Origin of the sequence: Exiguobacterium oxidotolerans JCM 12280 (assembly GCF_000702625.1) — a bacterium.
Classification (GTDB): Bacteria; Bacillota; Bacilli; order Exiguobacteriales; family Exiguobacteriaceae; genus Exiguobacterium_A; species Exiguobacterium_A oxidotolerans.
Map to the genome: position 1 here is coordinate 1,662,672 of NZ_JNIS01000001.1, position 49,829 is coordinate 1,712,500.

The window sequence follows — 49,829 nt, forward strand, 5'->3', positions numbered from 1 at the left end:
ACTCACTTGAGAAAAAACACATCGAAGAGATCGTCAAACTCATGGCGAAGACTCTCGAAAAACGCCTTGCGGAACAACAGGTTCACTTTGAATTGACACCTGCCGCGCTTTCGAAGATTGCCGACATCGGATACGACCCAGAATACGGAGCTCGCCCAATCCGTCGTGCACTTCAACGAGAAGCTGAGGATCGTTTGTCGGAAGCATTGCTTGCGGGAGACATTCAAAAAGGAGAACGTGTTGCACTTGATGTAGAAAACGATGAATTCATCGTCCGCCGCCACCAAGTGGAACCGGCAACGACAGAATAAGTGATCAACAGGGTCCAGCTTTCGCAAGTACGAAGCGAAAGCTGGGCTTTTTCTTGGATAGAGAAAGGATGAACAGAGTGGCTAAAATGAAGACGAAATTTGTTTGCCAAAGCTGTGGGACGGAGTCACCGAAATGGATGGGACGCTGCTCCGGCTGTGGGGAATGGAATACGATGGTCGAAGAAGTCGTCGAGGAGAAGAAAGCACGACGCGGTTCCGCTTTTGTCCATACGACGACGAAACAATTGAAACCGGAACGCCTCGCAAATATCGTCTCACAAGAAGAAAGTCGTGTCTTCACGGGGAGTAGTGAATTCGATCGTGTGCTCGGCGGCGGGATTGTGCCCGGATCGATGGTCCTCGTCGGAGGTGACCCGGGGATTGGGAAATCGACGATTCTGTTACAGACAAGTGCCCGGCTTGCACAACGCGGCGAAAAAGTCCTCTATATCTCAGGTGAGGAATCGCTCAAACAGACGAAACTCCGCGCTGAACGGCTCGGTTTACCGACGCAAGACTTATTCGTGCTCAGTGAAACGGACATGAATATGATTGAGCGGGTCGTCGACGAAGAAAAACCAGGCTTTTTAATCATCGACTCGATTCAAACGGTCTATATCGATGAGATTCAGTCGGCCCCGGGTAGCGTCACGCAAGTACGTGAATGTACGGCGATGCTGATGAAAATCGCGAAGAGTCGCGGCATTGCCATCTTCATCGTCGGTCACGTCACGAAACAAGGTTCGATTGCCGGACCCCGTTTGCTCGAACACATGGTCGATGCCGTCCTGTACTTCGAAGGGGAACGGCACCATACGTTCCGGATTCTCCGTGCCGTCAAAAACCGGTTTGGTTCGACGAACGAGATTGGAATCTTTGAAATGCGAGAGTCTGGTTTAGAAGAAGTCTTGAATCCATCGGAAATCTTCCTTGAGGAGCGGACGTCCGGTGTATCGGGTTCGACAATCGTTGCTTCGATGGAGGGGACACGGACTGTCTTAGTTGAGTTACAAGCCTTGATTTCACCTACATCATTCGGTAATCCGCGCCGGATGGCGACAGGAATCGACCAAAATAAAGTCGCCTTGCTGATGGCCGTGCTTGAGAAACGATCTGGTTTACTGCTCCAGACACAAGATGCCTATTTGAAAGCAGCTGGTGGCGTCAAGCTCGATGAACCAGCGATCGACCTCGCAGTCTGTGTCGCAATCGCCTCGAGTTTTCGCGACAAGCCGACACGTCCGACAGACGTCGTCATTGGTGAAGTCGGATTGACGGGAGAAGTTCGCCGCGTCTCACGGATTGAGCAACGTGTCGCAGAAGCTGCGAAGCTCGGCTTCACACGAGCCATCATTCCAAAAAATAATCTCGGAGGATGGACCTATCCGGATGGTATCACGGTCATCGGTGTCGAAAGTGTTGACGAAGCGTTACGCGAAACCATCCCGTTTTAAACGCCTGAAATGCAGGAAAAGATGGGGAGGCTGTAATGGATATGTAAACAGTTTCCCCACCTTAAGGCGTAGGTGATTCAAATAAATACATGTTACAATGAACTTAAAATAATAGAAGGAGGTGGGAAGATTGAAAATCATCATTCGAATCTTTTTCGCGTTACTCGGTCTTGCGCTTGGTGTCTTGTTATTGCCCCAATTATTTCAATTAATTGAAGCGGCGACAGGGATGACTTTCCCGGAATGGTTGATGACGACATACGTAACCGGAACGATTGGTGCACTCATATTTTTATTAATTGGATTATTCATTACGGATGCGGTTATTCGACTTCTCCGATTTTTAGAAGAAAAACTAGTGAAGGCGCCCGCTGCGGACTTATTCTTTGGAACATTTGGCCTCTTGCTAGGTCTCGTGATGGCATTTCTCGTCAGCATGTTGATCGAACTTGTCGGGATTCCGCTTCTTAGTAATGTCTTAACCATTTTCGCGACTGCCTTATTCGGATACCTCGGCTTTACGGTCGGATATCGCAAACGGCATGAGTTGACGAAAATCTTTTTACGATCAAACAGTAGTAACTCGGATAAAAAATCGACACCGGAACCCGTTGTTGCGGCAAAATCAAACAGTAAAGTACTTGATACGAGTGTTATCATCGATGGACGGATCACTGATATCGCGAAGACTGGATTTGTCGAAGGGAAATTGATCGTTCCGCAATTCGTGATTGGGGAACTTCAATACATCGCCGATTCATCGGATACATTAAAACGAAATCGTGGACGCCGGGGGCTTGACGTCTTAAAAGAACTCCAATCAATCCCTGGGATGGAAGTTGAAATTTATGATGGTGACTTCGAGGATGTACCAGAAGTCGACATCAAACTGATTAAGCTGGCAGAGTTGATGAAAGGGATTGTCGTTACGAACGATTACAACTTGAACAAAGTGTGTGAAGTCCGGAATGTACCCGTCTTGAACATCAATGATTTAGCAAATGCCGTCAAGCAAGTTGTGATTCCGGGTGAAGAGATGACGGTTCTTGTCATCAAAGAAGGGAAAGAGCAAAAGCAAGGGATTGCTTACCTCGAAGATGGCACGATGGTCGTCGTCGAAGGTGGTAAACACTTGATTTCGAAAACGATCGGTGTTGTCGTGACGAGTGTCCTTCAAACATCTGCTGGACGGATGATTTTTGCGAAGCCACAAGAAAAATAAGGGACTGCCACATTTGTGGCAGTCTTTACTTATGAGAAAAGAGGGAATGCCATGATAGAACAGACATACCGCGTCGTCATTCCGGCAGCTGGTGCCGGAAAACGGATGGGCGCAGATCGCAATAAACTGATGCTGCTGTTACGGGACCGTTCAATCATTGAGTGGACACTCGATGTGTTTGAAGCCGATCCCTTATGTGAAGAAATCATTCTTGCCATCAATCCGGCGGAACAAGTCTGGTTTGAGCAAGTGACGGACCGGTACGCAACGCCAGTCCGGCTTGTTGCCGGAGGACGGGAACGACAAGAAAGTGTCTTACGCGGACTCGAAGTCATCGAAGCACCCGGCATCGTGTTGATTCATGACGGCGCCCGACCGTTCATCGAACAGACAGCGATTCATGCCGTCGTCGCGGCGGCAGTCGAGCACAAAGCAGCGATTCTCGCCGTCCCGGTCAAAGATACCGTCAAGCGGATAACGGGTGCGACGATCGTCGAAACGGTTCCGCGGGACGAACTGATGGCAGCTCAAACACCACAAGCCTTCGACCTCGACACGATCCGAACCGTCCATCAAAAAGCAGCAGAACACTATTTAGGTACAGATGATGCAAGTTTGATAGAATGGGACGGAGGAAAGGTGACACTCGTCACCGGTCAGTATGAAAATATTAAAGTGACGACACCGGATGATTTATGGTTTGGTGAAGCGATCCTAATGAAACGAGGGAAATAACGATGATTCGAATTGGACAAGGTTTTGATGTACATGCATTCGCAGAAGATCGAAAACTCATTTTAGGCGGGATTGAAATCCCCCACACGAAAGGATTACTCGGTCACTCGGATGCGGACGTCTTGTTGCATACGATTGCGGATGCAGCACTCGGAGCGATTGCAGAAGGGGATATCGGAAAACATTTTCCGGACACCGATCCTGAGTTCAAAGATGCGGACTCCGCTAAACTGCTCGAACATGTCTATGCGCTCGTCAAACGTAAAGGGTATGAACTGAGTAATTTAGACGCGACCGTCATCGCACAAGCGCCTAAATTACGCCCGTACATCGATACGATGCGTGCGCGGATTGCGGAACTGCTTGAAGCGGACATCGAACAGATCAATGTCAAAGCGACGACGACGGAATGGCTTGGGTTTACAGGGCGTGAAGAAGGAATTGCGTGCCAAGCTGTGATTCTGCTGAAACGAATCGAAGAATAAGGTATACTAATTAAGCGAATTTGAGACTAAAGGAGTGATCGGCAATGGCAGAAGTACGTGTACGTTATGCACCAAGTCCGACCGGGCACCTTCATATTGGGAATGCACGGACGGCTTTATTCAACTATTTGTTCGCACGTCATGCAGGCGGGAAAATGATTTTACGGATTGAGGATACGGACCAAAAACGAAACATTGATGGTGGCGTTGAAAGTCAGATGAAGTACCTCGAGTGGCTCGGAATCGATTGGGATGAAGGTCCAGGCCGTGGTGGCGATTACGGTCCTTATTTCCAAATGGAACGGCTTGATCTCTATCAAAAATACACAGACGAGTTACTTGAAAAAGGACTCGCCTACCGTTGCTACATGACATCGGAAGAACTTGAGGCCGAGCGTGAAGCGCAAATCGCACGTGGTGAAGCACCACGTTATTCAGGTGCACACCGCAACCTGACGCAAGAACAAGAAGACGCATTCGTCGCGGAAGGACGGACACCATCGATTCGGATTCGTGTACCGAAAGACGTGACGTATACGTGGAACGATATCGTCAAAGAAGACGTATCATTTGAATCAAAAGACTTCGGTGATTGGGTCATCGTCAAAAAAGACGGAATCCCGACGTATAACTTCGCTGTTGTCGTCGATGATCATTTGATGGCGATTAGCCATGTTCTACGTGGAGACGACCATATCTCGAATACGCCGAAACAGATGATGATCTATGATGCGTTCGGTTGGGAGTATCCAACATTTGGTCACATGACGCTCATCGTCAACGAAGAGCATAAAAAACTGTCGAAACGTGATCAATCAATCATTCAATACATCGAGCAGTATAAAGACCTCGGGTATCTTCCGGAAGCGTTACTCAACTTCGTGACGTTGCTTGGTTGGTCGCCGGTCGGAGAACAGGAAATCTTTACGAAAGAAGAATTCATCGAGATCTTTGATGCGTCTCGTTTGTCGAAGAGTCCAGCTGTGTTCGATCAACAAAAACTCGCTTGGATCAATGGGCAGTACATGAAACATCAATCGTTCGAAGAAGTATTCGAAGCGAGTCTTCCATTCCTCCAAGCAGCAGGACGCGTCTCAAACGAGCCGTCAGCAGAAGAACTCGACTGGGCGAAAAACCTCGTCGGACTTTACCGTGAGCAGATGACACACGGAGCGGAAGTCGTTGAGCTTTCAGAGATGTTTTTTGAAGATGAAGTGGTGTATGATGAAGAGGCAAACACTGTCTTGAGTGGCGAAACGGTTCCGACCGTCTTAGCTGAATTCGCGAACCAATTGCGGACACTTGAAGAGTGGACGCCGGAAGCAATCAAAGCATCGATTAAGGCAACACAAAAAGCAACCGGTCAAAAAGGAAAAAATCTGTTCATGCCAATCCGCGTCGCAACGACGGGACAAACACATGGTCCAGAACTTCCGAATACGATTCAACTATTAGGAAAAGACCGCGTACTTGCGCGACTAGACGTATAAATAAAGCGTAGATGAGGAAAGTAGTGTCAATGTTTCTTCTCCAGAGACAAGCTTGTGTGGTGCGAGAGCTTGAAGAAAATTGCCATGAAATGCCCCTTTGAGTGCTACCCGAAATCAGTGAGAGTAGGCGTAGACGTATCTCCGGCGTTAACGGACACGGAGAGGGACGATTAATTCGTCCAAACAGAGTGGGACCGCGCTAATTAGCGTCTCTGTGCAGCGATGCACGGGGGCGCTTTTTCTTATGGAGAGGAGATTAAACATGACACGTATACGAAAAGACATTCGCAATGTATTCAACCAAGACCCGTCTGCACGCAGTCGCATTGAAGTCATCTTGACCTACCCAGGCTTACATGCGATTTGGATGCACCGCGTAGCCCATCGGTTATGGAAGTTGAACTTAAAGCTACTGGGGCGAAGCATTTCACAGTTCAGTCGCTTCTTGACAGGGATTGAAATTCATCCAGGTGCGACGATTGGCCGTCGCTTCTTTATCGACCATGGTATGGGTGTCGTCATCGGCGAAACGGCCATCATCGGCGACGATGTGACGATTTTCCAAGGCGTGACGCTCGGCGGGACGGGCAAAGAGACAGGCAAACGCCATCCGACGCTCGGTAACGGTGTGCTCGTTTCAGCGGGGGCACGTGTACTGGGGAATATCACGGTCGGCGATGCATCAAAAATCGGGGCGAGCTCAGTCGTCCTAAAAGACGTCCCTGCCAACGCAACCGTCGTCGGGATTCCGGGACGAGTCGTCATCCAGGACGGGATGAAAGTCGAGGCCCCCCTCGATCACCGTCTACCGGATCCGGTCAGTGAGTGCCAGGAGCGGATTGAAATTGAAATCGATGAACTAAAACGTGAAATTGAACGAATCAAAGGAGGACTTCGGAATGATACAACTCTACAACAGCATGACCGGAAAAAAGGAACCATTTAAACCGTTAGAAGAAGGTAAGGTCAAGATGTACGTTTGTGGACCGACCGTCTATAACTATATCCACATTGGTAATGCCCGACCGGCAATCGTCTTCGATACGGTCCGCCGCTACTTTACGTACCGCGGTTATGAGGTTCAGTACGTTTCGAACTTTACGGATGTCGATGATAAAATCATTCGGACGGCAAATGAGCTCGGTGAAGATTATCATGACTTAACGAAACGTTTCATTGCCGCGTATCATGCAGACACAGGTGCCTTGAACGTGCAACAAGCGGACGTCCATCCGCTCGTTACGGAGACGATGGAGGATATCATCGATTTCATCAAAGTTCTCGTTGAAAAAGGGAATGCCTATGCTTCAGGCGGAGATGTCTACTTCCGGACACGGAGTTTTGAGACGTATGGTCAGTTGAGCCAGCAATCGATTGATGAATTACGATCGGGCGCACGGATTGAAGTCGGCGAGAAAAAAGAAGATCCACTTGATTTCGTTCTTTGGAAAGCCGTTAAGCCGGACGAACCATCTTGGACAAGTCCATGGGGTGAAGGACGTCCGGGCTGGCACATCGAGTGCTCGGCGATGGCAAAGAAATACCTTGGCGATACGATTGATATCCATGCCGGTGGACAAGACTTGAAATTCCCGCACCATGAAAATGAAATTGCCCAGTCGGAAGCATGCAATTCTCAAAAATTCGCGAACTACTGGATGCACAATGGATTCGTCAACATCGAAAACGAGAAGATGTCGAAATCGCTCGGAAACTTTTTGACAGTCCATGAAGCGATTCAAGTCGTCGATCCAATGGTCTTACGCTTCTTCATGCTGTCTGTTCAGTATCGTCATCCGATCAACTACAGCCGTGAGCTGATTGATCAAGCGGTCAACGGTCTCGCGCGAATTCGGGAGTCGGTCGCAAACGTCGAGCATCGTCTCGCGATGACGGCAGATCTCGGAACGGCAAACGAGAAATGGTTGAAGCGAATTGAAGACATCAAGCAACACTTCATCACGTCGATGGATGATGACTTCAATACAGCGAATGCTGTAACGGATTTGTTCGATTTATCGAAAGAAGCAAATCTTTACCTTGCAGAAGCCCAAGTGTCAAAAGAAGTGCTCGAGCGCTTCCTGACCGTCTTCAACGAATTGTCAGGCGTGTTAGGTGTAACGTTGACGGTCGACCGCGGACTGCTCGACGAAGAAGTCGAACAGTTGATCACAGAACGAAACGAAGCACGGAAAAATCGTGATTTCGGACGGGCAGATGAAATCCGCGATCAGTTACGTGACCAAGGCATCTTGCTTGAAGATACAGCACAAGGGATGCGGTGGAAGCGCGGATGAAGAACTATAAACAATTGAATGCGCTCGCGCTCGCTTATATGGGAGACGTCGTCTATGAGATGCGTGTAAGAGAGCGACTACTTGACCGTGGCTTCGTCAAACCAGGCGACTTGCATCAAGCAGCGGTCCAGTATGTCCGGGCGCAAGCACAGGCGACCGTCGTTACACATTGGCTCAATCAGGGAACACTGACAGAAGAGGAACAAGCTGTCGTCCGACGTGGGAAAAATGCGAAATCCGGTTCTGTACCAAAAAGTACGGATGTCCATACGTACCGCTACGCGACGGCGTTTGAAGCATTGTTAGGCTACATTTATCTTTCAGAAGGAGGGGATCGTCTTGAAGAACTCATCGGGCAAGCGTTCGAATTACTCGAAAACGAAACGACAGACGGAAAATAACCCAGTCGATCAAGCACAACGCCCTAAGACTGGCGAAAAACGAAAACGTGTTGAAAAGAAACAAGAGGACCCGATCGTCATCGAACCACTCGCGGAAGGGCAGGATTTCCTTTACGGACGAAATCCTGTTCTTGAAGCGTTACGAAGTGGACGCGAAATGAATAAACTCTTTATCCAAGAAGGCCAACAAAAAGGTCCACTCGCCGTCATCCACGCGATGGCGCAAGAAGCGAACGTCCAAATCCAAATCGTCCCCCGTTCAAAACTGCATGGTCTGACAGGGAGCGACAACCACCAAGGTGTCGTCGCGGCGGTTGCTGCCTATGAATATGCAGAACTCGACGATATCTTTGCCCTAGCAGAGAAGAAGGATGAGACACCCCTCATCGTATTACTCGACGAGCTGGAAGACCCGCATAACCTCGGTTCGATTCTTCGGACGGCAGACGCTGTCGGTGCACACGGGGTCATCATTCCGAAACGCCGCTCGGTCGGATTGACACAAGTCGTCGCAAAAGCATCGACGGGTGCAATCGAGCACATTCCGGTCGTTCGCGTGACGAACTTAACGCGGACGATGGAAGACCTCAAGAAAAAAGGGCTTTGGTTCGTCGGGACGGATGCGCGTGAAAGTGATGATTACCGGACGCTTGACGGAACGATGCCGCTTGGAATCGTCATTGGTAGTGAAGGAAAAGGGATGAGTCGACTCGTCCGAGAGAAATGTGATTTCCTTGTCCACCTTCCGATGGCGGGCCATGTCACATCACTCAATGCTTCCGTTGCCGCGTCACTCTTATTGTATGAAGTGTACCGGACGAGAAAGCCGTACGCGCGATGAAATATGAACGTCTGATCGTTGATGGCTACAATATCATTGGCGCATGGCCGGAATTCCGGACATTGCGGGAGCAAGATTTTGAATTAGCACGGGAACGATTGGTCGATGCAATGGCGGAATATCAGGCAGTGACAGGAATTAGTGTCACCATCGTCTTTGATGCCTATCTTCAGCCAGGGCGTGAGTCACGCTTAAAAAAGAGTGGACTCGAGGTCATTTATACACGCGAGAATGAAACTGCTGACGAATGGATTGAAAAAACGGCAGCCGAGTGGTTACAAGACATCCGTGTCAAGCTGACGGTCGCGACGAACGACTTCACGGAACAATGGGTGATCTTTACGCTCGGCGCACTCCGCATCTCGGCACAAGAGTTGAGACGGGACTGGAAAGCAGCGGTCGCCGTCATTCAGGGACAGACGACGATGTCGAAGACGAGCAAGAAACCACGGTCGACCATTGATTTGCCGGCAGATGTCATCGAACGGCTTGAACAAATCCGAAGAAGAAAAAATTCAGATCAGTAAGGGGGTCTCCCCCTAAAAATAAACCGTTTTCTTGACGTACCTGTCGAGAAGGCGGTTTTTTTGACGACGAAACACAGATAAAAAGAGGTCATGCCAATTTTCACTGTCGCAGGATAGGAAATTATTGTATAATTGTAGGCAATTGATTAGTTCGTCATAGAAGCTTGGAGGGATGAAGGATGAGTTTGGTTTCGTTCGACCAGTTTGAGTGCATGTCTGATGAGGCGCTTGTGGAACAAGCGAAGGTATTCGATAATAGCGATGCCCTTGAATTTTTGATCGAGCGCTATCGTAACTTCGTACGTGCGAAGGCCCGGTCATATTTTTTGATTGGCGCGGACCGCGAAGATATCATTCAAGAAGGCATGATTGGCCTATACAAAGCAGTCCGTGACTACCGGACTGATAAGTTGGCTTCTTTTAAAGGATTTGCTGAACTCTGTATTACACGGCAAATGATCACGGCAATCAAGACGGCGACCCGTCAAAAACATATTCCTCTCAATTCGTACATCTCGCTCGATAAACCAATTTATGATGATGAATCTTCTGAACGGACGTTGCTTGATATCATCACATCGACAGTACCATCGGATCCGCAAATCTTGATTGTCAACCGAGAAGAGTACGCAGACATCGAAACGAAGATGGATGAAATCCTTAGTGACTTAGAACGAAAAGTGTTGGCACTTTATCTCGACGGAAGAACGTATCAAGAAATTTCGGATGATCTCGATCGCCACGTCAAGTCAATTGATAACGCGTTACAGCGTGTCAAACGGAAACTGGAGCGATACCTCGAGGCACGTGAGTTGATTGTCTAATCGCGAGGTGGATTGACCAACCCAACTACCGTATGCTACTGTATAAATAGCGCCTTACTAGCGAGACGCCGCTCATAGGCGTTTTTTTTTTACGCTCTTTTTTGGAGGAATCTTCTCTGTTCGAAAGAGAGAGCGGCAAAGAAGGAGGTCTTTTGAGATGGCGAAGAAAGTAGGCCTTGCTTGTGATATTTGCGGTGCCCGCGATTATACGACGATGAAAAAAGAGGATGTCACAGTCCGCTTGGAATTGAAGAAATTCTGTCGGCGTTGTAACGCGCATACGATTCATAAAGAAGCGAAATAAGGCTTCATCTATCCCGATTTACTACATCCTGGAGGGAAAGTACGATGAAATTTTTGCGTGACGTATGGAATGAACTGAAAAAGACGAGCTGGCCAAAACGAAAAGAATTGACGAAGTACACATTGACGGTAATCGGTATGGTTATCTTCATGGGCGTCTTCATCTTTGGTATCGATTCTGGTCTCAGCGCACTCATGAGTTGGTTGATTAAGTAAAAGAAGAGGTGGCGTACCATGGATAAACAGTGGTTTGTCGTCCAAACGTACTCTGGATTCGAAAACAACGTCAAGGCTAACCTTGAACGTCGGATCGAGTCTATGAACATGGACGAGAAAATCTTCCGTGTACTCGTTCCGATTGAAACGGTACAGGAAGAAGTAACGAATAAAAAAGGTGAAACAAAAATCAAGGAACGTGAAATCAAGATTTTCCCGGGGTATGTTCTCGTTGAAATGGTCATGACGGATGATTCTTGGTATGTTGTTCGTAACACACCGAACGTAACCGGATTCCTCGGTTCAGTTGGTGGTGGATCGAAACCGACGCCGCTTCTTCCTGAAGAAGCTGAAAACATCCTTGGTTCGATGGGACTTGTCGACATGAAGAGTCGTTATGACTACTCACTCGGTCAAATCGTCCGAATCAAAGAGGGTGCCTTCGAGAACTTTGAAGGAACGGTTGAAGAGCTTGATACAGAAACAGAAAAAATGAAAGTTTCTGTAGATATGTTCGGTCGCGAAACGAAAGTAGAACTCGATTTTTCACAAGTTGAAAAAATCGATTAAGTTTCCTATTGCGAATGTTTTGTTTTAATGGTACAATTTTTCCTGTTTGATGTTGTGCTTATTTCGATAAATAACTCGTCGAATAGAATGAGTGGGAGGACGCGCAACGTCCAATTAAACCACATTAAAGAATTAAGGAGGTGTGTCTCGTGGCGAAGAAGGTTATGAAACTAGTTAAACTTCAAATTCCTGCGGGCAAAGCAAACCCAGCTCCACCAGTTGGACCGGCACTCGGTCAAGCAGGTGTGAACATCATGGGCTTCTGTAAAGAGTTCAACGCTCGTACACAAGACCAAGCCGGCTTGATTATCCCTGTAGTCATCACGGTTTTTGAAGATCGTTCATTTACGTTTATTACTAAAACTCCACCAGCAGCAGTTCTCTTGAAGAAAGCAGCTGGAATCGAGAGCGGTTCAGGCGAGCCTAACCGTAAGAAAGTAGCGACTGTCAAACGTGACAAAGTTCGCGAAATCGCTGAAACGAAAATGCCAGACCTCAACGCAGCATCTGTTGAAACAGCGATGTTGATGGTTGAAGGTACTGCACGTTCTATGGGTATCGTAATCGAAGACTAAGTCTTTCGAATTACAATGAACAACGATGAGGGTCGCAGGCGGATAGTTAATTGAAGCCTTGCTACCCTTTCATTATGTGGGAGGATTTTCCGCACAACCACAAAGGAGGAACCTAAAATGGGTAAGAAGTACAAAGAAGCTGCTAAACTTATCGATCGTACGGTTTCATACGAACTCGCTGAAGCTGTAGACTTAACTAAAAAGTCTGCAACAGCGAAATTCGATGAAACGATCGAACTTGCTGTTCGTCTCGGAGTCGATCCGAAGAAAGCAGATCAACAAATCCGTGGAGCAGTCGTATTGCCACACGGTACTGGTAAAACACAACGCGTTCTCGTCTTCGCGAAAGGTGAGAAATTGAAAGAAGCGGAAGCTGCTGGAGCAGATTACGCTGGTGATTCTGAGTATATCGCTAAAATCCAAAAAGGATGGTTCGACTTCGATGTTATCGTTGCGACACCTGACATGATGGGTGAAGTTGGTAAACTCGGTCGTGTTCTCGGACCTAAAGGCCTCATGCCTAACCCGAAAACAGGAACTGTTACATTTGACGTCACAAAAGCAATCAACGATATCAAAGCTGGTAAAGTTGAGTACCGTGTCGACAAATCAGGTAACATCCACGTTCCTGTCGGTAAAAAATCATTCGATAACGAGAAGTTGGTTGAAAACATCACTACCGTTATGGAAACTCTCGTAAAAGTTAAGCCTGCTACTGCTAAAGGTGTTTACCTTAAAAACATCGCGATCGCTTCTACAATGGGTCCTGGTGTTAAAGTATCTTCAGCTGACTTCGCGAAATAATTTCGTCTAAAACGAACTTGACAACGTTCTAAGAACGCTGTTACAGTATAAAACGTTGATATATTCGACATACCGTAGACAGAAGGTGCTCATCGATTGAGCTTAAACCCTTCCGAGGTGTTCTTGCTCAGAGAGCCTGTTTGTTCAGGTATCCTTTTTGACGATTACGCCTCCTCTGCCCTGCAGAAGGAGGCTTTTTATTTGAAATCGAGCAGCCCCTCGCGCCGGTACAATTTATTTACCAGGAGGTGCAACAGAAATGGCAAACGAAAAAGTTATCGCTGTCAAAGCGGATCTCGTATCTGAGATCGCTGAGAAAATGCAAGCGAGCGCTGGAACAATCGTCGTCGACTACCGTGGTCTCACAGTAGACGAAGTCACTGAACTTCGTAAACAACTCCGCGAAGCGGGTGTTGAATTCAAAGTTTACAAAAACGGTCTCCTTCGCCGCGCTGCAGTTCAAAGCAACCTTGAAGGTCTTGACGAAGTATTCACTGGTCCTAGTGCGATCGCCTTCAGCAATGAAGACGTTATCGCGCCAGCTAAGATCTTGAACAACTTCTCTAAAGAACACAAGGCTCTCGAACTTAAAGGTGGTATCATCGAAGGCAAAGTCACTTCAGTAGAAGATGTCAAAGCCCTTGCAGAACTTCCATCACGCGAAGGTCTCCTTTCAATGCTCCTAAGCGTGCTTCAAGCGCCAATCCGTGGTCTCGCGGTGGCAACGAACGCAATCGCAGAGCAAAAAGAAGAACAATCTGCTTAATGTCCGCTTAGCGGGATAGGCAAAACACAATTTTTCAAACCCCAACGTGGGCTAAATCAAAGGAGGAAAACCATAATGGCTTTCAACAAAGAGCAATTTATCGAAGACCTCAAGGGCATGACTGTTCTTGAACTTAACGAACTCGTAAAAACAATCGAAGAAGAATTCGGCGTATCAGCAGCAGCTCCAGTAGCAGCAGCAGGTGCAGGCGCAGCAGCAGCTGAAGAGCAAACTGAATTCGACGTAATCCTTACTAGCGCAGGTTCTGGTAAAATCAACGTCATCAAAGCAGTTCGCGAATTGACAGGCCTCGGTCTTAAAGAAGCGAAAGCACTCGTTGACGGAACTCCAGCTCCAGTTAAAGAAGGCGTTTCGAAAGAAGACGCTGACGCAATCAAAGCTAAGCTTGAAGAAGCTGGCGCAAGCGTAGAAGTTAAGTAATTTTCTTCTTCCGCAGACAAAAGAAGCTCGCTTTGCGGGCTTCTTTTGTTTTCATCTTTAATCAAGAGAGGGGAAGGAAACATGGCAGACCATTATTATACGAATGATCCCTCCTCAAAACGAGATCCGAAATCATGGGAGTTCGTCCTACGCGGCGAAACGTTCCGTTTTACGTCGGACCACGGTGTGTTCTCAAAAGGTGGCGTCGACTTTGGTTCGCGTCTATTGATTGAGGCATTCGTTGAGCCGGATGTACCGGGTGCGATTCTAGATGTCGGTTGCGGATATGGACCGATGGGGATTTCACTGGCAAAAGCGACCGGGCGTGACGCAAAACTCGTTGATGTTAACGAACGGGCACTTGAATTAGCGGCTGAAAATGCACATGCGAATGGTGTTTCCGTGACGACCGGTGTAAGTGACGGGTATGTTGGCGTAGGTGATGAGACATTTGCAGCGATCGTGACGAATCCACCGATTCGGGCAGGAAAAGCAGTTGTTCATCGGATTTTACGTGAAGCGTATGATCATCTCGTAGTAGGAGGCACCCTCTGGGTCGTCATTCAGAAAAAACAAGGTGGACCATCAGCGAAGAAACTGATGGAAGAAGTCTTTGGTTCTTGCGAGACAGTGACCCGCGATAAAGGATACTCGATATTTAAATCAATTCGGTCTTGACAAATCGAGTGATTTGTCGTTGACCTTGTGTTGTGTCTATGATAGTATTATAAAATGCCATTGGAGTGATTTTTGGATAAGCAGGTTGAAAGTAGCTGGCGTTCTCGACTACAGATGATTGAGTAGACAAGACGTCGCTTTTTTGCGCTTATCGGTCAAAAAATGGCTTCAATGTTCGATATTACACCCGTCCTTCTCTAGAAGAAGAAGTGGGTCTGAGAGGTGAATCAGTTGACTGGTCAACTTGTTCAGTACGGTCGTCACCGTCAGAGAAGAAGCTATGCACGTATCAGCGAAGTATTAGAACTTCCAAATCTAATTGAGATTCAAACGAATTCATACGAATGGTTCCTACGGGAAGGTCTTCGTGAGATGTTTCATGACATTTCGCCGATTTCCGACTTCACAGGAAATCTCGTATTAGAATTCATCGACTACTCGCTCGGTGAGCCGAAGTATTCGATTGATGAATCGAAAGAACGCGACGTGACCTATTCGGCACCACTGCGCGTAAAAGTCCGTCTTCAAAACAAAGAGACGGGTGAATTGAAGGAACAAGAAGTCTTCATGGGTGACTTCCCGCTTATGACGGAGTCGGGAACATTCATTATTAATGGTGCGGAACGAGTCATCGTTTCTCAGCTTGTTCGTTCGCCAAGTGTGTATTACAACAATAAGTTAGATAAGAACGGTAAACGTGGATTCTCGGCAACGGTCATCCCGAACCGTGGAGCATGGCTCGAACTTGAGACAGATGCGAAAGATATCGTATATGTCCGGATCGACCGCACGCGTAAGATTCCTGTAACGGTTCTTTTACGTGCTCTTGGTTTCGGTACGGATCAGGAAATCATCGATCTCCTTGGAGATGATGAGTACCTCCGGAATTCGCTTGAAAAAGATAATACAGAAACAACGGAAAAAGCCCTCATTGAAATTTATGAGCGTCTACGTCCGGGTGAGCCACCGACAGTTGAAAATGCGAAAGCACTTCTCGTGTCACGGTTCTTCGACCCAAAACGTTACGATTTGGCAAACGTTGGTCGCTATAAAATCAACAAAAAGCTTCATTTAAAAAACCGCCTCTTCGGACAAAAACTTGCGGAAACGCTTGTTGACCCGGAAACAGGCGAAGTAATCGCAGAAGAAGGAACGGTTCTTGACCGTCGTATGCTCGACAAAGTCTTACCATTCCTTGAAGGATCTGTCGGTTACATCGAAGCGACGCCAACTGGCGGCGTAACGCAAGGCGAAGCCTTCAACTTACAGTCGATCAAGGTGTTCGCACCGGACGATGCTGAAGGTGAACGCATCATCAATATCATCGGTAACGGTAACATCGATCGTGACATCAAGCACATTACGCCTGCTGACATGATTGCTGCAATCAACTACTTCTTCAACTTGTTGCATGAAGTAGGGACAACGGACGATATCGACCACCTCGGTAACCGTCGTCTCCGTTCTGTCGGTGAATTGCTCCAAAACCAGTTCCGTATTGGTCTTTCACGTATGGAACGTGTCGTTAAGGAACGTATGTCGATTCAAGATCAAAATGCAATCACGCCACAGGCATTGATCAACATTCGTCCTGTTATCGCGTCAATTAAAGAGTTCTTCGGTAGCTCACAGTTATCACAGTTCATGGACCAAACAAACCCGCTCGCTGAGTTGACGCACAAACGTCGTCTGTCTGCTCTCGGACCCGGTGGTTTGACACGTGAGCGTGCTGGCTTTGAAGTTCGAGATGTTCACTACTCGCACTATTCCCGTATGTGTCCAATCGAAACGCCAGAGGGACCAAACATCGGTTTGATCAACTCACTGTCTTCGTTCGCGAAAGTCAATGAGTATGGTTTCATCGAAGCACCATACCGCCGTGTCAATCCGGAAACGGGTGTTGTCACGGATGAAATTCACTACATGACGGCAGACGAAGAAGATCTCTACGTCGTTGCGCAGGCAAACATGTTGTTGACGGAAGAGAAGACGTTCCAAGATACACACGTCCTATCACGTTTCCGTGGACAAAACTTGTCTGTTGAGCCATCACGTGTCGATTACATGGACGTTTCTCCGAAACAGGTTGTTTCGGCAGCAACAGCATGTATTCCGTTCCTTGAGAACGATGACTCGAACCGTGCCCTCATGGGAGCGAACATGCAACGTCAGGCCGTACCACTTCTCGATCCAGAATCTCCGATTGTTGGAACTGGGATGGAGTACGTGTCTGCGAAAGACTCAGGAGCTGCCGTTGTTGCAAAACACTCTGGTATCGCTGAGCGCGTAACGGCTCGTGAAATCCTTGTCCGTCGTACGACGGAAGTCGATGGCAACATCGTTCAAGGTGAACTTGATCGTTATAAAATCCAAAAATTCATTCGTTCTAACCAAGGAACGTGCTATAACCAAAAACCAATCATCAAAGCAGGCGATCCTGTCGATAAAGGCGAGATTCTTGCAGATGGTCCATCAATGGACGGTGGGGAACTTGCGCTCGGTCGTAACGTACTCGTCGGTTTCATGACATGGGATGGTTACAACTACGAGGATGCCGTCATCATGAGCGAACGTCTTGTGAAAGATGATGTCTACACGTCGATCCACATTGAGGAATACGAATGTGAATCACGCGATACAAAACTCGGACCGGAAGAAATCACTCGTGATATTCCAAACGTCGGTGACGACGCCCTGAAAAACCTCGACGACCGCGGAATCATTCGTGTCGGTGCTGAAGTAAAAGATGGGGATATCTTAGTCGGTAAAGTTACACCTAAGGGCGTAACGGAATTGACAGCTGAAGAGCGTTTGTTACATGCGATCTTCGGTGAAAAAGCACGTGAAGTGCGTGATACATCACTCCGTGTACCACACGGCGGCGACGGTATCATCCTTGACGTCAAAATCTTCGATCGTGATAACGGCGACGAACTATCTCCTGGTGTCAACCAGTTGATCCGTGCGTACATCGTTCAAAAACGTAAGATTCACGAAGGAGATAAAATGGCAGGTCGTCACGGTAACAAAGGTGTTATCTCACGTATCTTGCCAGAAGAAGACATGCCGTACATGCCAGACGGCACACCAATCGACATCATGTTGAACCCACTTGGTGTACCATCACGGATGAACATCGGGCAGTTGCTCGAGCTTCACCTCGGTATGGCAGCACGCCAACTCGGAATCAAAGTTGCATCACCAGTATTTGATGGTGCGCGTGAGGAAGATGTTTGGGCAACGATTGAAGAAGCTGGTATGGATCGTGACGCGAAGACTGTTCTTTATGACGGTCGTTCGGGTGAAGCGTTCGATAACCGCATCTCGGTCGGTGTCATGTATATGATTAAACTCGCCCACATGGTCGATGATAAACTTCACGCACGTTCGACGGGTCCTTACTCACTCGTTACGCAACAGCCGCTCGGTGGTAAAGCCCAGTTCGGTGGACAGCGTTTCGGAGAGATGGAAGTTTGGGCACTTGAAGCATATGGTGCTGCGTATACACTCCAAGAGATCTTAACGATCAAATCGGATGATACGATCGGTCGTGTTAAAGCGTATGAAGCGATTGTTAAAGGCGAAAATGTACCGCAACCGGGCGTACCGGAATCGTTCCGAGTTCTCATTAAAGAGCTTCAATCACTTGGTATGGATGTTAAGATGATGTCTGCTGAGGACGAAGAGATCGAAATGAAGGACGAAGACGAGGACAATATCCCGAACGCGACTCCAGCACTCGAAGAAGTTCAAGCGCCTGTCGCACCAGTTGTTACTGAAGAGGAATAAGCGAAAGGGAGGTCCACCCCTTGGTAGATGTTAATAGATTTGAATATATGAAAATCGGCCTCGCTTCCCCTGAAAAGATCCGTTCGTGGTCTTTCGGGGAAGTGAAGAAGCCGGAGACGATCAACTATCGTACGCTCAAGCCAGAGAAAGACGGCTTGTTCTGTGAACGAATTTTTGGTCCAACGAAAGACTGGGAATGTTACTGCGGTAAATACAAACGAATCCGTTATAAAGGTATCATTTGTGACCGCTGTGGCGTTGAAGTTACGAAGTCGAAAGTCCGTCGTGAGCGCATGGGTCACATCGAGCTCGCAGCACCGGTTTCGCATATTTGGTACTTCAAAGGAATTCCAAGTCGTATGGGTCTCGTTTTAGATATGTCACCACGTGCGCTCGAAGAGATCATCTACTTCGCGTCGTACGTCGTTACAGATCCGGGCGAATCGACTCTCGAGAAGAAACAACTCCTTTCAGAAAAAGAATATCGTGCATACCGTGAGAAATTCGGTAGCTCATTCACAGCTGAGATGGGTGCGGAAGCCGTTCGTAAATTGCTCCGTGACGTTGAACTCGATAAAGAAGTAGCTGGTTTACGTGAAGACCTTCGAATGATTCAAGGACAACGTCGTACACGTGCGATCAAACGTCTTGAAGTCTTAGATGCTTTCCGTAACTCAGGCAATAACCCGGAGTGGATGGTTCTCGAAGTATTGCCAGTCATCCCACCGGAACTTCGTCCGATGGTCCAGCTTGATGGTGGACGTTTCGCGACATCAGATTTAAACGACCTATACCGTCGTGTCATCAACCGTAACAACCGTCTCAAGCGTCTTCTTGACCTTGGCGCTCCGAACATCATCGTTCAGAATGAAAAACGGATGTTACAAGAAGCGGTTGATGCCTTGATCGATAATGGTCGTCGTGGCCGTCCGGTCACTGGACCAGGTAACCGTCCACTTAAATCTCTTTCACATATGTTGAAAGGGAAACAAGGACGTTTCCGTCAAAACTTACTCGGTAAACGTGTCGACTACTCTGGTCGTTCGGTTATCGTCGTTGGTCCAAACTTGAAGATGTATCAATGTGGTCTTCCAAAAGAAATGGCCCTTGAGCTCTTCAAACCGTTTGTTATGAAAGAACTCGTCTCACGTGGTATCGCACCAAACATTAAGAGTGCGAAACGTAAAATCGAACGCGTTCAACCTGAAATCTGGGATGTACTTGAAGAAGTCATCCGCGAGCACCCGGTTCTCTTGAACCGTGCACCGACACTTCACCGTCTCGGTATCCAGGCGTTCGAACCAACACTTGTCGAGGGTCGCGCGATTCGCCTTCACCCACTCGTATGTACGGCTTACAACGCCGATTTCGATGGTGACCAAATGGCGGTCCACGTACCACTTTCTGCAGAAGCACAAGCAGAAGCACGTCTTCTCATGCTCGCTGCACAAAACATCTTGAACCCGAAAGACGGTAAGCCTGTTGTTACACCATCGCAGGATATGGTCCTCGGTAACTACTACCTCACACTCGAACGTGAAAACGCAATCGGTGAAGGTAAAATCTTCTCGACTGTGAATGAAGCACTCATCGCCTACCAAAACGGGTATGTTCACTTCCATTCACGTGTTGCGATTCCTGCCGGCGTTCTAAAGAACCCGACGTTTACAGAATCACAAAACGAGAAATTACTTGTTACGACTGTCGGTAAGTTGATCTTCAACGAGATCCTCCCAACGACTTTCCCATACTTGAATGAGCCAACAATGAGTAACTTACAGGAAGCAACGCCTGAGAAGTACTTCCTTGAAAATGGAACGGATGTTGCTGCTGAAATCAAGAACCGTCCAATCATTGAGCCATTCAAAAAAGGATTCCTTGGAAATGTCATCGCGGAAGTCTTCAAACGTTTCGAAACGACGGAGACGAGCCGTATGCTCGACCGCATGAAAAACCTTGGTTTCAAACACTCGACACGTGCCGGTATCACGGTTGGTATCTCGGATATCATCGTACTTCCGGACAAACAGGAAATCCTGGTCGAAGCACAAGATAACGTCGATCGCGTTATGAAATCGTACCGCCGTGGTCTCATCACGGAAGACGAGCGCTATGAGCGTGTCGTCAAGTCGTGGAACGACGCGAAGGATGAAATTCAGTCTCGTCTGATGAAATCCCTCAACCGTCTAAACCCGATCTTCATGATGAGTGACTCTGGTGCCCGTGGTAACGCATCAAACTTTACGCAGCTTGCAGGGATGCGTGGACTCATGGCCGCTCCAAGTGGACGGATCATCGAGCTCCCAATCAAATCTTCGTTCCGTGAGGGTCTGACGGTTCAGGAATACTTCATCTCGACGCACGGTGCGCGTAAAGGTCTTGCCGATACAGCCTTGAAAACTGCCGATTCAGGTTACCTGACTCGTCGTCTCGTTGATGTAGCGCAAGATGTTATCATTCGTGAAGATGATTGCGGAACGGATCGTGGTATCCGTGTCATGGCTCTTCGCGAAGGAACGGAAGAAATCGAAAGTCTTTACGACCGACTCGTCGGACGTACGGCATTCGAAAAAGTCGTTCACCCGGAAACAGGAGAAGTTCTCGTTTCTGTCAACGAACTCATCGACGAAGATATCGCGCGTACAATTACGGACGCTGGTATCGACAACGTTGAAATTCGTACTGCCTTCACTTGTAACACGAGTCATGGTGTCTGTAAGAAATGTTACGGACGTAACCTTGCAACGGGTAACGATGTTGAAGTCGGTGAAGCAGTCGGAATCATTGCGGCACAATCAATCGGTGAGCCAGGAACGCAGCTTACAATGCGTACCTTCCACACAGGTGGGGTTGCCGGAGATGATATCACGCAAGGTCTTCCACGTATCCAAGAGTTGTTCGAGGCCCGTAACCCGAAAGGTCAAGCGGTCATCTCGGAGATCGACGGACAAGTCATCGACTTTACAGAGTCGCGTGACAAACGTGAATTGACGATTCAAGGTCTGAGCGAAACACGCACATACACGATTCCATTCGGATCGCGTCTACGTGTCCAACTCGGTGAAGAAGTCATTGCGGGTCAAGTGTTCACAGAAGGATCGATTGATCCGAAAGAACTCTTGAACGTTAAAGGTGTATCTGGTGTTCAGAACTACCTTCTTCAGGAAGTTCAAAAAGTATACCGGATGCAAGGAGTTGAAATCGGTGACAAGCACGTCGAGGTCATGGTTCGTCAAATGATCCGCCGCGTTCGCGTCATCGAGTCAGGTGAGACAACACTTCTCCCTGGTTCACTCGTTGATATCAGTACCTTTAAAGAAGCATGTAAAGAAGCGCTCCGTGCAGGAAAAGCACTCGCTTCAGCTAAACCAGTTCTCCTTGGTATTACAAAAGCATCGCTTGAGACAGACTCGTTCCTATCAGCTGCTTCGTTCCAGGAAACTACTCGTGTCCTTACGGACGCAGCAATCAAAGGGAAGAGCGACTACCTTCGCGGCTTGAAAGAGAACGTTATTATCGGTAAACTAGTTCCAGCTGGTACAGGAATGACACGTTACCGTCAAATCGGACTCGAAGTAGCTGGTGAAGCACCTGTAGAAGCAGATTCTCCTGTAGAATAAAACGCCTTGACACGTCGGTATGGCGGTGCTACTATGATATAGTGTTGCCAACCGGCCGTGTTATTTTGGAGGATATCTTCATGTCTTACAAAAAAGTAGTCGGCGCAGATTTGAAGTTTGTCGGTCAAAAGCAAACGCTCAAAGCATTGCGATCTGGCAAGGCGTCGGAAGTGATCATCGCGGATGACGCAGATGAACACGTAAAACAAGCATTGCTCGATGCGGCGAAACAAGCTAACGTTCCGGTTGTGAGCGTGCCTTCTAAGCTTGAGCTTGGTAAGGTTTGTGGAATCGATGTCGCGGCAACTGCTGTTGCCATTAAGAAAGTTTGATAATACGTTTTGTGTGGCGATGGAATGCCTGAGCCACGCAAAACGTTTCATTATGACTTTCGATGAACCACCCGGCTCGGTGGTTTTGAAACTTGTCATGAATTCAGGAAGGGAGGATCTCAAAGATGCCTACTATCAATCAATTGGTCCGTAAAGGACGTCAATCAAAAGTTGTGAAATCAGATTCGCCAGCGCTGAACAAAGGGTACAACAGCTTCATTAAAGCTCGTACTGACATCAGCTCACCACAAAAACGTGGTGTTTGTACTCGTGTAGGTACAATGACTCCGAAGAAACCGAACTCGGCTCTTCGTAAGTACGCACGTGTACGCTTGACGAACACAATGGAAGTAACAGCTTACATCCCAGGTATCGGCCACAACTTGCAAGAACACAGTGTTGTTCTTATTCGCGGAGGCCGCGTAAAAGACTTACCAGGGGTACGTTACCACATCGTTCGTGGTGCACTTGATACAGCTGGAGTTGACGGCCGTATGCAAGGTCGCTCGAAATATGGTACTAAACGTCCAAAAGCAGCAAAAAAATAATCTAGATATCTGAAGATATCACCTCACTATATGAAAGGAGGGACTCGGAATGCCACGTAAAGGTCAAGCAGAACGTCGTGATGTAATGGCTGATCCGATCTACAACTCTAAACTCGTTACCCGCCTTATCAACCGTCTTATGTTAGATGGTAAAAAAGGTACTGCTCAACAAATCTTATACAAAGCTTTCGAAACTATCGCTGAACGTTCAGGACGCGATGCAATGGAAGTTTTTGAAGAGGCGATGAACAACATCATGCCAGTTCTTGAAGTAAAAGCACGCCGTGTAGGTGGAGCTAACTATCAAGTTCCTGTCGAAGTCCGCCCTGAGCGCCGTACGACACTTGCACTTCGTTACCTCGTGAACTACTCACGTCTCCGTAACGAGAAAACTATGGATGCTCGTCTTGCTAATGAAATCATGGACGCTGCAAACAACACTGGTGCTTCTGTTAAGAAGCGCGAAGATATGCACAAAATGGCGGAAGCGAACAAAGCGTTTGCTCACTACCGCTGGTAAATCCGGAATTAACCACCTCATCTATGCCATTTTGTATGGAAATATGAGGTGGCTTTCGGGTATAGTCATGACGTGTGGCAACACACGTACACTAAATTAAAATGCGAAAGGAGAATGTTTAAAGATGGCAAGAGAATTCTCCCTTAAGAACACCCGTAATATCGGGATCATGGCCCACATCGATGCTGGTAAAACAACAACGACTGAGCGTATCCTCTATTACACGGGTCGTATCCACAAAATCGGTGAAACGCACGAAGGTGCTTCACAAATGGACTGGATGGAGCAAGAGCAAGAACGTGGAATCACGATTACATCGGCAGCAACAACTGCACAATGGAAAGGTAACCGCGTAAACATCATCGATACTCCTGGACACGTAGACTTCACTGTTGAAGTTGAACGTTCACTCCGTGTACTTGATGGTGCGGTTGCAGTACTTGATGCTCAGTCTGGTGTTGAGCCACAAACTGAGACAGTATGGCGCCAAGCTACAACTTACGGCGTACCACGTATCGTTTTCGTAAACAAAATGGATAAAATCGGTGCAGACTTCCTGTACTCGGTCGGAACGCTTCGCGATCGCCTTCAAGCGAACGCACATGCAATCCAAATTCCAATCGGCGCGGAAGATGAATTCAAAGGAATCATCGACCTCGTTGAAAAGAAAACATACATGTACGGTAACGACATCGGTACTGATATCGAAGTAACGGATGGTTTCCCTGCAGAATTCGCAGATGAAGCTGAAGAACTTCGTGCATCATTAATCGAAGCAGTTGCTGATTACGAAGAAGAAATGATGATGAAATACCTCGAGGGCGAGGAAATTTCAATCGAAGAGTTAAAAGCGGGTATCCGTAAAGCGACTCTTACAGTTGATTTCTACCCTGTACTCGTTGGTTCGGCATTTAAGAACAAAGGTGTTCAGCTTATGCTTGACGCAGTTCTTGACTACCTCCCATCACCAGTCGACGTAAAAGCAATCACAGGAATTAACATGGATACAGATGAAGAGATCGTTCGTGAGTCTACTGACGAAGCGCCATTCTCTGCACTTGCATTCAAAGTTATGACTGACCCGTATGTTGGTAAATTAACGTTCTTCCGTGTGTACTCTGGTACAGCTTCGGCAGGATCATACGTTAAGAACTCAACAAAAGGTAAACGTGAGCGTCTTGGACGTATCCTTCAAATGCACGCGAACAGCCGTGAGGAGATCCCAATGGTCTTCGCTGGTGACATCGCTGCAGCTGTAGGTCTTAAAGATACGACTACTGGTGATACGCTTTGTTCTGAGAAAGACAACGTCGTTCTCGAATCAATGACATTCCCAGAACCAGTTATCTCGGTCGCGATCGAACCAAAAACGAAAGCCGACCAAGATAAAATGGGTCAAGCACTTGCTAAGCTTGCTGAAGAGGATCCAACGTTCCGCACTGAAACAAACCCAGAGACTGGTCAAACGATCATCTCAGGTATGGGTGAGCTTCACCTCGACATCATCGTTGACCGTATGCGTCGCGAGTTCAAAGTCGAAGCTAACGTTGGTGCTCCACAAGTAGCTTACCGTGAAACGATTCGCCAAGCGGCGAAAATCGATTCTAAGTTCGCTCGTCAATCAGGTGGTCGTGGTCAGTATGGTCACGTCGTCGTAGAATTCGAGCCGAACGAAGAAGGTGCTGGCTTCGAGTTCAACAACAAAATCGTCGGTGGTGTTGTTCCACGTGAATACATCCCAGCGGTTGAAAACGGAATCGAAGAAGCTCTTCAAAACGGTATCCTTGCTGGTTATCCAGTAGTTGACGTTAAAGCAGCACTCGTTTTCGGTTCATACCACGATGTCGACTCAAACGAGATGGCATTTAAAATCGCGGCTTCAATGGCCGTCAAACAACTTAAAGATAAGAGCGGCGCTGTTATCCTTGAGCCAATGATGAAAGTTGAAATCGTCATCCCAGACGAATACATGGGAGACATCATGGGTGACGTTACGTCACGCCGTGGACGCGTTGAAGGTATGGAAGCTCGTGGGAACGCACAAGTCGTTCGCTCGATGATTCCACTTTCGGAAATGTTCGGATATGCAACAGGGCTTCGTTCGCGCACACAAGGTCGCGGTACGTACTCAATGCACTTCGATCACTACGAAGAAGTACCGAAATCAGTTGCTGAAGAAATCATCAAAAAATCAAACGGCTAATCCTTCACAGGTTGTCACGATTATTTGATTAGTGTAAGCTAAGGAAGGTGTACGTTATTCGACGATTCACCTTCCTAGTTATAAAAATATTATTAGACACATAGAGGAGGAATTCAGAATGGGTAAAGAAAAATTCGACCGTTCTAAACCGCACGTTAACGTTGGTACAATTGGCCACGTCGACCACGGTAAAACAACTTTGACAGCAGCTATCTCAGCTGTACTTGCAAAATCACAAGGTAAAGCTGCAACTAAGTTTGACCAAATCGATGGTGCTCCAGAAGAGCGCGAGCGCGGTATCACAATCGCAACAGCTCACATCGAGTACGAAACAGAAAAACGCCACTATGCACACGTTGACTGCCCAGGTCACGCTGACTATGTTAAAAACATGATCACTGGTGCTGCACAAATGGACGGCGCGATCCTCGTTGTTTCTGCAACTGATGGTCCAATGCCACAAACACGTGAGCACATCTTGCTTTCACGTCAAGTAGGTGTTCCTTTCATCGTCGTATTCATGAACAAAGTCGACATGGTTGACGACGAAGAGCTTCTTGAACTCGTTGAAATGGAAATCCGCGAACTTCTTTCTGAGTATGACTTCCCAGGCGATGACCTCCCAGTCATCCAAGGATCTGCTCTCGGCGCGCTTAACGGCGAAGCTAAATGGGAAGAAAAAATCTTGGAACTCATGACAGCTGTTGATGAGTACATCCCTGAGCCAACTCGCGACACTGAAAAAGACTTCATGATGCCAGTTGAGGATGTTTTCTCAATCACTGGTCGTGGTACAGTAGCTACTGGCCGCGTTGAGCGTGGAGTTCTTAAAGTCAACGACGAGATCGAAATCGTTGGTCTTCACGAAGAAACTAAAAAATCAGTATGTACTGGTGTAGAGATGTTCCGTAAGCTTCTTGACTATGCTGAAGCTGGCGACAACATCGGAGCTCTTCTTCGTGGTGTATCACGTGACGACATCGAGCGTGGACAAGTTCTCGCGAAACCAAACACAATCACACCGCACAAAACTTTCAAAGCGCAAGTTTATATCCTTTCAAAAGAAGAGGGTGGCCGTCACACGCCATTCTTCGGTAACTACCGTCCACAGTTCTACTTCCGTACAACTGACGTAACTGGTATGTGCCAACTTCCTGAAGGTACTGAAATGGTTATGCCTGGGGACAACATCGAATTGACTGTTGAACTCATCGCGCCAATCGCTCTTGAAAAAGAAACTCGTTTCTCAATCCGTGAAGGTGGCCGTACAGTAGGCGCTGGATCAGTTACAGAAATCGTTGAGTAATTTTTAAGCAAAAAGGTCTTCCGTCTCCCGTGACGGAAGACCTTTTCTTGTTTCTTTAAAAAACAGTCTTGCAACATGGTCAGACATCTTATATACTGAGGAAAGTGTTTGTGCGAGTGGTGAGAGACTTGAAAACAAGTTCTAAATTATTTTTCTTGCATTCTTGCTTGGAATTAAGTAAACTAGAATATGTTGGTCACAAACACAACGCGATGAAGCGGGAGGTTATGACACACCAGGCGGCATTGCCATGGCTAGTGTGGAAATTTCCGCGGAGAATGTCTATTTACGAAATAGGCGAAAAGGAGGGAAACAACATGGCAAATGAAAAAATTCGGATCCGTTTGAAAGCATACGATCACCGCGTGCTTGATCAATCGGCTGAGAAGATTGTCGACACAGCAAAACGTTCTGGTGCTACTGTATCTGGACCGATCCCACTCCCAACGGAGAAAGCGATCTACACAGTACTTCGTGCCGTTCACAAGTACAAAGATGCTCGTGAGCAGTTCGAAATGCGTACACACAAACGTTTGATCGACATCGTTAACCCAACACCGAAAACAGTTGATGCGCTTATGCGTCTTGAACTTCCATCGGGCGTTGACATTGAAATCAAACTTTAATTTTTCTTCTATAAATAGTTGATACTAGCCAGAAGATCAAAATCATTCAATATTAGGAGGTGTATCTCATGGCTAAAGGAATCTTAGGAACTAAACTCGGTATGACACAAATCTTCAACGAGTCAGGCGAAGTAGTACCAGTTACTGTCGTTTCAGTAGAAGGTAACGTTGTTCTTCAATTGAAGACAATGGAAGTGGACGGTTACGAAGCAGTCCAACTCGGCTTTGGTGATATCAAAGAAGGTCGTCAAAACAAACCGCAAAAAGGTCACGCTGCGAAAGCAAGTGCGACACCTAAGCGCTTCATTAAAGAAATCCGTACATCTGTAACAGATTTCGAAATCGGTCAAGAGATTAAAGCAGATACTTTCGCTGCAGGCGAAATGGTTGATGTAACAGGTACGTCGAAAGGTAAAGGTTTCGCTGGAGCAATCAAGCGTCACAACCAATCACGTGGTCCAATGGCTCACGGTTCGCGTTACCACCGTCGCCCAGGTTCAATGGGTCCTGTCGCTCCAAACCGTGTATTCAAAGGGAAATTGCTCCCAGGACGCATGGGTGGAGAACAAATCACTGTTCAAAACCTTGAAATCGTAAAAGTTGATGTAGAACGTGGCTTACTCCTCGTCAAGGGTGCTATCCCAGGCGCACGTAAGAGCCAAGTTGTCGTCAAAACTGCGGTTAAAGGCAACTAATCCGTTTGCAAGGAAAGGAGGAATAACGAATGCCTAAAGTAGCTTTGCTTAACCAAACAGGTACACAAGTTGGAGATATTGAGCTCGCAGATGCCGTTTTCGGAATCGAGCCAAACGAAGCAGTCGTATACGATGCAATCGTCATGCAACAAGCTTCACGTCGCCAAGGTACACATGATACAAAAGGTCGCTCGGAAGTTCGCGGTGGCGGCCGTAAACCATGGAAACAAAAAGGTACTGGTCGTGCACGCCAAGGTTCGATCCGTTCGCCACAATGGGTTGGCGGTGGAACAGTCTTCGGTCCAACACCACGTTCGTACGCTTATAAACTTCCTAAAAAGGTTCGTCGTCTCGCATTACGTTCAGCACTTTCTTCGAAAGTCGCTAACAACGAGTTCATCGTTCTTGAAGGTTTGACAATCGATGCTCCGAAAACAAAAGATATGATTTCGGTCTTCGCTGCTCTTTCAATCGAACGTAAAGTTCTTGTCGTTACTGCTGATTACAACGAGACAGTCGTTCTTTCAACACGCAACATTCCTGGTGTCACAGTCGTTGACGCTGCTGGAGTAAACGTCCTTGATCTTGTCGGACACGACAAAGTCATCTTCACGAAGGATGCAGTTGCGAGAGTAGAGGAGGTGCTTGCATAATGGCACATACACACGACATTATCAAACGTCCTGTAATTACTGAACGCTCAGTGAACCAAATGGCTGAGAAAAAGTACACGTTCGAAGTAGACGTGAAGGCATCTAAGACTCAAATCAAAGATGCTGTTGAAGCGATTTTCGGCGTTAAAGTTGAAAAAATCAACACACTTATCTCAAAACCAAAAGCAAAACGCGTAGGTCGTCACGCTGGTTACACAGCACGCCGCAAAAAAGCGGTCGTCACGCTTACTGCAGATAGCAAAGAACTCGATTACCTCGGTTAATCGGTACTCTGTAGAAAAGGAGGGAACTCTCGATGGGAATTAAAAAGTTTAAACCGACCACTAACGGTCGTCGTAACATGACTGCACTCGACTTTGCTGAAATTACGGCTTCACGTCCTGAAAAATCGTTAACTGAAAAGCTTTCGAAAAAGGGCGGACGTAACAACCAAGGTCGCTTGACAGTACGTCACCAAGGTGGCGGACACAAACGTAAATACCGTATCATCGACTTCAAACGTAACAAGGATGGCATCGCTGGCCGTATCGCTACAATCGAGTACGATCCGAACCGCTCTGCAAACATCGCTCTTGTACACTACATCGATGGTGAAAAACGCTACATCCTCGCACCTAAAGGATTGAAAGTTGACATGCAAATCATGTCAGGAGCAGAAGCTGACATTAAAGTCGGTAACGCTCTTCCGCTTGTAAACATCCCAGTTGGTACGTTGATCCACAACATCGAACTTAAGCCTGGTAAAGGTGGTCAGTTGGTACGTTCAGCTGGTACTTCTGCTCAGCTTCTCGGTAAAGATGGTAAATACGCGATTGTTCGTCTTCAATCAGGCGAAACACGTATGATCCTTGCTACTTGCCGTGCTACAATCGGCGCTGTCGGTAATGAAGAGCATGAGCTCGTCAATATCGGTAAAGCTGGTCGTTCACGCTGGCTCGGAAAACGTCCTACAGTTCGTGGTTCTGTAATGAACCCAGTTGATCACCCACACGGTGGTGGTGAAGGACGTGCTCCAATCGGTCGTTCGGGCCCACTTACTCCTTGGGGTAAACCGGCACTCGGATACAAAACTCGTAAGAAAAACAAAGCGAGCGATAAATACATCGTCCGCCGTTCTAAAAAATAATTACGTGATTTCTGAACGGTTCGTAGGAACCGTTCCTGAATCATGCCAAAGGGAGGTACAACTATGGGTCGCAGCTTGAAAAAAGGTCCATTTGCAGATCACCATTTGCTCGCTAAGGTTGACAAAGCCAACGAAGCTGGTGACAAGCATGTTATCAAAACTTGGTCACGCCGCTCGACAATCTTCCCAGAGTTCATCGGTCACACGATCGCTGTCTACGATGGTCGTAAACACGTACCGGTTTACATGACAGAAGATATGGTCGGTCACAAACTTGGTGAATTCGCGCCAACTCGTTCTTATAAAGGACATGCTGGTAACGATAAGAAGACGAAACGTTAATCTGAGGGGAGGTACTCATTATGCAATCAAAAGCATCGGCTAATATGGTTCGCATTGCTCCTCGTAAGGCACGTCTCGTAGTAGACTTAATCCGCGGGAAGCAAATCGGCGAAGCTCTTTCGATTCTTGCTTACACGAACAAGGCAGCAACGCCAATCGTTGAAAAAGCATTGAAATCGGCAATCGCGAACGCTGAGCACAACTTCGACATGAACATCGAAAACCTCGTAGTAACAGAGGCTTACGTCAACGAAGGTCCAACGCTCAAACGTTTCCGCCCACGTGCAATGGGTCGCGCAAGCCGTATCAACAAACGTACGAGCCACGTTCACATCGTGGTATCTGAAAAATAAGGAGGGATTACCGTGGGTCAGAAGATTAACCCAACTGGTCTTCGCGTAGGTATCATCAAAGACTGGGAATCACGTTGGTTCGCAGATAAAGACTATGCTGATCTCCTTCATGAAGACTACGTAGTTCGTGAATATATCGAAAAACGTCTTAAAGACGCTAGTGTTTCTAAAATTGAAATCGAGCGCGCTGCAAACCGCTTGAACATTTCACTTCACACTGCTAAACCTGGTATGGTTATCGGTAAAGGCGGTTCTGAAATCGAAACACTTCGTACAGACATCACTAACCTTGCAAAAGGCAAACGCGTTCACGTTAACGTCGTTGAAGTGAAAAACCCGGATGCAGTTGCTAAACTTGTCGCTGAAAACATCGCTCGCCAACTTGAAGGCCGCGTATCTTTCCGTCGTGCAATGAAGCAATCAATCCAACGTTCTATGCGTTCAGGTATCAAAGGAATCAAGACTGAAGTTTCTGGTCGTCTTGGTGGCGCTGATATCGCTCGTTCAGAGAAGTATTCAGAAGGAACAGTTCCACTTCATACACTCCGTGCAGACATCGATTACGGTACTGCTGAAGCTGATACAACTTACGGCAAAATTGGCGTAAAAGTATGGCTCCACCACGGTGAAGTGCTTCCTACTAAAAAAGCAGCATCTAACGAACAATAATCCACATCCGTCTAGGGAAGGAGGCAACACAACATGTTGTTACCAAAACGTGTAAAATATCGTCGTGTTCACCGCGGCAACATGCGTGGTAAAGCGAAACGTGGTACTACAGTACACTTCGGCGAGTTCGGTATCCAAGCTCAAGAAGCTAGCTGGATCACTAGCCGTCAAATCGAATCAGCGCGTATCGCGATGACTCGTTATATGAAACGTGGTGGTAAAGTGTGGATCAAGATTTTCCCACATAAACCATACACTAAAAAACCTCTTGAAGTCCGAATGGGTTCAGGTAAAGGTGCTCCGGAGGGCTGGGTTGCAGTCGTTAAACCGGGGAAAGTAATGTTCGAAATCGCAGGAGTATCGGAAGAGATCGCACGCGAAGCTCTCCGTCTTGCATCACACAAACTTCCAGTAAAATGTAAGTTCGTAAAACGTGAAGAAAATGGTGGTGATACGAATGAAAGCAACTGATCTCCGTCAGCAAACTACAGAAGAGCTCAACGGTAAAGTCGGTTCGTGGAAAGAAGAGTTGTTCAACCTTCGTTTCCAACTCGCGACTGGTCAGCTTGAGAACCCTGCTCGTATCCGTGAAGTGCGCAAGTCGATTGCACGCGCGAAAACCGTTCTTCGTGAACGCGAACTCGGCATCAACAACGCATAATTCACTCGGATTCTGAGAGGAGGAACACTCAATGGAACGCACTAACAACCGCAAAGTATTAACTGGACGCGTCGTATCTGACAAAATGGATAAAACGATCGTTGTTTCAGTTGAGACTAAAGTAAAGCACAAGCTCTACGGCAAACGCGTAAACTACTCTAAGAAGTATAAAACGCATGATGAAAGCAACACAGCTAAAATCGGTGATGTTGTACGCATTCAAGAAACACGTCCACTTTCTAAGGACAAACGTTTCCGTCTCGTAGAAGTCGTCGAAAAAGCAGTAATCATCTAAACTCTAATTAGTTCGGATGAATAAACATCCGGAGGGAGGTACAATCGTATGATTCAACAAGAATCTCGCTTGAAAGTAGCAGACAACTCAGGAGCTCGTGAAGTCTTGACGATCAAAGTCCTCGGTGGATCTGGTCGCAAAACTGCTAACATCGGTGACGTAATTGTTTGCACAGTTAAACAAGCAACACCAGGTGGCGTTGTCAAAAAAGGTGAAGTTGTACGCGCAGTAGTCGTTCGTACTAAACGTGGCGTTCGTCGTAAAGACGGTTCGTACATCCGTTTTGACGAAAATGCAGCAGTCATCATCAAAGATGATAAAAGCCCACGTGGCACACGTATCTTCGGACCAGTCGCACGCGAACTTCGTGAAAAAGACTTCATGAAGATCGTCTCGTTGGCACCGGAAGTACTTTAATTCCAAAGAATTCCTACAAGGAGGTGCTCTAACGATGCATGTCAAAAAAGGTGATAAAGTTCAGGTTATGACTGGTAAAGATAAAGGCAAACAAGGCGTTATTCTTACTGCTATGCCTAAAAAAGATCGCGTTATCGTCGAAGGCGTTAACATGATCAAAAAACACACAAAACCTTCTCAACTTAACCCGCAAGGCGGAATTGTCGAGAAAGAAGCACCGATTCACGTATCGAACGTTATGCTCATCGACCCTAAGACAGGAACTCCAACACGCGTTGGTTTCACTGTGGTTGACGGCAAGAAAGTACGTATCGCTAAAAAATCGGGCGAAGCTTTAGATAAATAAGAAGATTTAAAGAAAGGAGGTCCACTTTCTGATGAACCGTTTAAAAGCTAAATACCAAGACGAAATCGTCAAAGTAATGATGGAGAAATTCAACTATACTTCTGTAATGCAAGCGCCGAAAGTCGATAAGATCGTAATCAACATGGGTGTTGGTGACGCTGTTACGAACACGAAAGCACTTGACATGGCAGTAGAAGAGCTTCAGCTCCTCACTGGTCAGAAGCCACTCATCACGAAAGCTAAGAAATCAATCGCTGGTTTCAAACTTCGTGAAGGTATGCCAATCGGTGCGAAGGTTACACTTCGCGGAGAGCGCATGTTCGAATTCCTCGACAAGTTGATCAACGTGTCACTTCCACGTGTACGTGACTTCCGTGGTGTATCGAAGAAATCATTCGATGGCCGTGGTAACTACACGCTAGGCGTGAAGGAACAATTGATCTTCCCAGAGATCGACTACGATCGCGTATCTAAAGTCCGTGGTATGGACATCGTTATCGTAACTACTGCTAATACGGATGAAGAGTCTCGTGAGCTTCTCACAGCACTCGGCATGCCATTCCAAAAATAAGGGAGGCCGCACACATGGCTAAGAAATCAATGATCGCACGTGAAGTAAAACGCCAAGCACTCGTAGAGCGCTACGCTGAACAACGCGCAGAATTGAAAGCACAAGGCGACTACATCGGCTTGAGCAAACTCCCACGTAACTCTTCAGCGGTTCGTTTACACAACCGTTGCAGTATCACTGGCCGTCCACACGGTTACATTGGTAAATTCGGTATCAGCCGTATTAAGTTCCGTGATCTTGCTCATAAAGGTCAAATCCCTGGTGTTAAAAAAGCAAGCTGGTAATTCATTAAAGTTGTGAAAGGAGGTACATCGCATGGTTATGACAGATCCGATTGCAGATATGCTTACACGCATTCGTAATGCAAACATGGTTCGCCATGAGAAGTTGGAAATGCCAGCTTCTACAATCAAACGTGAAGTCGCTGAAATCCTCAAACGTGAAGGTTTCATCCGCGATGTTGAATATCTCGAGGACAGCAAACAAGGTACGCTCCGCGTATTCCTTAAGTACGGCGCAAGCAACGAACGCGTCATCACTGGACTCAAACGTATCTCGAAACCAGGTCTTCGCGTTTACGCGAAAGCTGATGAAATCCCGAAAGTACTCGGTGGTCTCGGAATCGCTATCGTTTCAACATCTAAAGGTGTTATGACAGACAAAGAAGCTCGCCAACAAAAAGTCGGCGGCGAAGTGATCGCATACATCTGGTAATTCACGCATAAAAAGAACGGAGGTGTCTTAAATGTCACGTATTGGTAAAAAGCCGGTCGTTATCCCAGCAGGCGTTACAGTAACAGTTGAAAACAGCACAGTTACAGTAAAAGGTCCTAAAGGTGAACTCACACGTGAGTTCAACCCGACTATGGCTATCAACGTAGAAGGTAATGAATTGACTGTCGTTCGTCCAAACGACGAAAAGGCTAACCGTACAATTCACGGAACGACTCGTGCGCTTATCGCGAACATGGTCGAAGGTGTAAACAACGGTTTTGCTAAGACACTTGATATCCAAGGTGTTGGTTACCGTGCTCAAAAGCAAGGTAACAAAATCGTACTCAACCTCGGTTACTCACACCCAATCGAGTACACTCCGGAACAAGGCATTGAAGTCGAAGTTCCTACGAATACGCAAATCATCATCCGCGGAATCAACAAAGAGCGTGTTGGACACGTTGCTGCATTGATTCGTTCGTACCGTCAACCTGAGCCGTACAAAGGTAAAGGAATTCGTTACAGTGATGAAGTCGTTCGTCGTAAAGAAGGTAAAACAGGTAAGTAATTCGTTGATACGAATTGACCGGAAAGGAGTGGCATAAATGATCTCAAAGGCAGACAAAAACGCTACGCGTAAAAAGCGTCATGGTCGTGTACGTCGTACAATCATCGGGACTGCAACACGTCCACGCATGAACGTATTCCGTTCGAACAAGAACATTTACGTACAAGTCATTGACGATGCAACACATGCAACACTCGCATCTGCATCATCACTCGATCTTGAAAAAGGCAACACAGCTGACGCTGCAACAGCAGTCGGTAAGCTCGCAGCTGAACGCGCTCTTGAAAAAGGTATTGAAACAGTCGTTTTCGACCGTGGAGGATATCTCTATCATGGACGTATCAAAGCTGTAGCTGAAGCAGCTCGTGAAGCTGGTCTCAAATTCTAATAGAAAAGGAGGGAACCTCTACATGCGCCAGTTAGAAATTAACATGGATCAACTCGAAGAACGCGTTGTTACTGTAAACCGCGTCGCGAAAGTAGTAAAAGGTGGCCGTCGCTTCCGTTTTGCTGCACTCGTCGTCGTAGGTGACAAGAATGGTCACGTAGGTTTCGGTACGGGTAAAGCTCAGGAAGTGCCTGAAGCGATCCGTAAAGCAATCGAAGATGCAAAGAAAAACATGGTTAACGTTCCAATCGTTAACACTACAATTCCACACGAAATCAACGGAATTTTCGGTGCAGGTCACGTCTTCTTGAAACCTGCTTCTGAAGGTACTGGAGTCATCGCTGGTGGCCCAGTTCGTGCGGTTCTCGAATTAGCGGGAATCAACGACATTCTTTCGAAATCACTTGGATCAAGCACTCCAATCAACATGGTTCGTGCGACTGTTAAAGGTCTCACTTCACTTAAACGTGCTGAAGACGTTGCGAAACTCCGCGGTAAAACCGTCGAAGAACTTCGCGGTTAAGAAAGGGAGGGAATACAGATGGCGAAACTCGCAGTTACCCTCACACGCAGCATGATCGGTCGTCCGGAGAACCAACGCGTTACTACTCGTACGCTTGGTCTCCGTAAGATGCACCAAACTGTTGTCGTACCTGACAACGCTGCTATGCGTGGGATGATTAACCACGTGTCACACTTATTGACAGTTAAAGAAATTCAAGAGTAATAGAACGATATAATTTTATGAGGAGGTGCCCCACTATGAAACTCCATGAATTGAAACCAGCTGCTGGTTCACGTTCAGAACGCAACCGTGTAGGTCGCGGTATGTCTTCTGGTAACGGTAAGACTTCTGGCCGTGGTCACAAAGGTCAAAAAGCTCGTTCAGGCGGTGGTGTTCGTCCAGGTTTCGAAGGTGGACAAAACCCACTTTTCCGTCGTTTACCAAAACGCGGCTTCAACAACCCAACTCGTAAAGAGTTCGCGGTTATCAACCTTGACACACTTAACCGTTTTGAAGAAGGAACTGAAGTAACTCCTGAACTTCTTATCGAGACTCGCGCAGTCAAAGGTATGAAAGACGGCGTTAAGATCCTTTCAAACGGCAAGATTGAAAAGAAATTGACTGTAAAAGCTCACAAGTTCTCCGAAGCTGCGAAGCAAGCGATCGAAGCTGCCGGCGGTACGGTTGAGGTGATCTAATGTTTCAAGCGATCTCCAATATGTGGCGCGTAGCTGACATCCGTCAGCGCATTCTGTTTACTCTCGCATTGATTATCGTGTTCCGAATCGGAGCGCATATCCCAGTGCCGATGGTAAACACTGAAGTATTCAAGATAGACGACAACGGTGTTCTCGGCTTCTTGAATTCCTTCGGTGGGAATGCTTTGAAGAATTTCTCGCTCTTTGCGATGGGAATCATGCCGTATATCACGGCTTCAATCGTTGTCCAACTCTTACAGATGGACGTTGTTCCAAAGTTTGCCGAATGGGCAAAACAAGGAGAGGCGGGCCGTAAGAAGTTAGCAACGGTAACGCGCTATGGAACGATCGTACTCGGCTTAGTCCAAGCGTTTGGAATCGCGCTTGGATTTAACCGTATCTACCCAGGTCTTGTCGATGAACAATTCGGCACTTGGACGTACGTTATGATTGCACTTGTTTTGACGGCTGGTACAGCGTTCTTGATGTTCCTCGGTGAACTCATCACGGAGAAGGGCATTGGTAACGGGATATCAATGATCATCTTCGCTGGGATTGTCGCAGGCTTCCCGAATGCGTTCCGCCAGATCTACGAAACAAAGCTCCAAAATGCAGGGGATGCTTTGTTCGTCAACGTGCTTTATATCGTACTGTTGCTTTTAATCATCATCGCGGTCATCGTCGGTGTCATCTATGTGCAGCAAGCTGCACGTAAGATTCCGATTCAGTACGCTAAGCGTACGGTGAACCGTGCACCAGTAGGCGGTCAATCGACACACTTGCCGATTAAGCTGAATGCTGCTGGTGTTATCCCAGTTATCTTCGCGGTGTCGTTCATGGTGACTCCACCAACGGTTGCAAGTTTCTTTGCGAGTCCGGAAACAGCGACGAAAATTCGTGACATCTTCGACTATACGAGTCCAATCGGAATGTCGATTTATGTTGCGTTGATCATCGCCTTCTCGTACTTCTACACATTCGTTCAGGTCAACCCGGAACAAATGGCAGAGAACCTTCAAAAACAAGGCGGATACATTCCTGGTATTCGTCCTGGTAAGCAAACGGAACAATACATCACGAAGATCTTGTACCGTCTGACATTCTTCGGTTCGCTCTTCCTTGCTGTCATCGCGGTAACGCCAACGTTCTTTATTAAGTTCGCTGGTTTACCGAACTCGGTGCAGATTGGTGGAACAAGCTTGCTGATTGTCATCGGTGTAGGTCTTGAGACGATGAAACAGATTGAAAGTCAACTGGTTAAACGACACTACAAAGGCTTTATCCGATAAGGCGGGAGGAAGGGGACCATCCCTTTCCTTTCTGTTGTGTCTATAGAGTCTATAGAAGTGGAGGCTACCGACATGAATCTTGTATTGATGGGCTTGCCGGGTGCTGGAAAAGGGACGCAGGCTGCGAAAATTATCGAAGACTACGCCATTCCACACATCTCGACAGGCGACATGTTCCGCGCGGCGATCAAAGATCAAACACCGCTCGGGCAGGAAGCGAAATCGTACATGGATAAAGGGGAACTCGTTCCGGATGAAGTCACAATCGGCATCGTACGTGAACGTCTCGCCAAAGAAGACTGTGCAAATGGTTTTCTTCTTGACGGTTTCCCACGCACAGTGAAACAAGCAGATGCTCTTGAAGCATTACTTGCGGATCTTAACAAACAAATCGATCACGTCATTCACATCGGTGTCAACCCGGAGAAACTTGTCCCTCGTTTGACAGGCCGCCGGATTTGCCCGACATGTGGAGCAACGTATCACGTCATCTATAACCCACCAAAAGTGGAAGGTGTTTGTGATATCGACGGATCAGCACTTGTTCAACGTGAAGATGATCAAGAAGAAACGGTTCGCCGTCGTCTTGAAGTCAACGTCGCGCAAGCGCAACCTTTGATTGACTTTTACGCTGAAAAAGGGTATCTTCGTAATTTGGACGGTGATCGTCCGATTAATGAAGTTTATTCCGATGTTCAAGCACTTCTTGGTGGTCAGTAATGATCATTACGAAAGCGCCGCGTGAAATCGATATTATGCGTAAAGCAGGACAAATCGTCGCTCGGACGCATAAAGAGCTTAAAGCTCACATTCGTCCAGGCATCACGACGGGGCAACTCGACGCGATCGCTGAACGCTATATTCGAAGTCAAGGGGCAACACCATCGTTTAAAGGTTATAATGGGTTTACTGGTAGCATCTGCGCATCAGTAAATGAAGAACTTGTCCATGGTATTCCGGGTGACCGCGTACTCCACGATGGAGACATCATCTCGATTGATATCGGGGCGGAGTATAATGGATATCACGGAGATTCAGCCTGGACATATCCGGTCGGTACAATCTCTGAAGAGACGAAGCAGTTACTTGACGTAACTGAAGAATCTCTGTATAAAGGATTGGAGCGCGCCAAAGCTGGTGTGCACCTGACAGATATTTCGCATGCGATTCAGTCACATGTCGAAGCAGCGAATTTTTCTGTAGTCCGCGAATATGTGGGCCACGGCGTGGGACAAAATTTGCATGAAGATCCGCAAATCCCACATTATGGACCACCGGGGAAAGGGCCGCGCCTGAAAACCGGCATGACACTGGCGATTGAGCCAATGGTCAACGTCGGGAAACGCTATGTTCGCACACTATCCGACAATTGGACGGTAGTGACAGTGGACGGTAGCATGTGCGCCCACTTTGAGCACACCATCGCCATCACAGACGACGGCTACGAGATCTTAACGGTCGATGCAGAGTGAGCTGTGCGCGTTATTGGTGTCACCTTTCTATAGCCGCTATCCACTCGTGTTTGTGACCGATGATCTCTCAATGGCTACTGTAGAAAGCCCCTAAGCGCTACAAATCGTCTGGGCTCCCAATCAACTTTATAGAGAAAGGGGTATAATTGATGGCGAAACAAGATGTAATCGAAGTGGAAGGTACGGTTATCGAACCACTTCCAAATGCGATGTTTAAGGTGGAGTTAGAAAACGGCCACACGGTCCTCGCGCACGTCTCAGGAAAAATTCGGATGCACTTCATTCGGATCTTACCAGGAGATAAAGTAACAGTTGAGTTGTCACCATACGACTTAACTCGCGGACGGATCACATACCGTTTCAAATAAAAACTCCGATTTTTTCAGGAGGAGGTATTCACAATGAAAGTAAGACCTTCGGTTAAACCGATCTGTGAAAAGTGTAAAGTTATCCGCCGTAAAGGCAAAGTAATGGTTATTTGCGAAAACCCTAAGCATAAACAAAAACAAGGGTAATTAAACAAGGAGGTGCACACATGGCACGTATTGCTGGTGTAGATATTCCACGTGAGAAACGCATCGTTATCTCACTCACTTACATCTATGGTGTTGGTAAAACGACTGCTCAGAAAGTCTTGAAAGAAGCTGGTATCTCTGAAGATACTCGTACTCGTGAATTGACTGAAGAACAACTCAACCAACTTCGTGATGGTTTAGATAAAGTAAAAGTTGAGGGTGACCTTCGTCGTGAAATCTCACTCAACATCAAACGTTTGATCGAAATCGGTTGCTACCGTGGTGTTCGTCACCGTCGTGGTCTTCCAGTTCGTGGTCAAAACACTAAAAACAACTCGCGTACTCGTAAAGGCCCACGCCGTACAGTAGCGAACAAGAAGAAGTAAGGGAGGGTAAACTAATATGGCAAAACGTAAACAGAACGTTCGTAGTAAACGTAAAGTCAAAAAGAATATTGAGTCTGGTATCGTGCATATCCGTTCAACATTCAACAACACAATCGTTACGATCACTGATGTGCAAGGGAATGCAATCTCTTGGGCAACTGCAGGTAACATGGGCTTCAAAGGCTCACGTAAATCGACTCCATTCGCAGCACAACTTGCTTCTGAAACAGCTGCAAAAACTGCAATGGACAACGGTATGCGTACTGTAGAAGTCAACGTTAAAGGTCCTGGTGCAGGTCGTGAAGCTGCTATCCGTGCGCTTCAAGCAATCGGTCTCGAAGTTACAGCGATCCGTGACGTAACTCCAGTTCCACACAACGGTTGCCGCCCTCCAAAACGTCGTCGCGTGTAACCCGTCTTGTACTGCAAAGCGGGAAATCGAGTAGACTTTTGTTGATCGTTTGACCAAATCAAGCAGTAGACACGTACACGAGACGGTTGGCGATTGAACGCGATGGCCAACAGGACGATATTCAAGGAGGGGTTCAGATGATCGAAATCGAAAAACCGAAGATTGAAACGGTCGAATTAAGCGAAAACGCTACGTTTGGTAAATTCGTAGTAGAACCGCTTGAGCGTGGATTCGGTACAACGCTTGGTAACTCATTGCGTCGTATCTTATTATCTTCACTTCCGGGTGCTGCAGTCACTGCAGTCCAAATCGATGGCGTTCTTCATGAGTTCTCGACGATTGATGGCGTTGTAGAAGACGTTACCCAAATCATCTTGAACCTTAAGAAACTCGCCCTCAAAGTTTACTCGGAAGAAGAGAAAACACTTGAGATCGATATTCAAGGCGCTGGCGTTGTTACTGCGGCAAACATTACGCATGACAGCGACGTCGAAATCCTCAACCCAGAACTTCACATTGCAACACTTGCAGAAGGTGCATCACTTCATATGCGTCTGACAGCTCGTCGCGGTCGTGGTTATGTTCAGGCTGAAGATAACAAACGGGACGATATGCCAATCGGTGTGATCCCAATTGATTCGATTTACACGCCAATTCAACGTGTAAACTATCAAGTTGAAAAAACACGTGTCGGTCAAGATGCGAGCTTCGATAAATTGACGCTTGATGTTTGGACGGACGGTTCAATCCGCCCTGAAGAAGCAGTGTCACTCGGTGCGAAAATCATGACAGAACACTTAAACATCTTTGTTGGTCTTACGGACGAAGCGCTCCATGCTGAAATCATGGTCGAAAAGGAAGAAGATCAAAAAGAAAAAGTACTTGAAATGACGATCGAAGAACTCGATCTTTCAGTTCGTTCGTACAACTGTTTGAAACGCGCTGGTATCAATACGGTTCAAGAACTCGCGAATAAGAGCGAAGACGAGATGATGAAAGTTCGTAACCTCGGACGTAAATCACTCGAAGAAGTTCAAGCGAAGCTCGACGAACTCGGACTTGGTTTGCGTAAAGAAGACTAAAAACTATTAATTGCACGAAGGAGGGAATCCATCCATGGCATACTCGAAATTAGGCCGTACAAGCTCACAACGTAAGGCACTTTTGCGTGACCTTGCGACTGATCTCATCATCAATGAGCGTATCCAAACTACAGAACAAAAAGCGAAGGAACTTCGTCCAGTCGTTGAGAAACTCATCACTTTAGGTAAACGCGGTGATCTCCACGCTCGTCGTCAAGTTGCATCGTTCGTTCGCCGTGAAGCTGCTGGTCAAAACGCAGAGGGCAAAGCACAAGACGCGATCCAAAAATTATTCGCTGATGTTGCTCCACGTTTTGCTGAGCGTCAAGGTGGTTACACACGCATCATGAAAATGGGACCACGTCGTGGTGACGGCGCAGAAATGGTCATCATCGAACTCGTTTAATTTTTAAATGATTCGTTATAAAAGGGCAGTGCGTAACTCGCTTCTGCCCTTTTGTTACAAATGGAATTAATTGATTTGATGAAGGAGGAGTAGACATGACGAAGCTAATTGAACTGGATCACGTTACGTATCGGTATCCGGAACAGGAACAAGCGGCGTTACAAGATGTCTCTCTGACGATTCATTCGGGTGAATGGGTCGCCATCGTTGGACACAACGGCTCTGGAAAATCAACGCTGACTAAATTGTTTAATGGCTTGTTGCTTCCTGAATCAGGAACGGTGACCGTAGGCGAGACGTTCTCGAGTGCGAATCCGGAGCAACTATGGGAGATGCGTCGGGCAATCGGCATCGTCTTTCAAAATCCAGATAATCAATTTGTTGGCACGACCGTGCGCGACGACGTGGCATTTGCCCTTGAAAATTGGGGTGTGCCACGCGAGGAAATGGTTCGTCGTATTGACGACAGTCTAGCGCGCGTTGGCCTTACGGATTTTGTTGATCGGGAACCCCATCAATTATCCGGCGGACAGAAGCAGCGTGTCGCAATTGCTTCGGCACTTGCGATGCGCCCTGATGTTCTCGTGCTTGATGAAGCAACATCGATGCTTGATCCACTCGCACGTGAAGAGGTTATGTCGACCGTTCAAGAATTATATGAACGACATCCGATGGCGGTAGTCGCCATTACACATGAATTAGACGAGGTCTTACAGGCCAGTCGTGTCATCGTGATGGATGCCGGGAAAATCGTATTAGAAGGTACACCTCAAGAAGTCTTTGCGAAATCGGCGTTTCTCCAAGAAATCGGTCTCGATGTTCCTTTCATCGTTCGAGTTCAGGAGCAATTGCGGGCGCGAGGTCTCTCGTATGGGGACACGATACTAGATGAAAGTGAATTGGTGAACCGCTTATGCCAATCCTAATCCAGGAATTGAACTATACGTACCAACTTAATAGTCCGTTCGAACGAGTCGCGCTGCGTGATGTGAATCTTGAGATTCCGTCAGGGGCGCTTGTTGCGTTTGTAGGGCACACTGGGTCTGGGAAGTCGACGCTCGTCCAGCACATCAATGGATTGCTGAAACCGACGAGAGGGAAAGTCCAAGTCGATGACATCATCATTGAACCAAAACGAAAACAAGATTTAAAGGCACTACGAAAACGTGTCGGTCTCGTCTTTCAGTATCCGGAGTACCAGCTGTTTGAAGAAACGGTCTTAAAAGATGTCATGTTCGGTCCGATGAACTTCGGGCATGAGCAGGAAGAGGCGGAACGGCTCGCAAAAGAGGCATTACGCACAGTAGGGCTAGACGAAGTCTTCTGGTCCCGATCGCCGTTTGACCTGTCTGGTGGGCAAATGAGGCGTGTTGCGATCGCAGGCGTACTCGCTAGTCAACCAGACGTGTTGATCGTCGACGAACCGACCGCTGGACTCGATCCGCAAGGACGTAAGCAAATGTTGAGTCTTTTCGCTCGACTTCACGCGGAAACGGGTTTGACATTACTCTTGATTACGCATGATATGGATCAAGTGCTCGAGTATACGAATCGTGTCGTCGTCATGGAGCATGGACAAGTCGCATATGACGGCGAGCCGATTGGATTATTCCAACAGGCGGAATTGCTGAAGCAGTTCCATCTTGATCTGCCGCACGTCTTGGCACTTGCCTGGCCGGTGGCAGACCGACTCGGACTTTCGCGTCCGAACTTACGAACGGAGCCGGAAGTCGTGGATTGGATTTTACAGGTACAGGGGGGACGTATATGATCGTCGGACAACATATTCCGGGTACGTCCTATCTTCACCGTTCTTCTGCGCTTGCAAAAATTATTTTTGCGTTTTGTTTCATCCCGCTCGTGTTCCTCGCGAACAATGCAGCGACGAACATTTTTTTACTCATCTTTACGTTTTTAGCGTTAGCGAGTAGTAAACTACCACTTCGCTACGTCTTGAAGGGCTTACGCCCGATTCTTTTCCTAATCGTCTTCACCTTCATCGTGCAACTGTTCTTTACGCGAGAAGGAACCATCTTGTTCGAATTTGGATGGTTGAAAATTTATTCGGAAGGTCTGCGTCTCGCCATCATCGTCTCGCTCCGCTTCTTCTATTTGGTCTCGATTACGACACTCGTCACCTTGACGACGTCACCGATCGAGCTGACAGATGCAATTGAGTTGCTTTTGAAGCCATTCAAGGTCGTCCGCGTTCCGACGCATGAGATTGCCTTGATGCTCTCGATTTCGCTGCGGTTCTTACCGACACTGGCAGAAGAGACGGAGAAGATCATGAAAGCACAGCAGGCACGTGGTGTTGATTTGGCGGCAGGACCGATCAAAGAGCGTCTGCGAGCAATCATCCCACTGTTGATTCCATTGTTCATCTCGGCCTTTAAGCGGGCAGAGGACCTCGCGACGGCGATGGAAGCACGCGGCTACCGTGGGGGAGAAGGACGGACGCGTCTCCGGGAATCGAAATGGACGGCACGTGATACCGGTTTGATGGGTCTCCTCGTCGTCGCGCTCCTGCTTGTTTACTTACGGGGAGGTTTCTGATGCGACGTTTTAAATGTACGATTCAATATGACGGGACGGGTTACTCCGGTTACCAAGTCCAACCGAATGGTGTAACGATCCAGGAGGTCGTCGAGAAGACGCTTGCGCGCATGCACAAGCACCCGGTCAAGGTGATTGGATCAGGGCGTACAGACGCTCGTGTGCACGCACAGGGGCAAGTCATCCATTTCGATACGGAACTTGCGATTGCGCCGGACAGCATGGTCAAGGCCTTAAATACGTTATTACCGGACGATATTCGTGTTCGGGACTGTAAAGAGGTCGCTTCTGACTTCGAAGCGAGGTATGATGTAGTGGGGAAAGAGTACCGGTACTTCGTGCGCCGGACCGAAGATGCGTTTCGACGTCATCAATCGGTATTGATTCCGTACGCGCTTGATCTCGACGTGATGCGTCAAGCGATGACGTATTTAGTCGGCACCCATGATTTCAGTTCGTTTTGTGTCGCGAAGACGGAAACGGACAATCGGATCCGGACGATTTATGAAGCGGAGTTGATTGAGTACGGGGAAGAGCTGATCTTTCGGTTTAAAGGAAGCGGTTTTCTCTATAATCAAATTCGCATCATGGTCGGGACTTTGTTTGATGTCGGGCGCGGACGTTTTGCCGCTACGGACATCAAGAAGATGCTTGCCGCGAAGGATCGAAACGTCGCTGGTGTGACGGCACCACCGCACGGGTTGTACCTTTGGGAAGTTTTCTACCCAGAGTCTAAAAAAGGCATTTGACATTAGCCGCTAAAAAACATACAATGTTTATTGGCATTTCATTTATTATGAAACCACAATCTTAGCCCCGTACACCTAAGATTCTGATAGATTCACACAGTGAATAAATGAAAAATCAAAAAAGAAACTTTTAAATTCCTTAGGAGGTATTTTACATGCGCACAACTTTCATGGCGAAAGCTACTGATGTAGAACGCAAATGGCTCCTTATCGACGCAGAAGGCAAAACACTCGGTCGTCTTTCGAGCGAAGTGGCTTCACTTCTCCGCGGTAAGCACAAACCTACGTTCACACCACACGTTGACTGTGGGGATCACGTTATCCTCATCAACGTTGAGAAAATCGTATTAACTGGTAACAAACTCGACAAAAAGGTCTACTACCGTCACTCTGGTCATCCAGGCGGCTTGAAGCAGACTGTCGCACGCGACTTACTCGCTAACAAACCTGAGCGTATGCTTGAACTCGCGATTAAAGGGATGCTTCCAAAAGGTAGCCTCGGTCGTCAAATGTTCAACAAACTCCACGTTTACGCTGGAGATACTCATAAGCAAGAAGCACAACAACCAGAAGTTTACGAACTTCGCGGTTAATACGAATTTAGGAGGAACTACACGATGGCAGATGTACGTTACTACGGCACTGGTCGCCGTAAACACGCGGCAGCTCGCGTTTTCCTCGTTGCTGGAGACGGTAAAGTCACAGTTAACGGGCGCGATATCAGCGAATACTTCGGTTATGAAACTTTAATCATGACTGCAAAAGAACCACTTGTAATCACAGAAACAGAAGGTAAATACGATATCATGGTAACGGTCAAAGGCGGCGGCTTCACTGGTCAAGCAGGCGCTATCCGTCACGGTATCTCACGTGCACTTCTTCAAGCGGATCCAGATTTCCGTGGAACACTTAAAGCTAAAGGCTTCTTAACACGCGATGCTCGTATGAAAGAACGTAAAAAATACGGTCTTAAAGCAGCACGTCGTGCGCCTCAGTTCTCAAAACGTTAATCGTTTTTACCTCTCATCCTTACGGGTGGGAGGTTTTTTTTGTGCCATCTAAAAAAGATCATCTCCGCAACAGGGAAATGATCTCACGCTTTTACTTTTGAAATTTAGCAACGGTCGAGTCCCTCTTAGTTTAAACCGTACGTCGCAGACGGAGCCTACGGACTAGAGTCAGAGCACCGAAGAGAATCAAAAACGTCACGGGAATGGAACGGATGAACTGTGCTGTTAAGAAAGCACGTACGCTGTCATCCGTTCCGTGACTGACGAACACCGTACTCTGCTCTAATAGGACAGCACCTTCTTCAAGTATCGGTTGATAGGTAGTTGCCGGCTGTACGGTGAAGAAATAGAAGTAGGCAAGGTAGCCGATATGTAGGAAAAGCGTCAGTATCATCGACAGGAAAAGCACTTTTTTCATGAACTAAAGAAACCTCCTTTTGAATAAGGTAATCGAAAACATGACCTTTCCCAAGTATACACGAAGGGGAATCTGGGAAAAGAACGAAGAAGGAGTGTGATGTGAAGTGGCATTGACGATCGATTGGCTACTCGAACGAGCGAACCGAAAACTGAGCGTCGCCGGACTCTCGCCGGAAGTCGCGCGCAAGACACGCCATGTCATCCGGGAACTCCACGGGAAAGGGATTTACGTTGGCGTAGCGCAAGGATTCCGTTCTTACCGGGAGCAAGAGGCATTATATGCACAAGGACGGACGACCCCTGGCGCCGTCGTGACGAACGCACGCGGCGGGCAATCGAATCATAACCGCGGGATTGCGGTGGATCTTTTTCGTTATACTAATGACGGGACACGGGCGATTTTTGATATCGACGAACCGTTCAAGCAGATTGTCACGGCAATGAAAGAACAAGGCTTTTCGTGGGGCGGTGATTGGGTGACGTTTCAAGATTACCCTCACTTTGAACTACTCAAGGCAACGACGGACGTCCTTGTTCCGTATCCAGGTCGTCCACTCTACCGTGGGGCGATCGGAATGGATGCACGTGACATCGAGCGAATCCAGCGGGCAGTGAAAGCACCCGTGACGAAAGTATTTGACGATACGACGGCACGGCAAGTGAGGGCCTATCAAGTACGGCAAGGACTTGCGGTCGACGGTGTCGTCGGTCCGGCGACCTGGAATCGAATGTTTTAATGAAATGACTACTGTTCTTTCTGCGGGTACGCCGAAGGAGAGTAGTCTTTTTCGATCACAAAGCGAGTCATCTTTCGCTGAGTACGAAAACTTCAGGAAATATTCTCCTTTCCGAGTCGAAATGTGCAAGCGCTATCTTATTTTTGTTATACTGAAATGGAATAAATCGAACGTTCTCAGGGGGAAGGCACTATGTTGAATGAACAAGAAATTCGCGAGGTAGTCGGACAGTTAATTGATCCGACGATCGAACGCTCGCTTGCAGATACGAACGGGATTCGTGATGTCCGCATCAAAGGAGACTACGTCAGCCTGAAAATCGCCCTTGCACAAGCGGGTTCGGGTGAACAGTTGACGTTGCAACAAGAAATCGTTAAAGAGTTAAAAGAAAAAGGCTTCAAAACGGTCGGACTCCGCTTCGAGGCACTCGGCGATCACGGGATTCAGGCAGCGACGACACCATCGATTCTTAAACCGGAGTCAGGTACGACGTTCATTGCGATTGCTTCTGGTAAAGGGGGCGTCGGGAAATCGACAGTTTCTGTCAATCTCGCGGTCGCGCTCGCACGGGCAGGTAAAAAAGTTGGTTTGATCGACGCGGATATCTATGGTTTTAGTGTTCCGGATATGATGGGAATTGAAACACGACCGACAGTCGTCAATGACCGAATCATTCCGCCTGAGCGGTTTGGCGTAAAAGTCATCTCGATGGGCTTCTTCGTTGAAGACAATGCACCCGTCATCTGGCGTGGACCGATGCTCGGGAAGATGCTCAATAACTTCTTCTCGGATGTTGAATGGGGCGATCTCGATTACCTCTTACTCGATTTACCGCCAGGGACGGGTGACGTCGCGCTCGATATCCACTCGATGCTCCCAAGCTGCCAGGAGTTGATTGTCACGACACCACATGCGACAGCAGCATTCGTTGCGGCTCGTGCCGGTGCGATGGCGATTAAGACGAACCACCGTTTGCTCGGTATCATTGAAAATATGGCGTACTTCGAAAGCAAGGTAACTGGTGAAAAAGAGTATGTCTTCGGATCAGGTGGCGGAGAGAAGTTGTCAGAAGCGCTAAAAACAGATATTCTAGCTAAGATTCCACTTGGACAACCATATGCGAATGAATCGGACTTTGCACCATCGATTTATCGCGATGATCATCCATTTGAAACACACTATAATGAACTCGCAGCGCGTGTCATCGAAAAAGTAGAGGGATAATACATGAAGATTAAAGGATTTTTGAAGCTGTTCTGGATGACGCTCCTAATTGGAACGCTAGCCGGCTTCGTGTTTAACCTTGTCGCTGAACCAGGCTATATCCGCAATCAATCGATTAGCGGATACATTACGGCCTTGGCATACAGTAGTACATGGACGGCGATCAGTCTGATGGGCTTTTTCTCCTATTTGATTTTGCACCGGGTCGGACTTGATCTGTTCCGCGGCGCAAAGTTATGGAATCGGGTTCAGGTCGTTTTGATTGCCTTCGCCTTGTTTGACGGCGTCTACTTGCGTGGACTTGCCTTCGGATTCGATAAGACAAGCCTCTATATTGGTGAAATGGTTGTCTTATTGTTCGTCGCGTTTCTCGTCGCGCGTACGAAAGCCCGTGAAACAAATTTCACTGCTTTCATCCCGACGTTATTCTTAATGACGGTCATCACGTTGATTGAATGGGTACCAGCTCTTCAGGCAACGCAAGACAAGCGGATGCTTTGGGCAGCACTGGCGACACTCTTGGTTTGTAATGCGTATCAAATCCTGATGTTGCATCGCCTGCAAGAAAAGCCTGCTCCAGCGAAAGTACAGTCGCAAAAACAGGCATAAGAAAAGGACTCGGGGAATGGTTGTGATGACCAATTCCATCGAGTCCATCTTTTTTA

Annotated in this window: 67 protein-coding genes and 2 other annotated features (1 of these 69 only partly in view); of the genes, 66 read left to right on the forward strand and 1 reads right to left on the reverse strand. The window is 47.4% G+C overall.

The annotated features are described in order from the left end of the window. The 63 genes from clpC to rpsI form a co-directional block, all read left to right on the forward strand. Positions 1 to 311 carry the end of an ATP-dependent protease ATP-binding subunit ClpC gene (gene clpC, locus P403_RS0108455; RefSeq protein ID WP_029332235.1) on the forward strand. Its footprint begins 2,137 nt before the window's first position, so the window shows 311 of its 2,448 coding nt (coding positions 2,138-2,448); its start codon lies beyond the left edge, outside the window; the stop codon is at positions 309 to 311. Positions 312 to 388: 77 nt separating this feature from the next. After that, positions 389 to 1,765 (forward strand): DNA repair protein RadA, encoded by a 1,377-nt coding sequence (radA, locus tag P403_RS0108460; RefSeq protein WP_029332236.1) that lies wholly within the window; start codon positions 389 to 391, stop codon positions 1,763 to 1,765. 130 nt (positions 1,766 to 1,895) lie between these two features. Further along, positions 1,896 to 2,987, forward strand: a complete 1,092-nt coding sequence (locus P403_RS0108465; RefSeq protein WP_029332237.1) for a PIN/TRAM domain-containing protein — start codon at positions 1,896 to 1,898, stop codon at positions 2,985 to 2,987. A gap of 51 nt (positions 2,988 to 3,038) precedes the next feature. After that, positions 3,039 to 3,722 (forward strand): 2-C-methyl-D-erythritol 4-phosphate cytidylyltransferase, encoded by a 684-nt coding sequence (ispD, locus tag P403_RS0108470; RefSeq protein ID WP_029332238.1) that lies wholly within the window; start codon positions 3,039 to 3,041, stop codon positions 3,720 to 3,722. Positions 3,723 to 3,724: 2 nt separating this feature from the next. Beyond that, a complete protein-coding gene (ispF, locus tag P403_RS0108475; protein WP_029332239.1) occupies positions 3,725 to 4,207 on the forward strand; it encodes a 2-C-methyl-D-erythritol 2,4-cyclodiphosphate synthase in 483 nt (160 codons plus the stop codon). 44 nt (positions 4,208 to 4,251) lie between these two features. Beyond that, on the forward strand, positions 4,252 to 5,697 hold the full coding sequence (gene gltX, locus P403_RS0108480) for a glutamate--tRNA ligase (protein WP_029332240.1): 1,446 nt from the start codon (positions 4,252 to 4,254) through the stop codon (positions 5,695 to 5,697). Beyond that, positions 5,697 to 5,914 (forward strand) — a binding site (T-box leader). (Overlaps the previous gene by 1 nt.) Positions 5,915 to 5,959: 45 nt before the next feature. Beyond that, a complete protein-coding gene (gene cysE / locus P403_RS0108485; RefSeq protein ID WP_029332241.1) occupies positions 5,960 to 6,643 on the forward strand; it encodes a serine O-acetyltransferase in 684 nt (227 codons plus the stop codon). Further along, on the forward strand, positions 6,597 to 7,994 hold the full coding sequence (cysS, locus tag P403_RS0108490) for a cysteine--tRNA ligase (RefSeq protein ID WP_029332242.1): 1,398 nt from the start codon (positions 6,597 to 6,599) through the stop codon (positions 7,992 to 7,994). The genes cysE and cysS overlap by 47 nt, the downstream gene beginning before the upstream one ends. Beyond that, complete coding sequence (locus P403_RS0108495) at positions 7,991 to 8,395, forward strand: Mini-ribonuclease 3 (RefSeq protein ID WP_029332243.1); 405 nt, start codon at positions 7,991 to 7,993, stop codon at positions 8,393 to 8,395. Before cysS ends, P403_RS0108495 begins: the two co-directional genes overlap by 4 nt. 73 nt (positions 8,396 to 8,468) lie before the next feature. Continuing rightward, a complete protein-coding gene (rlmB, locus tag P403_RS0108500; RefSeq protein WP_029332244.1) occupies positions 8,469 to 9,236 on the forward strand; it encodes a 23S rRNA (guanosine(2251)-2'-O)-methyltransferase RlmB in 768 nt (255 codons plus the stop codon). Continuing rightward, complete coding sequence (locus tag P403_RS0108505) at positions 9,233 to 9,763, forward strand: NYN domain-containing protein (protein WP_029332245.1); 531 nt, start codon at positions 9,233 to 9,235, stop codon at positions 9,761 to 9,763. The genes rlmB and P403_RS0108505 overlap by 4 nt, the downstream gene beginning before the upstream one ends. 179 nt (positions 9,764 to 9,942) lie before the next feature. Continuing rightward, positions 9,943 to 10,587 carry an RNA polymerase sporulation sigma factor SigH gene (sigH, locus tag P403_RS0108510; protein WP_029332246.1) on the forward strand — a complete coding sequence of 215 codons (645 nt, stop codon included), beginning with the start codon at positions 9,943 to 9,945 and terminating at the stop codon, positions 10,585 to 10,587. Between the two features lie 157 nt (positions 10,588 to 10,744). Beyond that, positions 10,745 to 10,891, forward strand: a complete 147-nt coding sequence (gene rpmG, locus P403_RS0108515; RefSeq protein WP_029332247.1) for a 50S ribosomal protein L33 — start codon at positions 10,745 to 10,747, stop codon at positions 10,889 to 10,891. A 44-nt stretch (positions 10,892 to 10,935) separates the two neighbouring features. Continuing rightward, positions 10,936 to 11,106, forward strand: a complete 171-nt coding sequence (secE, locus tag P403_RS0108520; protein ID WP_029332248.1) for a preprotein translocase subunit SecE — start codon at positions 10,936 to 10,938, stop codon at positions 11,104 to 11,106. Between the two features lie 18 nt (positions 11,107 to 11,124). Beyond that, the gene (gene nusG, locus P403_RS0108525) at positions 11,125 to 11,676 is read left to right on the forward strand and encodes a transcription termination/antitermination protein NusG (RefSeq protein WP_029332249.1); all 552 of its coding nucleotides are present in this window, start codon (positions 11,125 to 11,127) and stop codon (positions 11,674 to 11,676) included. Between the two features lie 149 nt (positions 11,677 to 11,825). Further along, on the forward strand, positions 11,826 to 12,251 hold the full coding sequence (gene rplK / locus P403_RS0108530; RefSeq protein WP_012368996.1) for a 50S ribosomal protein L11: 426 nt from the start codon (positions 11,826 to 11,828) through the stop codon (positions 12,249 to 12,251). Between the two features lie 117 nt (positions 12,252 to 12,368). Further along, the gene (gene rplA / locus P403_RS0108535) at positions 12,369 to 13,055 is read left to right on the forward strand and encodes a 50S ribosomal protein L1 (protein ID WP_029332250.1); all 687 of its coding nucleotides are present in this window, start codon (positions 12,369 to 12,371) and stop codon (positions 13,053 to 13,055) included. Positions 13,056 to 13,109: 54 nt separating this feature from the next. Beyond that, positions 13,110 to 13,264: a sequence feature (ribosomal protein L10 leader region), on the forward strand. Positions 13,265 to 13,314: 50 nt separating this feature from the next. Further along, on the forward strand, positions 13,315 to 13,821 hold the full coding sequence (gene rplJ / locus P403_RS0108540; protein ID WP_029332251.1) for a 50S ribosomal protein L10: 507 nt from the start codon (positions 13,315 to 13,317) through the stop codon (positions 13,819 to 13,821). A gap of 75 nt (positions 13,822 to 13,896) precedes the next feature. Then, a complete protein-coding gene (gene rplL, locus P403_RS0108545) occupies positions 13,897 to 14,262 on the forward strand; it encodes a 50S ribosomal protein L7/L12 (RefSeq protein WP_012368999.1) in 366 nt (121 codons plus the stop codon). Between the two features lie 81 nt (positions 14,263 to 14,343). Then, positions 14,344 to 14,940: a class I SAM-dependent methyltransferase gene (locus tag P403_RS0108550; RefSeq protein ID WP_029332252.1), complete on the forward strand. Its 597-nt coding sequence runs from the start codon at positions 14,344 to 14,346 to the stop codon at positions 14,938 to 14,940. A 231-nt stretch (positions 14,941 to 15,171) separates the two neighbouring features. Continuing rightward, complete coding sequence (rpoB, locus tag P403_RS0108555; protein ID WP_029332253.1) at positions 15,172 to 18,729, forward strand: DNA-directed RNA polymerase subunit beta; 3,558 nt, start codon at positions 15,172 to 15,174, stop codon at positions 18,727 to 18,729. Between the two features lie 20 nt (positions 18,730 to 18,749). Next, complete coding sequence (rpoC, locus tag P403_RS0108560; RefSeq protein ID WP_029332254.1) at positions 18,750 to 22,349, forward strand: DNA-directed RNA polymerase subunit beta'; 3,600 nt, start codon at positions 18,750 to 18,752, stop codon at positions 22,347 to 22,349. Between the two features lie 80 nt (positions 22,350 to 22,429). After that, positions 22,430 to 22,681: a ribosomal L7Ae/L30e/S12e/Gadd45 family protein gene (locus P403_RS0108565; RefSeq protein WP_029332255.1), complete on the forward strand. Its 252-nt coding sequence runs from the start codon at positions 22,430 to 22,432 to the stop codon at positions 22,679 to 22,681. Between the two features lie 125 nt (positions 22,682 to 22,806). Continuing rightward, positions 22,807 to 23,229 (forward strand): 30S ribosomal protein S12, encoded by a 423-nt coding sequence (gene rpsL / locus P403_RS0108570; protein WP_012369004.1) that lies wholly within the window; start codon positions 22,807 to 22,809, stop codon positions 23,227 to 23,229. 49 nt (positions 23,230 to 23,278) lie between these two features. After that, a complete protein-coding gene (gene rpsG, locus P403_RS0108575) occupies positions 23,279 to 23,749 on the forward strand; it encodes a 30S ribosomal protein S7 (RefSeq protein WP_023466623.1) in 471 nt (156 codons plus the stop codon). 124 nt (positions 23,750 to 23,873) lie between these two features. Next, positions 23,874 to 25,952 (forward strand): elongation factor G, encoded by a 2,079-nt coding sequence (fusA, locus tag P403_RS0108580; RefSeq protein ID WP_029332256.1) that lies wholly within the window; start codon positions 23,874 to 23,876, stop codon positions 25,950 to 25,952. 118 nt (positions 25,953 to 26,070) lie between these two features. Continuing rightward, on the forward strand, positions 26,071 to 27,258 hold the full coding sequence (tuf, locus tag P403_RS0108585; RefSeq protein ID WP_029332257.1) for an elongation factor Tu: 1,188 nt from the start codon (positions 26,071 to 26,073) through the stop codon (positions 27,256 to 27,258). Positions 27,259 to 27,575: 317 nt separating this feature from the next. Next, positions 27,576 to 27,884 (forward strand): 30S ribosomal protein S10, encoded by a 309-nt coding sequence (gene rpsJ, locus P403_RS0108590; RefSeq protein WP_029332258.1) that lies wholly within the window; start codon positions 27,576 to 27,578, stop codon positions 27,882 to 27,884. A 68-nt stretch (positions 27,885 to 27,952) separates the two neighbouring features. Further along, positions 27,953 to 28,579: a 50S ribosomal protein L3 gene (gene rplC, locus P403_RS0108595; RefSeq protein WP_029332259.1), complete on the forward strand. Its 627-nt coding sequence runs from the start codon at positions 27,953 to 27,955 to the stop codon at positions 28,577 to 28,579. Positions 28,580 to 28,608: 29 nt separating this feature from the next. Continuing rightward, positions 28,609 to 29,232 carry a 50S ribosomal protein L4 gene (gene rplD, locus P403_RS0108600; protein WP_029332260.1) on the forward strand — a complete coding sequence of 208 codons (624 nt, stop codon included), beginning with the start codon at positions 28,609 to 28,611 and terminating at the stop codon, positions 29,230 to 29,232. Beyond that, the gene (rplW, locus tag P403_RS0108605; RefSeq protein ID WP_029332261.1) at positions 29,232 to 29,516 is read left to right on the forward strand and encodes a 50S ribosomal protein L23; all 285 of its coding nucleotides are present in this window, start codon (positions 29,232 to 29,234) and stop codon (positions 29,514 to 29,516) included. The genes rplD and rplW overlap by 1 nt, the downstream gene beginning before the upstream one ends. A gap of 32 nt (positions 29,517 to 29,548) precedes the next feature. Next, positions 29,549 to 30,379: a 50S ribosomal protein L2 gene (gene rplB / locus P403_RS0108610; RefSeq protein ID WP_029332262.1), complete on the forward strand. Its 831-nt coding sequence runs from the start codon at positions 29,549 to 29,551 to the stop codon at positions 30,377 to 30,379. A gap of 63 nt (positions 30,380 to 30,442) precedes the next feature. Beyond that, positions 30,443 to 30,721: a 30S ribosomal protein S19 gene (rpsS, locus tag P403_RS0108615; protein ID WP_029332263.1), complete on the forward strand. Its 279-nt coding sequence runs from the start codon at positions 30,443 to 30,445 to the stop codon at positions 30,719 to 30,721. A gap of 20 nt (positions 30,722 to 30,741) precedes the next feature. Then, positions 30,742 to 31,074, forward strand: coding sequence for a 50S ribosomal protein L22 (gene rplV, locus P403_RS0108620; protein ID WP_029332264.1), 333 nt, complete (start codon positions 30,742 to 30,744; stop codon positions 31,072 to 31,074). Positions 31,075 to 31,086: 12 nt separating this feature from the next. After that, entirely contained in the window at positions 31,087 to 31,743 is a 657-nt protein-coding gene (gene rpsC / locus P403_RS0108625; protein ID WP_026834299.1) for a 30S ribosomal protein S3, read from the forward strand. Between the two features lie 33 nt (positions 31,744 to 31,776). Further along, a complete protein-coding gene (gene rplP, locus P403_RS0108630) occupies positions 31,777 to 32,214 on the forward strand; it encodes a 50S ribosomal protein L16 (RefSeq protein WP_012369016.1) in 438 nt (145 codons plus the stop codon). Then, entirely contained in the window at positions 32,201 to 32,404 is a 204-nt protein-coding gene (gene rpmC / locus P403_RS0108635) for a 50S ribosomal protein L29 (protein WP_012369017.1), read from the forward strand. Before rplP ends, rpmC begins: the two co-directional genes overlap by 14 nt. Before the next feature lie 31 nt (positions 32,405 to 32,435). After that, entirely contained in the window at positions 32,436 to 32,699 is a 264-nt protein-coding gene (gene rpsQ, locus P403_RS0108640) for a 30S ribosomal protein S17 (protein WP_014969155.1), read from the forward strand. A gap of 48 nt (positions 32,700 to 32,747) precedes the next feature. Continuing rightward, complete coding sequence (gene rplN, locus P403_RS0108645; protein ID WP_012369019.1) at positions 32,748 to 33,116, forward strand: 50S ribosomal protein L14; 369 nt, start codon at positions 32,748 to 32,750, stop codon at positions 33,114 to 33,116. Between the two features lie 34 nt (positions 33,117 to 33,150). Beyond that, on the forward strand, positions 33,151 to 33,462 hold the full coding sequence (gene rplX / locus P403_RS0108650; protein WP_029332265.1) for a 50S ribosomal protein L24: 312 nt from the start codon (positions 33,151 to 33,153) through the stop codon (positions 33,460 to 33,462). A gap of 31 nt (positions 33,463 to 33,493) precedes the next feature. Then, positions 33,494 to 34,033, forward strand: a complete 540-nt coding sequence (gene rplE, locus P403_RS0108655) for a 50S ribosomal protein L5 (RefSeq protein ID WP_029332266.1) — start codon at positions 33,494 to 33,496, stop codon at positions 34,031 to 34,033. 14 nt (positions 34,034 to 34,047) lie between these two features. Continuing rightward, on the forward strand, positions 34,048 to 34,317 hold the full coding sequence (rpsN, locus tag P403_RS0108660; RefSeq protein WP_012369022.1) for a 30S ribosomal protein S14: 270 nt from the start codon (positions 34,048 to 34,050) through the stop codon (positions 34,315 to 34,317). 31 nt (positions 34,318 to 34,348) lie between these two features. Continuing rightward, a complete protein-coding gene (gene rpsH, locus P403_RS0108665) occupies positions 34,349 to 34,747 on the forward strand; it encodes a 30S ribosomal protein S8 (protein WP_012369023.1) in 399 nt (132 codons plus the stop codon). A gap of 31 nt (positions 34,748 to 34,778) precedes the next feature. Beyond that, positions 34,779 to 35,315: a 50S ribosomal protein L6 gene (gene rplF, locus P403_RS0108670; protein WP_029332267.1), complete on the forward strand. Its 537-nt coding sequence runs from the start codon at positions 34,779 to 34,781 to the stop codon at positions 35,313 to 35,315. A 37-nt stretch (positions 35,316 to 35,352) separates the two neighbouring features. Then, positions 35,353 to 35,703, forward strand: coding sequence for a 50S ribosomal protein L18 (gene rplR, locus P403_RS0108675; protein WP_029332268.1), 351 nt, complete (start codon positions 35,353 to 35,355; stop codon positions 35,701 to 35,703). Between the two features lie 22 nt (positions 35,704 to 35,725). Then, positions 35,726 to 36,226, forward strand: coding sequence for a 30S ribosomal protein S5 (rpsE, locus tag P403_RS0108680; RefSeq protein ID WP_012369026.1), 501 nt, complete (start codon positions 35,726 to 35,728; stop codon positions 36,224 to 36,226). Between the two features lie 18 nt (positions 36,227 to 36,244). Continuing rightward, positions 36,245 to 36,430: a 50S ribosomal protein L30 gene (rpmD, locus tag P403_RS0108685; protein ID WP_012369027.1), complete on the forward strand. Its 186-nt coding sequence runs from the start codon at positions 36,245 to 36,247 to the stop codon at positions 36,428 to 36,430. Between the two features lie 35 nt (positions 36,431 to 36,465). After that, a complete protein-coding gene (gene rplO, locus P403_RS0108690; protein ID WP_029332269.1) occupies positions 36,466 to 36,906 on the forward strand; it encodes a 50S ribosomal protein L15 in 441 nt (146 codons plus the stop codon). Next, positions 36,906 to 38,195 carry a preprotein translocase subunit SecY gene (gene secY, locus P403_RS0108695; protein ID WP_029332270.1) on the forward strand — a complete coding sequence of 430 codons (1,290 nt, stop codon included), beginning with the start codon at positions 36,906 to 36,908 and terminating at the stop codon, positions 38,193 to 38,195. The genes rplO and secY overlap by 1 nt, the downstream gene beginning before the upstream one ends. Positions 38,196 to 38,267: 72 nt before the next feature. Beyond that, positions 38,268 to 38,915, forward strand: a complete 648-nt coding sequence (locus P403_RS0108700) for an adenylate kinase (RefSeq protein WP_026834297.1) — start codon at positions 38,268 to 38,270, stop codon at positions 38,913 to 38,915. Next, complete coding sequence (map, locus tag P403_RS0108705) at positions 38,915 to 39,667, forward strand: type I methionyl aminopeptidase (RefSeq protein ID WP_029332271.1); 753 nt, start codon at positions 38,915 to 38,917, stop codon at positions 39,665 to 39,667. Before P403_RS0108700 ends, map begins: the two co-directional genes overlap by 1 nt. Positions 39,668 to 39,816: 149 nt before the next feature. Then, complete coding sequence (infA, locus tag P403_RS0108710; RefSeq protein WP_012369032.1) at positions 39,817 to 40,035, forward strand: translation initiation factor IF-1; 219 nt, start codon at positions 39,817 to 39,819, stop codon at positions 40,033 to 40,035. Positions 40,036 to 40,068: 33 nt separating this feature from the next. After that, positions 40,069 to 40,182, forward strand: a complete 114-nt coding sequence (rpmJ, locus tag P403_RS0108715; RefSeq protein ID WP_003156543.1) for a 50S ribosomal protein L36 — start codon at positions 40,069 to 40,071, stop codon at positions 40,180 to 40,182. Between the two features lie 20 nt (positions 40,183 to 40,202). After that, positions 40,203 to 40,568 carry a 30S ribosomal protein S13 gene (gene rpsM / locus P403_RS0108720; protein WP_012369033.1) on the forward strand — a complete coding sequence of 122 codons (366 nt, stop codon included), beginning with the start codon at positions 40,203 to 40,205 and terminating at the stop codon, positions 40,566 to 40,568. Positions 40,569 to 40,584: 16 nt separating this feature from the next. After that, entirely contained in the window at positions 40,585 to 40,980 is a 396-nt protein-coding gene (rpsK, locus tag P403_RS0108725; protein ID WP_029332272.1) for a 30S ribosomal protein S11, read from the forward strand. 137 nt (positions 40,981 to 41,117) lie between these two features. Further along, positions 41,118 to 42,062: a DNA-directed RNA polymerase subunit alpha gene (locus P403_RS0108730; protein ID WP_029332273.1), complete on the forward strand. Its 945-nt coding sequence runs from the start codon at positions 41,118 to 41,120 to the stop codon at positions 42,060 to 42,062. Between the two features lie 34 nt (positions 42,063 to 42,096). Continuing rightward, positions 42,097 to 42,468, forward strand: a complete 372-nt coding sequence (gene rplQ / locus P403_RS0108735; RefSeq protein WP_023466649.1) for a 50S ribosomal protein L17 — start codon at positions 42,097 to 42,099, stop codon at positions 42,466 to 42,468. A gap of 95 nt (positions 42,469 to 42,563) precedes the next feature. Further along, positions 42,564 to 43,394, forward strand: a complete 831-nt coding sequence (locus P403_RS0108740) for an energy-coupling factor ABC transporter ATP-binding protein (RefSeq protein WP_029332274.1) — start codon at positions 42,564 to 42,566, stop codon at positions 43,392 to 43,394. Then, the gene (locus P403_RS0108745) at positions 43,382 to 44,239 is read left to right on the forward strand and encodes an energy-coupling factor transporter ATPase (protein WP_029332275.1); all 858 of its coding nucleotides are present in this window, start codon (positions 43,382 to 43,384) and stop codon (positions 44,237 to 44,239) included. Before P403_RS0108740 ends, P403_RS0108745 begins: the two co-directional genes overlap by 13 nt. Continuing rightward, positions 44,236 to 45,024: an energy-coupling factor transporter transmembrane component T family protein gene (locus P403_RS0108750; RefSeq protein WP_029332276.1), complete on the forward strand. Its 789-nt coding sequence runs from the start codon at positions 44,236 to 44,238 to the stop codon at positions 45,022 to 45,024. Before P403_RS0108745 ends, P403_RS0108750 begins: the two co-directional genes overlap by 4 nt. Beyond that, positions 45,024 to 45,773 carry a tRNA pseudouridine(38-40) synthase TruA gene (truA, locus tag P403_RS0108755; protein ID WP_029332277.1) on the forward strand — a complete coding sequence of 250 codons (750 nt, stop codon included), beginning with the start codon at positions 45,024 to 45,026 and terminating at the stop codon, positions 45,771 to 45,773. Before P403_RS0108750 ends, truA begins: the two co-directional genes overlap by 1 nt. Positions 45,774 to 45,928: 155 nt before the next feature. Further along, a complete protein-coding gene (gene rplM, locus P403_RS0108760) occupies positions 45,929 to 46,366 on the forward strand; it encodes a 50S ribosomal protein L13 (protein ID WP_012369041.1) in 438 nt (145 codons plus the stop codon). A 24-nt stretch (positions 46,367 to 46,390) separates the two neighbouring features. After that, a complete protein-coding gene (rpsI, locus tag P403_RS0108765) occupies positions 46,391 to 46,783 on the forward strand; it encodes a 30S ribosomal protein S9 (RefSeq protein ID WP_029332278.1) in 393 nt (130 codons plus the stop codon). Between the two features lie 130 nt (positions 46,784 to 46,913). Here the strand turns inward: rpsI and P403_RS0108770 are convergent, their stop codons facing one another. After that, positions 46,914 to 47,201, reverse strand: a complete 288-nt coding sequence (locus P403_RS0108770) for a hypothetical protein (RefSeq protein ID WP_029332279.1) — start codon at positions 47,199 to 47,201, stop codon at positions 46,914 to 46,916. A gap of 106 nt (positions 47,202 to 47,307) precedes the next feature. Between P403_RS0108770 and P403_RS0108775 the strand changes: the two genes are divergently transcribed. The 3 genes from P403_RS0108775 to P403_RS0108785 all read left to right on the forward strand — a co-directional run bounded on the left by P403_RS0108775 (position 47,308) and on the right by P403_RS0108785 (position 49,773). Next, the gene (locus tag P403_RS0108775; protein ID WP_029332280.1) at positions 47,308 to 47,940 is read left to right on the forward strand and encodes a M15 family metallopeptidase; all 633 of its coding nucleotides are present in this window, start codon (positions 47,308 to 47,310) and stop codon (positions 47,938 to 47,940) included. Between the two features lie 192 nt (positions 47,941 to 48,132). Next, the gene (locus P403_RS0108780; protein ID WP_029332281.1) at positions 48,133 to 49,164 is read left to right on the forward strand and encodes an Mrp/NBP35 family ATP-binding protein; all 1,032 of its coding nucleotides are present in this window, start codon (positions 48,133 to 48,135) and stop codon (positions 49,162 to 49,164) included. Between the two features lie 3 nt (positions 49,165 to 49,167). Continuing rightward, positions 49,168 to 49,773, forward strand: coding sequence for a KinB-signaling pathway activation protein (locus P403_RS0108785; RefSeq protein WP_029332282.1), 606 nt, complete (start codon positions 49,168 to 49,170; stop codon positions 49,771 to 49,773). The last annotated feature ends 56 nt before the right edge of the window (positions 49,774 to 49,829 follow it).

Coding starts and splice junctions, on each gene's coding strand:
- ispD (WP_029332238.1), top strand. CDS start 3,039: ATGATAGAACAGACATACCGCGTCGTCATTCCGGCAGCTGGTGCCGGA.
- ispF (WP_029332239.1), top strand. CDS start 3,725: ATGATTCGAATTGGACAAGGTTTTGATGTACATGCATTCGCAGAAGAT.
- gltX (WP_029332240.1), top strand. CDS start 4,252: ATGGCAGAAGTACGTGTACGTTATGCACCAAGTCCGACCGGGCACCTT.
- cysE (WP_029332241.1), top strand. CDS start 5,960: ATGACACGTATACGAAAAGACATTCGCAATGTATTCAACCAAGACCCG.
- cysS (WP_029332242.1), top strand. CDS start 6,597: ATGATACAACTCTACAACAGCATGACCGGAAAAAAGGAACCATTTAAA.
- P403_RS0108495 (WP_029332243.1), top strand. CDS start 7,991: ATGAAGAACTATAAACAATTGAATGCGCTCGCGCTCGCTTATATGGGA.
- P403_RS0108505 (WP_029332245.1), top strand. CDS start 9,233: ATGAAATATGAACGTCTGATCGTTGATGGCTACAATATCATTGGCGCA.
- sigH (WP_029332246.1), top strand. CDS start 9,943: ATGAGTTTGGTTTCGTTCGACCAGTTTGAGTGCATGTCTGATGAGGCG.
- rpmG (WP_029332247.1), top strand. CDS start 10,745: ATGGCGAAGAAAGTAGGCCTTGCTTGTGATATTTGCGGTGCCCGCGAT.
- secE (WP_029332248.1), top strand. CDS start 10,936: ATGAAATTTTTGCGTGACGTATGGAATGAACTGAAAAAGACGAGCTGG.
- nusG (WP_029332249.1), top strand. CDS start 11,125: ATGGATAAACAGTGGTTTGTCGTCCAAACGTACTCTGGATTCGAAAAC.
- rplA (WP_029332250.1), top strand. CDS start 12,369: ATGGGTAAGAAGTACAAAGAAGCTGCTAAACTTATCGATCGTACGGTT.
- rplJ (WP_029332251.1), top strand. CDS start 13,315: ATGGCAAACGAAAAAGTTATCGCTGTCAAAGCGGATCTCGTATCTGAG.
- rplL (WP_012368999.1), top strand. CDS start 13,897: ATGGCTTTCAACAAAGAGCAATTTATCGAAGACCTCAAGGGCATGACT.
- P403_RS0108550 (WP_029332252.1), top strand. CDS start 14,344: ATGGCAGACCATTATTATACGAATGATCCCTCCTCAAAACGAGATCCG.
- P403_RS0108565 (WP_029332255.1), top strand. CDS start 22,430: ATGTCTTACAAAAAAGTAGTCGGCGCAGATTTGAAGTTTGTCGGTCAA.
- rpsL (WP_012369004.1), top strand. CDS start 22,807: ATGCCTACTATCAATCAATTGGTCCGTAAAGGACGTCAATCAAAAGTT.
- rpsG (WP_023466623.1), top strand. CDS start 23,279: ATGCCACGTAAAGGTCAAGCAGAACGTCGTGATGTAATGGCTGATCCG.
- fusA (WP_029332256.1), top strand. CDS start 23,874: ATGGCAAGAGAATTCTCCCTTAAGAACACCCGTAATATCGGGATCATG.
- tuf (WP_029332257.1), top strand. CDS start 26,071: ATGGGTAAAGAAAAATTCGACCGTTCTAAACCGCACGTTAACGTTGGT.
- rpsJ (WP_029332258.1), top strand. CDS start 27,576: ATGGCAAATGAAAAAATTCGGATCCGTTTGAAAGCATACGATCACCGC.
- rplC (WP_029332259.1), top strand. CDS start 27,953: ATGGCTAAAGGAATCTTAGGAACTAAACTCGGTATGACACAAATCTTC.
- rplD (WP_029332260.1), top strand. CDS start 28,609: ATGCCTAAAGTAGCTTTGCTTAACCAAACAGGTACACAAGTTGGAGAT.
- rplW (WP_029332261.1), top strand. CDS start 29,232: ATGGCACATACACACGACATTATCAAACGTCCTGTAATTACTGAACGC.
- rplB (WP_029332262.1), top strand. CDS start 29,549: ATGGGAATTAAAAAGTTTAAACCGACCACTAACGGTCGTCGTAACATG.
- rpsS (WP_029332263.1), top strand. CDS start 30,443: ATGGGTCGCAGCTTGAAAAAAGGTCCATTTGCAGATCACCATTTGCTC.
- rplV (WP_029332264.1), top strand. CDS start 30,742: ATGCAATCAAAAGCATCGGCTAATATGGTTCGCATTGCTCCTCGTAAG.
- rplP (WP_012369016.1), top strand. CDS start 31,777: ATGTTGTTACCAAAACGTGTAAAATATCGTCGTGTTCACCGCGGCAAC.
- rpmC (WP_012369017.1), top strand. CDS start 32,201: ATGAAAGCAACTGATCTCCGTCAGCAAACTACAGAAGAGCTCAACGGT.
- rpsQ (WP_014969155.1), top strand. CDS start 32,436: ATGGAACGCACTAACAACCGCAAAGTATTAACTGGACGCGTCGTATCT.
- rplN (WP_012369019.1), top strand. CDS start 32,748: ATGATTCAACAAGAATCTCGCTTGAAAGTAGCAGACAACTCAGGAGCT.
- rplX (WP_029332265.1), top strand. CDS start 33,151: ATGCATGTCAAAAAAGGTGATAAAGTTCAGGTTATGACTGGTAAAGAT.
- rplE (WP_029332266.1), top strand. CDS start 33,494: ATGAACCGTTTAAAAGCTAAATACCAAGACGAAATCGTCAAAGTAATG.
- rpsN (WP_012369022.1), top strand. CDS start 34,048: ATGGCTAAGAAATCAATGATCGCACGTGAAGTAAAACGCCAAGCACTC.
- rpsH (WP_012369023.1), top strand. CDS start 34,349: ATGGTTATGACAGATCCGATTGCAGATATGCTTACACGCATTCGTAAT.
- rplF (WP_029332267.1), top strand. CDS start 34,779: ATGTCACGTATTGGTAAAAAGCCGGTCGTTATCCCAGCAGGCGTTACA.
- rplR (WP_029332268.1), top strand. CDS start 35,353: ATGATCTCAAAGGCAGACAAAAACGCTACGCGTAAAAAGCGTCATGGT.
- rpsE (WP_012369026.1), top strand. CDS start 35,726: ATGCGCCAGTTAGAAATTAACATGGATCAACTCGAAGAACGCGTTGTT.
- rpmD (WP_012369027.1), top strand. CDS start 36,245: ATGGCGAAACTCGCAGTTACCCTCACACGCAGCATGATCGGTCGTCCG.
- rplO (WP_029332269.1), top strand. CDS start 36,466: ATGAAACTCCATGAATTGAAACCAGCTGCTGGTTCACGTTCAGAACGC.
- secY (WP_029332270.1), top strand. CDS start 36,906: ATGTTTCAAGCGATCTCCAATATGTGGCGCGTAGCTGACATCCGTCAG.
- P403_RS0108700 (WP_026834297.1), top strand. CDS start 38,268: ATGAATCTTGTATTGATGGGCTTGCCGGGTGCTGGAAAAGGGACGCAG.
- map (WP_029332271.1), top strand. CDS start 38,915: ATGATCATTACGAAAGCGCCGCGTGAAATCGATATTATGCGTAAAGCA.
- infA (WP_012369032.1), top strand. CDS start 39,817: ATGGCGAAACAAGATGTAATCGAAGTGGAAGGTACGGTTATCGAACCA.
- rpmJ (WP_003156543.1), top strand. CDS start 40,069: ATGAAAGTAAGACCTTCGGTTAAACCGATCTGTGAAAAGTGTAAAGTT.
- rpsM (WP_012369033.1), top strand. CDS start 40,203: ATGGCACGTATTGCTGGTGTAGATATTCCACGTGAGAAACGCATCGTT.
- rpsK (WP_029332272.1), top strand. CDS start 40,585: ATGGCAAAACGTAAACAGAACGTTCGTAGTAAACGTAAAGTCAAAAAG.
- P403_RS0108730 (WP_029332273.1), top strand. CDS start 41,118: ATGATCGAAATCGAAAAACCGAAGATTGAAACGGTCGAATTAAGCGAA.
- rplQ (WP_023466649.1), top strand. CDS start 42,097: ATGGCATACTCGAAATTAGGCCGTACAAGCTCACAACGTAAGGCACTT.
- P403_RS0108740 (WP_029332274.1), top strand. CDS start 42,564: ATGACGAAGCTAATTGAACTGGATCACGTTACGTATCGGTATCCGGAA.
- P403_RS0108745 (WP_029332275.1), top strand. CDS start 43,382: ATGCCAATCCTAATCCAGGAATTGAACTATACGTACCAACTTAATAGT.
- P403_RS0108750 (WP_029332276.1), top strand. CDS start 44,236: ATGATCGTCGGACAACATATTCCGGGTACGTCCTATCTTCACCGTTCT.
- truA (WP_029332277.1), top strand. CDS start 45,024: ATGCGACGTTTTAAATGTACGATTCAATATGACGGGACGGGTTACTCC.
- rplM (WP_012369041.1), top strand. CDS start 45,929: ATGCGCACAACTTTCATGGCGAAAGCTACTGATGTAGAACGCAAATGG.
- rpsI (WP_029332278.1), top strand. CDS start 46,391: ATGGCAGATGTACGTTACTACGGCACTGGTCGCCGTAAACACGCGGCA.
- P403_RS0108770 (WP_029332279.1), bottom strand. CDS start 47,201: ATGAAAAAAGTGCTTTTCCTGTCGATGATACTGACGCTTTTCCTACAT.
- P403_RS0108780 (WP_029332281.1), top strand. CDS start 48,133: ATGTTGAATGAACAAGAAATTCGCGAGGTAGTCGGACAGTTAATTGAT.
- P403_RS0108785 (WP_029332282.1), top strand. CDS start 49,168: ATGAAGATTAAAGGATTTTTGAAGCTGTTCTGGATGACGCTCCTAATT.